Raw genomic sequence first — 45,838 nt, forward strand, 5'->3', positions numbered from 1 at the left:
GAAGCCGGGCCAGGCCTCGACCTGGCCGGCGTCCAGCGTTGCGCAGTAGTCGGCGTGGAATTCCTCGATCTCCTGGCGCAACGCAATGGCGCGCGCCAGATCGATCTGGCGGGGGGAGAATTCAAATCGGGTTCTCATTGGTCTCGGTTCCTGCCTTAGAAGCCCATCACGCTGCGGTAGTAGCTGTACATCGAGCGGATCGCAGCCTCGGAGATCAGCGTATTGGAGGTGCCCTGCTTGCCGGATTCCAGCTTCAGCACATTGACATCCGTGCTGGCGCGTCGCACGCCTTCCTGCACGAACTTCATGGCTTCGTTGTCTTCCAGGCCGAGAAATCCGGCCGGCCCCATCAGGTTGCCCTGGCGCAGGCGGTGACGTTCCATCTCGGGCGTGTCGTCCTCGTAGCCGAACATGGTCCATTGCATGATCATGCTGTCGGGCCCGTTGGGCACGATCTGGCGCACGCCCAGCGTGTTCATTTCGCGCTGCACGATCAAGTTGGGCCACACCGTCTGCATCGTCACGGACCAAGGCGAATCGAACTCTTTGACGAATTCCAGGAAGCGGTCGTCTTGCAGGTGCAGACCGTCATGGAAGGAACGCATTTCCTTTTTGTTCTCTTCGCTGACGGTGGCGTACTTGTCCTCGCTTTTGGCCGAGGCCATGGTGCCGTGGCGGCCATGCACCGAGTCAACAAGCATCGCCGACTTATTGCCGGCCACCAGCAACCCGAACACCACCAGGAACGAATGCAGCAAGGTTGCGTGGTAGGGGTCCTTCAGGTTCTCGTGATACATCTTCCAGTTGCATGGAAGCTCATTGCGGTAGTAGCCATGGATCTTGAGTTTCTTGCCCGGGAAGACCGTATCGAAGTCGGCCAGGATTTCCGGCGTCAGGTACTCATCGATGGGTTCGACCTCGGCGCTGTAGGACGCGAAGATCACGCCATGGCGCGTGGTCACGTGCAGCTTGCGCAGGCCGTGGTCTTCGTTCTTGAAGTCCTTGGGCATGCCGCCTTCGCGGTTCACCCCGCGCTTGAAGGGAATACCTTGCAGATTGCCTTTCAGATCGTATGACCACTGGTGGTAGGGGCAGACGAACTCGCGGGCATTGCCCTGGCTGTTGCGGCAGAATTCGGCGCCGCGGTGCGCGCAGCGGTTCTCGAACACATTGACTGAGCCGTCTTCGGCGCGTGAGACCACCACCGGGGTCGGTCCCACATAAGACCGCTTGTAGTCGCCCGGATTGGGCAGCTCGGCTTCCAGCGCCACGTAGTTCCAGGTCTTGCCGTGGAAGATTTTCTCTATTTCCTGATCGTAGACGGCGCCGCTGGTATAGACCCAGTCGGGTATGTAGTGCAGCGCATCTTCCGGCCAGACACAGTCGGCCAGCGCAGCGTCCTTAGAGGCTACCGTGCGGCCAATGACGGTTTGGGATTGATACATGTACAGCTCCTGTCGAGGCGGGGCAATAATGGATTCAGGACGTGGCGGCGGCATTCTGCTGGCAAGCCTTCACCAGCGGTTTGAGGGCCACCGTTTCGTCGGCGTAGCGCTGCGGATCGATGCGCAGGCCTTGTTCAAACAGCACGCGCAATTGGCGCAGGTCGCCGCCGGCATTGATGGCGATGGCGTGCACGGGCACGCCGTCACGGTGGCCCAGCCAGATGAATTTGGGCGCGTCGGCCTGGCTTTGGGGCACGCCGCGGCAGGCATAGGAAAGATCAGGTTGCGGCAGGCCCAGCATTTGCACGTTGCACCCGAATTGATCCGTCCAGAACCAGGGATAGGCTTCGCCGGGTACGGGCAGGCCAAGCATGCCGGCGGCGGCGGCGCGTGCTTGTTGATTGGCGTTCTGCCACGACTCCAGCCGCAACGCGGTATTCAAGTGGCGCCGGTGCTGGCTGGCGCAGTCGCCCGCGGCATATAGATCGGGATCGCTGCTGCGGCAGTGGGTATCCACCACGATGCCGCCGTTGGCGGCGTCCAGCGCCAGGCCGGCCTGTTCGGCCAGGGCCACCTCGGGCGTCAATCCGATGGCCACCACCACGACATCGGCGTCCAGCACGGCGCCATCCTGCAATTCGATCGCGAAGCACGCCTGATGCTGAACGCTTGCGTCCGGATGCGGCTGCCGGGTGCTGCGCGCGATGCGTGCATCCAGGCGTAGCGTCACGCCGGCATGCCGGGCACGTTCGGCCAGCCAGTCGGACAAGGCGGGCGGCAGCACGCGCTCGAGCAGGCGCCGGGCGCTTTCCAGCACGGTCACTGCCGCGCCCAGCGCGCGTGCGGTGGACGCCACTTCCAGCCCGAGAAAGCCGCCGCCAATGATGACAACGCGCGCATTGGGCGTGAGACCGGCGCGCAAGGCGGCCGCGTCATCAAGCGTCCTGATGTAGTGCACGCCCGGCGTGCCGCGAGGCAGGCTGGGCAGTTCGCGTGCGCGCCCGCCCGTGGCAAGCAGGCAGCGGTGGTAGCTCAGTTGACGCCCATCGGCCAGTTGGACAAGATGCGCGGCAGCATCAAGCCGGACCACATCGGCGTCGGTCAACAGCGTGATGCGCCGTTGCTCATAGAAGTCGGTGGGATGCACGGCCGTCTGCGCATGCGCCTCGGCCGCCTGCAACACGGCCTTGGATAGCGGAGGGCGTTCGTAGGGGGCGTGTGCTTCGCGGCCAATCAGCGTGATGGGGCCTTCATGGCCCAGGTCGCGCAGGGTGGCGGCGGCCACCGCGCCGGATTGGCCGGCGCCGATGATCAGGATCGAGTCGGCGTCACCCATGATCAACCCTGCACATTCGCGTAGATGTCCTGGCCTTCGACCTTGACCGGGTAAACGCGGACACCGCTGGTTGCCGGCGCGCACATGGCCTGGCCGGTACGGATATCGAACTTGGCCTGGTGCAGCGGGCATTCGATGCAGCCATCTTCCAGGAAACCGTCGGACAGCAGCGCGTAGGCGTGCGTACAGACGTTGTCCGACGCGAAGAATTCGCCGTCGCTGCGATACAGCGCAAGCTGCTTGTCGCCGGCAGCGACGGGAATGACCTCATCGTCGTCGGTCAGTTGGTCGGTGGAGGCAATGCGGATCCAATTCATATTGTCTCTCTAATCAGTATGCTGAGTAATGTGGTCAGTGTACTGCTCAAAAAAACAAGTCAGGAGCTAGGGATTTCCCCGACGCGATGGCGGTCGGCGGCATGCGGCGCGTGCCTATTATGCACGCCAGCCGCGACGGCCGCGCATCGACGTCCTCTATATGGAAGGAGTGGCAAAAAAACGTCTTGCCCGTGCGGCCCCAACGCTCTTCAAACCGCCCGGAAACACAGGGTTTTAGCGCGCTTGGCAGTCGGGATTAACCTTGTTGACACTCAAAATTACGGTCAGTATGCTGACTAACAATTCAGTGTGCTAACGTTTTTTCAGGTGTGCGAAAGCGGCGTTGGCATGGGTTGGGGCGGGTCCAAGGGGACTCAATCAAATCAGATCGGGAGCACTACATGCAACGACGCCGTTTCCTCGCACAAGCCGCTGGCGCTGCCGGCGCTGGCCTCGCCACGGTCGGCATGCCTGCTGTCGCGCAGTCCGCGCCGGCGGTGCGCTGGCGCATGTCGACCAGTTGGCCCAAGAGCCTGGACACCATCTACGGTTCGGCGGAAGAACTGTGCAAGCGCGTGGCTCAATTGACCGACGGCAAATTCGAGATCCGCGCATTTCCGGGCGGTGAACTGGTGCCGGCGGCGCAGAACATGGATGCGGTCAGCAACGGAACGGTTGAATGCAACCACGTGCTGAGCACGGCCTATATCGGCAAGAACACGGCGCTGACGTTTGATACCGGGCTGTCGTTCGGCTTGAGCGCGCGTCAGCACAATGCATGGATTCATTCCGGCGGCGGGTTGAAGATGCTGCGCGCGCTTTATAAGAAATACAACATCGTGAACCACGTCTGTGGCAACGTGGGCGTGCAGATGGGCGGCTGGTATCGCAAAGAGATCAAATCGCTGGCCGATTTGAAGGGCTTGAACATGCGCATTGGCGGCATCGGCGGCATGGTCCTGTCCAAACTGGGCGCCGTGCCGCAGCAGATTCCGCCTGGCGATATTTATCCGGCGCTGGAGAAGGGCACCATTGACGCCGCGGAATGGATCGGCCCGTACGACGACGAGAAGCTGGGTTTCAACAAGGTGGCGCCTTTCTATTATTCGCCCGGCTGGTTCGAGGGCAGCGCATCCATTACCAGCATGGTGCATGACAAGGCGTGGGAGGCGTTGCCCCCGGCCTACCAGGCGGCATTCGAGGCAGCCGCAGGGGAACAGACCATGCGCATGCTTGCCAACTACGACGCGCGCAACCCGCTCGCGCTGCGCAAACTGATTGCGGGCGGCGCCAAAGTCAACTTCTTCCCCAAGGAAGTCATGGATGCCGCCTACAACGCTTCGCAAGAGCTGTGGGTGGAACTGTCCACCAAGAATCCGGACTTCGCGGCGATCTACCCCGATTGGAAGAAGTTTCAGGTGGATCAGGCGAGTTGGTTCCGGGTGGCCGAGAGCCCGCTTGATAACTACACCTTCGCTGCCGTGGCGAAGGCTCAGTCCCAAACCAAGTAATCCTCAGGAGACAGAGGGAAGTCATGACGACAGAACACGCCAGTACGCACGGTCGGCCGGGCAAGCCGCAAGGAGTGGGCGCGCGGGTGCCGCGCAAGGAGGATGCGCGCCATCTGCTCGGCAAGGGCAATTTCGTGGCCGATATGGCCATGCCCGGGTTGAGCGAAGTGGCGTTCCTGCGCAGTCCGCTGGCGCATGCGCGCATCGCTTCGGTGCGCGTGGCCGACCAGATCGCGGGCAATGTGTTTCTGCGTCAGTCGATGGCCGACGCGCGCGACATCGTGGCCGATTCGACGCTGCCCACCTATCAGGCGTCCGCGCAGCCGCCGCTGGCATCGGGCAAGGTCCGTTTCGTCGGAGAACCCATCGCCATGGTGTTTGCACCGACGCGCGCCGAAGCCGAGGACCATGCCGAATTGATCGAGGTCGATTACGACGACCTGCCGGTGTATGCGGACGTGGACAGTGCCCAGGCTGCCGAGGGCGACCTGCTGCACGAGCAATGGCGCGACAACGTGTTCGTCACGCTCAACGCCGACAAGCAGTTCGACGAATACGCGGCGCAGGCCGAGGTGGTGGTGCGGCGCAAGATTGATCTGGCGCGACAGTGCATGGTGCCGATGGAAGGCAAGGCGGTGCTGGCGTACTGGGACCACCAGGCCGATCAGTTGGTCGTCGTCAGCGCCACGCAGGTGCCGCACATGATCCGCAGCGTGCTGGCCCAGTGCCTGGACCTGGAGCAGGGGCGCGTTCGGGTGGTGTCGCCGGATGTGGGCGGTGCCTTTGGCTACAAGTGCGTGCTACAGCAGGAAGAGTTGTGCGTGGCATGGTTGGCCAAGACCTTCAAGCGGCCGTTCCGCTTCATCGAGGACCGCCGCGAACACCTGACCGCGGGCGCCAATTCGCGCGAACACCATTACGAAATGGTGGCCTACGCGGATCGTCGCGGCAAGCTGCTGGCGCTGGATGCCAAGATCACCATCGACGGCGGCGCCTATTCCGTGTGGCCGTTCACCATCGGGCTGGAACCGGGTCAGGCCATCGGCAACCTGCCGGGACCCTACGCATTCAAAGGCTACCGCTGCGTCACGAAGGCGGTGGCCACCAACAAGCCCGGCTTTGTGCCGTATCGCGGCGTGGCGCGCACCGGCGTGTGTTTCGCCATGGAACTGACGATGGACGCGATCGCGCGCGAAGTCGGCCGCGAGCCTTGGGAAGTCCGTCAGGAAAACCTGGTGCAGGGCGAGCAGATGCCGTTCGTCAACGTCACCGGCAAGCACCTGGATAGCGGCGACTATCCGGCCAGCCTGCAACAGGCCATGGAAATGATCGGCGTGGACGCGGTGCGCGAGCGCCAGCGGCAGGGCGAGGCCGACGGCCGCCTGATCGGCGTGGGCCTTGCGACCTACACCGAACAGGCCGCGCACGGCACGTCCGTATTCGCCGCCTGGGGCACACCCGTGATTCCCGGGTTCGACCAGGCCACCGCGCGCGTCACGCCGGATGGCGGACTGGAGTTGCGGGTGGGTGTGCATTCGCACGGCCAGGGCATGGAAACCACCTTCGCCCAGATCGCCAACGAGATCCTGGGCGTCGACGTGGGCAGCATCAAGCTGCTGCACGGCGATACCGGGCAAACCCCGTTCTCCACCGGCACCTACGCTTCGCGTTCGCTGGTGATGTCGGGCGGGGCGGTGTCGCAGGCCTGTAAGCGCTTGCTGCCCAGGCTGACGCATATCGGCGCGCATCTGTTGCAGGCTGATCCCGCCAGCGTGGCGTGGAATGCGGATCGTCTGGAAGCTGACGGCAAGTCGGTGTCCGTCAAGGATGTGGCGGACGCCTGGTATCTGCGGCCGCAACTGTTGCCGCCTGACGTGGACCCCAGCGGCCTGGAAGTGACCGTGGGCTACAAGCCCAAGGTCGACACCGGCTGCTTCACCTACGCCACCCATGCAGCGGTGGTGGCGGTCGATCCGGGGACCGGCGGCGTCGAGATCCTGGATTATGTCGTGGTCGAGGATTGCGGGACCATGATCAACCCCATGGTGGTCGAAGGGCAAACCATCGGTGGCGTGGCCCAGGGCATCGGCACCGCATTCTATGAAGAGACTCCCTACGACGAGAACGGCCAGCCGCTGGCGTCGACCCTGGCGGATTACATGCTGCCCGGCGCCACCGAAGTCCCCAACATGCGCCTGCATCATTTCGAGACACCGTCCCCGCATACCGAATTCGGCGCCAAGGGCATGGGCGAGGGCGGCGCCATCGCGCCGCCAGCCGTGTTGTTCAACGCAGTCAACGATGCGCTGCGACCGCTAGGCGCGGCCGAATTGTTGCGCACGCCCTTGTCACCGACGCGGGTGCTGGCGGCCATCGCGCAGGGCAAGCAAACGGTTCAACCGGCTGTCGCAGAGGTGACGGCATGAAGGCGGCCGCATTCGAGTACACCCGCCCGGGGACGTTGCAAGAAGCGTTGCAGGCGCTGCGCCAGCACGAAGGCCGCGCCAAGCTGATGGCAGGCGGCCAGTCGCTGGGACCGATGCTGAACCTGCGGCTGGCACGCCCGCCGTTCGTGATCGACATTTCGGGTCTGTCCGAGTTGCGCACCGTCACGCGGCAGGACGGCATGCTGCGCGTGGGCGCGGCCGTGACGCACGCCGAGATCGAGGACGGCGTGCACGAGTTGCTGCGCGGCACGCCGCTGCAACAGGTGGCGCCGGGCATCGCGTATCGCGCCATCCGCAATCGGGGCACGCTGGGCGGCAGCCTGGCGCACGCCGATCCGGCTGCCGACTGGGTGCTGACCGTAGTGGGCCTGGGGGCGACGCTTGAGATCGCCGGGCCGGACGGCGTACGCATGCTGCCCGCTGACGGCTACATGCAAGGCGCCTACACCACCGGGCTGCGCGAAGACGAGCTGATCGCTGCCGTGCACCTGCCGAGCCCCAGCCCGCAGGCGCGCTGGGGCTACTACAAGTTCTGCCGCAAGACCGGCGAATTCGCCGAGGCCAGCTGCGCCGCGTGGTTCGACCCGGCGGCGGGCACGGCGCGCATTGTCGTTGGCGCGTTGGATGGGCCGCCCAGGCTATTGCCTCAGCTGAGCGCGCGTATCGCGCAGCAAGGCCTGGCGGGCCTGGACGAGACGCTGCTGGCCACTGAACTGGCCGGCGTCATGCAGGACAAGGATGAACACCATCGCAAGGTGCATGGGACCGCGGTGACGCGCTGCCTGGCTCAGGCGTTGGGTTGACGGGAACAACCATGGTTCAGGTGACATTGGAAGTAAATGGCAAGCGCGTGTCGCACGAGGCGCCCGCACGCATGCATCTGGGAGATTTCCTGCGGGATCAGGCACGCCTGACGGGAACCCATCTGGGATGCGAGCACGGCGTGTGTGGCGCGTGCACCGTGTTGGTCGACGGCGCACCGGTGCGGTCCTGTATTTCGTTCGCGGTGGCGTGCGAGGGCCGGCAGGTGACGACCATCGAGGGCTACGACGCCGATCCGGTGATGCAGCGGCTACGCGCCGCCTTCACAAAGCATCACGCGCTGCAATGCGGCTATTGCACGCCGGGCATGTTGGCCACGTCTCGCGATATTGTGCTGCGGCTGCCCGATGCCGATGAAAGCCGGGTCCGGGTGGAACTGTCTGGCAACCTGTGCCGCTGCACGGGCTACATGGGCATCGTCGCCGCGGTGATGGCGGTGCTGGCCGACTTGCGCGCGCAGCCCGATGCCGCCGTGCAGGCGTTGCGCGCCGCCCAGGCGCAAGGGCGCGGCGCGGCGCCGGCGGTGGAGAAGCCGGTGGCCTTTGCCGGCTTCACCCCGGCGATGGCGAGTCCGGCGCAGCAGGCTAGCCCGGTTGCCGCCACCACCACGGCGACGACGCCGGCGGGCAAGAAAGAGGGGCGAGGCAGCCAGATTGACGGCGGCTTCCAGGTGCCATTCCCGGCGGCGGAAGTCTGGGCCTTCATGGTGGATCTGCCGGCCTTGGCCAGTTGCCTGCCCGGCGCATCGATCGAATCGCACGAGGGCGATCGCGTCAAGGGCAAGGTCGCCATCAAGTTCGGCCCCATGGCCGCGGCCTTCAATGGCGCGGCCCGGCTGGAGCGGGACGATGCCGCGATGCGCGCGGTGTTCCGGGGAGCCGGGCAAGACTCGCTCAGCCAGTCGCGCGCCAATGGCGATATCACCTATCACCTGGAAGCGCTGTCGCCCACCGAAACAAGGGTCAACGTGAACCTGCTGTATTCGTTGCAGGGGCCGTTGGCGCAGTTCTCGCGTTCGGGCCTGGTGCAGGATTTCGTGCGTCGCATGATTGCGGACTTCGGCAACAACGTGACGGCTCGGCTGCGCCAGCCTGCGGGTCAAGGCGAGCCGTTGGTCCAGGCCAGTTTCAATCCCACGGCCATGTTCTTCAGCGTGTTGTGGGCGCGCATCAAGCGTTGGTTCGGCCGCGGCGACTGAGCGCGGGCGAAGACAGGCCGCGGCAAGACGCGGCTGCACATTGTCGACGAAAAACGGGGAAGATCATGCACGCGGTATTCGCAAAAGGTTGGCGCAACGCGATGTTGGGCCTGGCGGCGGTCGCGCTCAGCGCATCTGCCTGGGCACAGACCCCGGAGCCGCTGCGGGTGCGGCTGGACTGGACGCCGTGGGGTGTGCACGGCGCATTCCACCTGGCGCAGCAGAAGGGCTGGTACAAGCAGGCCGGCCTGGACGTGTCGCTGGAGGATGGCAACGGCTCCGTGACAACCGTGCAGATCGTCGGCGCTGGCGACAGTTTCGACGTGGGGCACGCGGCGTTGGCCTCGGTCATGATCGCTCGCGAGAAGGGAATGCCCGTCAAGGCCGTGGCGGTGTTCGCGCGGCAAAGCGATATCGGCCTGCTGGTTCCGGCGGATTCTGGCATCACCGGGCCTGCCCAGCTCAAGGGCAAGAAGGTGGCCTACACCGCCGGTTCGCTGGAGGCACCCTTCATCGATGCGTTCCTGGCCACGGGAAAGCTCAAAAAGAGCGATCTGGAACTGATCAATGTGGATGCGGCGGGCAAGGCGTCGACTTATGCCGTGGGGCGGGCTGACGCGGCGTTCTCCACGATTCCGTTCTTCTTGCCGGTGGTGTCGCAGAATCGGCCTTCCAGTGCGGTGCGTTTCGCCGATTTTGGTCTGGATATGCCCAGCTTCGGCCTGTTCGCCAACGAAACCAAGCTGACGCAACGGCGTGAGGCCATCGCGCGCTTTGCCAGCGTCACCGCCCGAGCCTGGGAATACATCTACGCCGGGCATCAGGACGAGGCCGTGGCCGCCATTCTCCAGCAACGGCCGCAGGCCCGCTTGGACAAGGCCGTGTTGCGCGGCCAGATCGACGCCTTGCAACCGTACTTTGGCCGGCCGGCGGCGGGCGAACGCCTGGGCACGATCGTGCCGCAGGATTGGGCGCAGGCCGTCAGGACGCTGTCCTCTGTCGGGTTGATCGGCGCTGGCGCCGACGCTTCCTCGTTCTACGTGCCCGACCTGGTGCACCCGGAACGCTACGACAGTCTGGTGCAACCATGACGCCGTGGGCGGTAGCCGCGCACGACGTGCGCAAACGCTATCCGGGCGCCGCGGGCGTGGAGGCGCTGGCCTCGGTGTCGGTCGAGGTGCCGCAAGGCCGTTTCGTCAGCATCCTGGGACCGAGCGGCTGCGGCAAGAGCACGTTCCTGCGATGCGTGGCGGGCCTGGAAACCCTGTCCAGCGGAGAACTCCAGGTGGCGGGCGTGCCGGTGCAGGGCCCCCCGGAAGGGATGGGCATGGTGTTCCAGCGCGATGCGCTGCTGGAATGGCGCAACGTCTGGCGCAACATCCTGCTGCCCATCGAATTTTCGGGCAAGCCCGTTGCGGCCTACGAGAACAAGGTGCGCGAACTGCTCGCCCTGACGGGCCTGGAGGCGTTCGCCGAGAGTTATCCGCGTGAACTGTCCGGTGGCATGCGCCAGCGTGCGGCGATCTGCCGCGCCTTGGTGGATGATCCGCAGCTGCTGCTCATGGATGAGCCTTTTGGCGCATTGGATGCGTTGACCCGCGATCAGATGAACGTGGAGTTGCAGCGGATCTGGATGGAAACGCGCAATACGGTGTTGTTTGTGACGCATGGCATTGCGGAGGCGGTGTTTCTGGGCGATGTGGTGATGGTGTTTTCGCCCCGCCCCGGCCGCATCCTGGAAACAATAGAAATCGACCTGCCGCGGCCCAGGCCCCTGGCGCTGCGTGAAACGCCGGCCTTCGGTGAATACGTGCGGCATATCCGGGGCCTGTTCCAGCAAATGGGCTTGATCGATGAGAGCGTCCGCGCCGTCTCTCACAGGGAGGCCATTCGATGATCCGGCTGTTGCGGGGAGCCGTCCGCCGGATGGCGGGACTGGTGTCGGTCGTGGTGTTCCTGCTGCTATGGGAAATCGCCGCCCGGGTATTCCACGTGCGAGCCATCATGCTGCCGCTGCCGGGGCAGGTGGTGCTGGAACTGGCCTCCGAATGGAGCTGGTACGCCGGCCACGCCCTCTATACCTTGATGACGACGCTGGCCGGTTTTGCGCTGGCGGTGGTGGGCGGCGTGGCGATCGCCATCATGTTGGTGGGATCGCGCTGGTTCGAGCGCTTCATCTATCCCTTGATCGTGGCCTTCAATAGCGTGCCGAAGGTCGCCATCGCGCCGCTCTTCGTGATCTGGATGGGCACGGGCGCGGAACCGAAGATCGCCATCGCGTTCCTGATTGCCGTCTTCGCGGTGATCGTGGACACCGTTCATGGTCTGCGCTCGGTGCCCCAGGACGTGCTGGACCTGGGGCGGGTGCTGAAAGGTTCGCGCCGCGATTTCTTTTTCAAGGTGCGGTTGCCCAGCGCCTTACCCTCGATGCTGGCAGGCATGAAGGTGTCGATTTCGCTGGCGCTGGTGGGCGCCATCGTCGGGGAATTCGTGTCGTCGCAACGCGGCCTGGGTTACGTGATCATGAGCGCCCAAGGCACGTTCGACACCGTGAGGGTGTTCGCCGCGATCTTCGTGCTGGCGCTGATGGGCATGCTGCTGTTTGCGCTGTTGGTGTGGGTGGAACGCCGGTCGACGCCCTGGCTGCGGCATCACCGCGAAGACGGTTGACGCAGGTCCGGCGTCCGGCGCGCAAAGTGCCGGCGTCGGGGTTGGGCAATGTGTGAACAGCAATAATTCTGGGGAAAACAGATGCAAGCTTTACTCGCCTTGTCGCGCGGCATAGACGCGATCAACCTGCGGATGGGACGGATCGTGTCCTGGGTGACGGTGCTGGTCGTCCTGGTCAGCGCCGGCAACGCCATCATGCGCAAGGTCTTTCACTACAGCTCGAACGCCTGGCTGGAAATGCAGTGGTACATGTTCGGCGCCATGTTCCTGTTGACGGCGGGCTACACGCTGCTGAAGAACGACCATGTGCGCGTGGACATCATCGCGTCGCGGCTGTCGCGCCGCGCCCAGGTCTGCATTGAGATCTTCGGCGTGCTGTTCTTCCTGCTGCCGGCCTGCCTGCTGATCATGTACCTGTCCTGGCCGGTGTTCATGGATTCCTACCTGAGCAACGAGCATTCGTCCAACTCTGGCGGCCTGATCCGCTGGCCGGTCAAGCTGTTGATTCCCGTTGGTTTTGCGCTGCTGGTGCTGGCCGGCCTGTCGCACCTGATCAAGTGCATCGGCTTTCTGGCGGGACGCTGCCGCGATCCGCGCGAACGCGATGGCGCCAAGAGCGCGGAAGAGGAACTGGCCGAGGAAATTGCCCGGGAAGCGCAGGCGCGCGAAGCGGCGGCAGTGGGTGAACTGGATAACAAGGGTCGCTGATCATGGAGTTCTTTATTGCCAATCTGGCGCCGATCATGTTCGCGACGCTGATTATTTTCCTGTTGCTGGGCTTTCCGGTGGCGTTTGCGCTGGCGGCCAACGGCATTCTTTTCGGCCTGGTGGGCATGGAACTGGGCCTGCTCAATTCCTCGTTGTTCCAGGCGCTGCCACAACGGGTGTTCGGCATTATTTCCAACGATACGTTGCTGGCGGTGCCATTCTTCACGCTGATGGGCCTGGTGCTGGAGCGTTCCGGCATGGCCGAGGACTTGCTTGAAACGATCGGCCAGCTGTTCGGTTCGGTGCGTGGCGGGCTGGCCATCGCGGTGGTGTTCGTGGGCGCGATGCTGGCCGCGACCACGGGGGTGGTGTCTGCGTCGGTGATTTCGATGGGATTGATCTCGTTGCCGATCATGCTGCGCAATGGCTATGACCGGAAACTTGCCAGTGGCGTGATCGCGGCGTCGGGCACGCTGTCGCAGATCATCCCGCCTTCATTGGTGCTGATCATCCTGGCCGACCAGCTGGGCCGCTCCATCGGCGACATGTACCGGGCGGCGATGGTGCCGGGCTTCATCCTGGCCGGGGTGTACATCGTGTACGTTGTCCTCATGAGCCTGCTGAAGCCGGCGTCGGCCCCCGCGCTGCCCGAAGAGGCACGCCGGTTCCAGGAACCGAACGGCACGCGGGGCGGGCGTTCGTTGCTGGTGCTGATGGTGATTTCCGCCGTATCGGCCTATTTCCTGGGCCTCTGGGTCGAGAACAACACTGCGCCGGTGGACGAGCGCATCGTCGTGGCCTTGCTGTTCTGGGGCGCCACGGCATTCGTCATCGCACTGGTCAACAAGGCCTTGGGTCTGGGCCTGTTGTCGGCCCTGGCCGAGCGCGTGACGTTCGTGATGATTCCGCCGCTGGCGCTGATCTTCCTGGTGCTGGGCACGATCTTCATTGGCGTGGCCACGCCGACCGAAGGCGGCGCCATGGGCGCGGTGGGCGCCATCCTGATGGCCGTGATCCGCCGCCGCCTGTCGTTGGACCTGCTTAAGCAGGCGATGGACACGACCACCAAGCTGTCCTGCTTCGTGGTGTTCATCCTGGTGGGATCCACCGTGTTCGGCCTGACGTTCCGCGCCGTCAACGGCGACCTCTGGGTGGAACATCTGTTGACCGGGCTGCCGGGCGGGCAGTGGGGCTTTCTGATCGTGGTCAGCGTCCTGACCTTCGTGCTGGCTTTCTTTCTGGACTTCTTTGAACTCGCGTTCATCATCGTGCCGCTGCTGGGTCCGGTGGCGGACAAGCTGGGCATCGACCTGATCTGGTTCGGCGTGATCCTGGCGGTCAATATGCAGACGTCGTTCATGCATCCGCCATTCGGATTCGCGCTGTTCTACCTGCGCTCGGTGGCGCCGCGCGACCGCTACAAGGACAGGGTGACGGGGAAGATGATAGAACCCGTCACCACGGGACAGATCTATTGGGGATCCGTGCCGTTCATCGTGATTCAGTTGCTGATGGTCGCGGCAGTGATGGCGTTCCCAGGCATGGTGATGCACTACAAGGACGACGCGCCGACCATCGATCCGGGTTCGGTGTCAATGGAAGTGGAAGGGGCGTCGGGCCTGGGCACCTACGGGGCCGATTCCAATCCGTTCAAGTAACGGCGGGGCCGGGGGCGTGCTTGAGCCTAGCGCCCCGGCCGCGCCTGTTCCGACGCCAGATAGGCGTCGCGTGACGGCAGCAGGTGGTCGCGGCACACGGTCATCAAGGCCTGGCGGTCACCGTCGCGTAGCGCCTGGATCATGGCCCAATGTTCCTGGCGGGCACGTTCGCGGTAGCCGGCGGCCACCAAGGTGCCAAAGCGGATCGAGTGGGTGCGCCGGGCGTATTCCTCGATGGCCTGGCCCAGCACGGCGTTGTCCAGCAAACCGAAGAACTCCCGGTGGAAACGCTGGTTGCTGCGGAACACGCGGCGCGTGTCGCCGTCGGCGACTGCCGCATCGTGCTCGCGCTGCACCGTGATCAGCGCCGCCAGCCGGGCTTCGGGCACGGGCAGCGGAATCTGGCTGGCGGCATGTACCTCCAGGACTTCGCGCAGCGCATACAGCTCCATGACTTCGCGGGCGGAGAACGCCCGCACGACGGCGCCGATGTTGCGCTTTTTCTCCACCACGCCCAAGAGCTCCAGTTCGGACAGCACTTGCCGCACGGCATGGCGCTTCATGGCGAAGCGCGCCATCAGCTCGTCCTCGGTCAGGCGTTCGCGCGGGTGCAGCCGGCCGAAGACGATGTCTTCTTCCAGGGCGGCCACCGCGGTTTGCGTGGCGTCGGGGGCCTCTGCTTGCAGGGCGTCGGGCGTGATGGCGTTCATGGCGGCAGGTTTACTTCTTGGGCACGGTGTCGTGCGTGACGCCAGCGCGCAGGAAGTCGAAATCGACGCCCTGATCGGCCTGCGTCACGGTTTGCAGGAATAGCTTGCGGTAGCCCCGGTCGGCGGTGGGCCGGGTGATGGGCTGGGCCGCCGTGCGGCGTGCCAGTTCGGCATCGTCCACCAACAGCGCGATTTCGCGCTGCGCCACCGACAAGCGGATGCGGTCGCCATTTTGCACGTAAGCCAGCGGGCCGCCAATCGCGGCCTCGGGCGTGACGTGCAGCACGATGGTACCGGCGGCGGTGCCGCTCATGCGCCCGTCCGAGATGCGGACCATGTCCTTGACCCCCGCACGCGCCAGCTTCTTGGGAATTGGCATGTAGCCGGCCTCGGGCATGCCAGGGGCACCGGTCGGGCCGATGCGCTTGAGCACCAGGATGTCGTCGGCGGTCACGTCCAGCGCGTCGTCGTCGATGCGCCGCGCCATGTCCTCGGCGTCCTCGAACACCACCGCGCGGCCTTCGTGTTCCATCAGCTTGGGATTGGCGGCGGATTGCTTGATGATGGCGCCGCCCGGGGCCAGGTTGCCGCGCAGCACGGCCAGGCCGCCTACCGGATAGATGGGGGCGGCGGTGGAGCGAATCACGTCTTGCGCGAAGGGAGCGGGCGCATCGTCCAGTTCCTGGCCCAGCGTGCGGCCGGAAACGGTCAAGACGTCCAGATGCAGGAAGGGGCGCAACTCGCGCAGCAGCGCGGGCATGCCGCCGGCGTGGTGGAAGTCTTCCATATAGTGCTGGCCCGACGGCTTCAGGTCGACCAGCACGGGCGTTTCGCGGCTGATGCGATCAAGGCCCGCCAGGTCAATGTCGATGCCCAGGCGGCCGGCGATGGCGGTCAGGTGGACGATGCCGTTGGTGGAGCCGCCGATGGCCAGCAGCACCCGCAAGGCGTTTTCGATGGACTTGCCGTTAAGGATCTGGTCGGGCGTCAGGCGGGCAGCGGCCATGGCGACGGCGGTGGCGCCGGTGCGTTCGGCCACGCGCACGCGGTCGGCGGTGACGGCGGGGGCGGATGCGCCACCCGCCACCATCATGCCCAGCGCTTCGGTGATGCAGGCCATGGTGCTGGCCGTTCCCATCACGGAACAGGTGCCCACGCTGGCGACCAGCTGGTTGTTCACATCGGCGATTTCCGGCGCGTCGATCTCGTCGGCGCGGTAGCGGCCCCAGTAGCGGCGGCAGTCGGTGCAGGCGCCCACGCGCTCGCCACGGTGCGACCCGGTCAGCATCGACCCGGTGACCAGCTGGATCGCGGGCACGCCGGCCGAGGCCGCGCCCATCAATTGGGCCGGAACGGTCTTGTCGCAGCCGCCGATCAGCACCACCGCGTCCATGGGTTGCGCGCGGATCATTTCCTCGGTGTCCATGGACATCAGGTTGCGCAGGTACATGCTGGTCGGCTGCGAGAAGCTTTCATGCACCGAGATGGTCGGGAAGTCCATCGGCAGCCCGCCTGCCAGCATGACGCCGCGCTTGACGGCCTCGATCAGCTGGGGCGCGTTGCCGTGGCACGGGTTGTAGCTGCTGCCTGTATTGACGATACCGATGATCGGACGAGCCAGCGCGTCATCGGACAGCCCCGCGCCCTTGATGAAGGCCTTGCGCAGGAACAGCGAGAAGCCCTTGTCGCCGTAGTTCGTCAGCCCGCGGGCCACGCCCTGCGCGGTGGTGCTGTCGCTATCAAAAGGGCCGGCTGCGGGGGTGCTGCCTTTGGTCTCGTCCGTCATTTTCAGTCCCGATAATATTATTGATAATCTAGGGGCATGATCATATCCAGCCTTTGCACGGCACCGCAAGCGCTTTGTACAAGTAGATATATTGATCTGTTTTTAAGATCAGTCGATAGAAAAATTCTGATTCTTCTATCAAGTTACCCCTCCTAAACTGGCGCCGTTGACGAGCCGGGCGTCCGTCCATTCCTATACTCATCCCGGCTGGAGAGACCCCTATGTCAGACTTGCGTCTGCGGCCGCGCCGTGCCGTCCTGTTGTCCCTGCTGGCCCTGTGCGCCGGCGTTTCTGCCCCGGCGCTGTCAGCCGACGCCTATCCCGACAAACCCATCCGCCTGATCGTGCCGTATCCGCCCGGAGGCGCGACCGACGTGATCGGCCGCGTGCTGGCGCAGGAACTGACGGGTGCGTTGGGGCAATCGGTGATCGTGGAAAACCGTGCCGGCGCCGCCGGCAATATCGGCGCGGATCAGGTTGCCAAGGCGCAACCCGACGGCTACACCTTGTTGATGGGCGCGCTGACCAGCCACTCCATCAACGCAGCCCTGTACCGCGGCCGCGTGACCTATGACGTGGAAAAGAGCTTTGCGCCGGTGTCCATCGTGGGCACGGTGCCGCTGGTGTTCGTGGTAAATCCGTCGGTGCAGGCCAATACGCTGTCCGAATTCATCGCGCTGGCCAAGTCGAAGCCGGGCTACATGACCATGGCATCGGCCGGCAACGGCTCGCCTCAGCATCTGGCAGGCGAAATGTTCAAGCGCTCGGCGGGTGTCGATATCCTGCACGTGCCCTACAAGGGCAGCGGCCCGGCCATGACCGACCTGATGGGCGGGCAGGTGCTGAGCATGATCGAAACCGTGCCGGCCGCGCAAGGCAATATCAAGGCCGGCAAATTGCGCGCGCTGGCCGTGACGTCGCCGCAGCGCGTGGACGCACTGCCCGACGTCCCGACCGCCGCCGAAGCAGGTTTGAAGGACTTTGAAGTCAGCTCGATGTTCGGCATCGTGGCGCCCGCCAACACGCCCGCGCCCGTGATCGACCGCTTGAATGGCGAACTGAAAAAGATTCTGGCCAAACCGGAAGTGAAGGCGTCGCTGTTGAATCAAGGAGCCATCGCCACCTGGACCACGCCGGCTGACGCCCGCGCTCGCGTTTCCGCCGAAGTGGCGCGCTGGACCAAGGTCATTGATGAAGCAGGGGTGAAGGGCGACTAATCCGCGCGGTTGATCCGCCGGGTTGCGCCTTTTACGCCACACGCCGAAGATTTCCCCACGGAAATCTTCGGCGATTTTGTTTGAACATCATGGCGGAACCCCACGCAACAAGACAGTCGCGATAGGGGGCGCCCGCGAATCAAAGCGGTTGGCAGGGCAAAGGTTTACAACACGGCTGTGATTGTTGATGAAACAATCCGCAATACAGCGTTTAAAGCACTGTATATGGGTATTGACCCCATCCTGGCTTGGCCGTAATGTACTTTTCGGTCCAGCCTAGGACAGTGGGGGGATACCACGATGACAGAGAATCAGGACGAAAAGTCGATCCTGTACACGCATTTCGGTACGCACAGCCCATATTGGCGGCTGGCGGCCGACAGCGACGCTTTTGAACTCGCCGCCATCAAAGGCGCGGCGAATATCGCAATGGCGCTGCGGGCGGATCAGGCAGATACCATCCGGTCCCTGACGGGCATCACATCCAGCGTGCGTATCGACATCTCCTTGTATGGGGATCTGTTGCGCCTGCACTTGGTGGGCCGCAAGATCAATCCCAACGAATGGGCCGGCACCGCATCGGCGCACTCCGACACCGAATCCGTTGCCAAAGACCTGGTTGAAGGCCTGTCGTTCGCCGAAACCGTGGTGTCCGAGGCCAACTCGGTGATCGTCATCGTGGATCAGAATGGCCGGGTGCAGCGCTTCAACAAGCTCAGCGAGGAATACACGGGCAAGCGTGAGCAGGACATTGTTGGTCGCAGTGTGTTTGAAATGTTCATGACGCGCGAAGAGGCCATGGCGTCGCGGCGCAATATCGCCGAGTTCTACAAGCGCGGGCAATCCTACGAAGTCGAACGGCTGATCAACACGGTCAAAGGCCCGCGGCTGTTCCTGTTCCGCAACAAGTTCGTCACCAGCGGCAGCGGTGAAAAGCGCGTCTACCTGATCTGCTCGGGCACGGACATCACCGAAGAACGCCAAGCGCAGGAACGCCTGCGCGTGCTGGCCAACACCGACATGCTGACCAATCTGCCCAACCGCCATGCCATCACGGCGCGGCTGAAGGCAGCACTGGCAACGGGCCAGGAAGGGCGGGGCGGCGTCCTGTTCCTGGACCTGGACAATTTCAAGCGCATCAACGACCACTATGGCCACGGTTTTGGCGACCGGCTGCTCAAGGCAGTGTCGGTGGCGATTTCCACCTGCCTGTCCGAAGGGCAGACGCTGGCGCGGCTGGGCGGCGACGAATTCATCGTTCTACAGGAACAGGCGCAAGCCTGGGAACTGGAAGCCACCGCCGAACGCATCATCGACCGCCTGCGCGAACCCTTCCGCCAGGGGCTGATCGAGGTCTACACCAGTTGCTCGATTGGCATCGCCATGTACCCGGACCATGGCGCCGACCTGGACAGCGTGGTGCGCAGCGCCGACATCGCCATGTACGTGGCCAAGGAAGCGGGGCGCCACACCTACCGCGTGTTCCAGCCCGAAATGGACCGCCGCAACGCGGACTACGTGTGGCTGGACACGAACTTGCGCAAGGCCTTGGCCGAGAACCACCTGATGCTGTATTACCAGCCCAAGCTGGCTGGCCGCACCGGCGAGGTCGATGGCGTGGAAGCCTTGCTTCGCTGGCGGTCGCCCGAACGCGGCATGGTCTGCCCCAGCGCCTTCATCCCCTATGCCGAGGAATCGGGCCTGATCTCCCCGCTGGGCGTGTGGGTCATGCGCGAGGCCGCGCGGCAGGCGGCCGCGTGGAAGCGCGACGGGCTGAACATCCGGATCGCCATCAATATGTCGGCGCGGCAATTGGACGACAAGGGGGTGGTCAGTGATTTCATGCGCGCCATCGGGGATGCCGACCTGGATCCCTGCATGCTGGATATCGAACTGACGGAAAGCTGCCTGATTGAAGACGAAGTCGCAGCCATCGACCTGATCAAGCAGTTCCGCCAATTGGGCGCGCGCGTCCATCTGGACGATTTTGGGACGGGCTATTCGTCGCTGTCACAGCTGGCGCGCATTCCGTTGGATGCGATCAAACTGGACGCCAGTTTCGTGCGCGGCGTGAACGAGAATCCGGTGTCGCAAGCGTTGGCGCGGGCTATCGTGGCCGTGGCGCGCACGCTGGAATTGAAGGTGATTGCCGAAGGGGTGGAAACCTCGGAGGAAGCCACGTTCCTCGACACACTGGGCGTGGATGCCAAGCAAGGATATCTCTATGCCAAGCCCATGCCCGCCACCGAACTCGTTACCTGGCTGGCTCAGCGCCGCCGGCTGCATCTGATCGCCTGATACAGCCGGCGCCGTCCATCGACGGGGGTCAATGCATGGTGGCTTCCTGCACGGCGTCAGGGTTGCTGGGGGTGCGCCGGTTCTGCGCCATGACCAGGCGTTCCATATAGGCGCGGTCTTTCGGATCGATCGAGAACGCGGCCTCCACCCAGTCCTCGGTGATGTCCATCAGCTCGGAGCGCGACAGGTTCAGCACGCGCTGGCGGGCCCGCAGCATGGCTCGCATGCCGTTGAGCTTGGGACGCAGCACGTCGATGAAGGTGCGGGTGGCGCGGTAGGCATCGCCCGGCTCGAACAGCGCGTCCACCAGCCCCTTGCCGTGGAACCATTCGGCGGTGTGCGATTCCCCGCTGCTGATCAGGTCTTCGGCCAGCTTCATGCCTGAGCGGCGTGCCACCAGCGAATAACCCCCCATGCCGGGGAACAGGTTGAACGCCATTTCCGGGAAGCCCATGCGGGCATTGTTCTGGGCCAGCACGAAGTGATGGGCCAGGGCGGCCTCGAAGCCGCCGCCCAGCGCCGTGCCTTCGATCATGGCCAACGAGATCGCGCCGGTGTCGAACCCGCGCGATGCGGCATGCACGCAATCCACGCATGCCCGCGCATAAGCCCTCAAGGCCTCGCGCTTGCCGGTTCGGATGGCTTCAGCAAAGAAGTTGAGATCGCCGCCCACGTTGTAGATCTGCGGCACCAGCGAGCCCGTGACCCAGAAGTCGATGGTCAGGCCGGAGTCCTTGGCGGCGCGCGCCAAGGTCATGATTTCGTCGATGAGTTCGTGGTTAAAGCAGGGCCGGGGCTGCGCCCGGAGCATCATCCACATGACTCGACGTCCTTCCTCATAAAACGCAGAAATCTGCTTCATGTTGCCGGCTGCGGTAAAGGGGTGGCAGTCTGGATGAATGAGTTGATTCATATGCTTTCGTCCAATCGATCAAGGTGAGTCGGAGTACTGCCGGGTCAGCCTAATACAGAGCTTCCGGATGCCGTCTCATGCAAACCTCGTTCGATTGGCCAGACTTGTCAGTAAGTCAAAGGCCCGAGTGAATAATGCAAAAGTCTTGCGAATTAAGGCGACGGATCGGCCTGTCGGCCGAGGGGCGCATCGGAGTGATGGATGAGGACCCTCGCAAATTCGCGAGGAACCGGGCGGTCGGCCGGACGTCGTTGACATGAGCTGGGCTCATGCATTCGGATGAAGAGGTGGCGGCCACGGCGCCATACCGCTTCCAATGCGACACGGGCGCGGGAGCTAAAAGCTCCCGCGCCCGTGTATCGTCCTCCGCCGTCTGGCGGCGGTGCTGGTTATTGCGGTTCGATCTTGGCGTCGATGGCGCGCTGGGTCCAGATCTGGCGTTGCGATTCGGCAAACGTCTTGTGGTCAGCCACGGAATTCGGCGCGACTTGCATCCCTAGCGCGTCGAACTTCGCCACCGTGTCGGGTTCGCTCAGGATGCGGGCGATTTCGGTGTTCAACCGTTCGACGACCGGCGCTGGCGTGCCCGCCGGCGCCGCCACGCCTACCCATACCACCAGGTCGAAATTCTTGTAGCCGGCCTCGGCCAGCGTCGGCACGTTGGGGAAGTCCTTCGCACGCGCCTGGCCAGTGAAGGCGATGCCGGTCAGCTTGCCGCTGTGCATGAAGGCCGTCACCACGGATTGGTCCGCGAACAGATAGTCCACGTGTCCCCCCAGCAGGTCGGTGACGGCGGGCGGCTGGCTCTTGTAAGGCACCCCATTGGCCGCGGCGCCCGCCACCGTGTTGAAGGTGGCGCCGGCGATCTGGCTGGTGGGCGAGCCATAGGCGTAGTTCAACGGCCGGCCCTGGGTCGCTTGCACCAGCTTGGCGACGGAGGTGTAGGGGGAATCCGCGCGCACCACCAGCATCATCGGGATCGTCGCGATCCGGATCACATGGATGAAGTCGCCGGTCGGATCGTAGGGCAGCTTGCGGAACAGGGCAGGCGTGGCCGAATGCGTCGAGCTGCTGGTCAGCACCAGCGTGTAGCCGTCCGCAGGCGCGCGCGCCGCCGTGACCGAGCCGATGGTGCCGGAGGCGCCAGGCTTGTTCTCGATGACGATGGGTACGCCAAGGCGGGGGCCCAGCTTTTCCGACAGGATGCGGGCGCTGGTGTCGGTGGCGCTGCCCGGAGAAAACGGCACCACGATGGTGATGGGCTTGTTGGGATAGGCGTCGGCGGCAAAGGCGGGCGCAGCGCCCGCGCCCAGCGCCAGGGCGGCGCAGGCCGCCAGCATGCGTCGGCGTGCGGGGTGGGGAAGTTGGGTCATGCAAGTCTCCTGTCTTGTTCTTTTCCCTGCCGCGACGGCGAGTCGCGCACGTCGGGAGGGCCATGGCGCATGATGCGTCTGGCCGGCTTATCTCAACAAGGGACTAATTTTCATAGACCTATTCCGGATCTGGATTAATCCACCTCCGGCGACGGATAGCAGGCCGGGTCCGGCGAGCCCTCGCGGGCGCGCAGATAGGTTTCCAGGTCGTCCAGAAAGGTCTTGGCGGCCAATGACAGCCGCGTGCTGCGCCGCTGGATCAGCCATAGTTCATGACCGCGCTGAGGGCCGCCGTGGATCGGCGCCGCGTGCAGGCCCAGCAGGCGGGCGAAGGCGCACACGTAGCCGGGCACGATGGTGATGCCCAGGCCCGCCCGCACCAGGTTCAGCACGGACGTCAGCATGCCGGCTTCGATGCCCGACTGAAAATCCAGATCCAGTTCGTGGCTGATGCGGTCGACGGCCCGGCGCACGCTGTAGACGCTGCGCAGCGCGATATGGTTGTGCGCCGCCAGGTCGGTCCAGCGGACACGCTCCAACTGGGCTAGCGGGTGTGACGGCGCGCACACCGCGTACATCGAGTCCCGGTAGATGACGCGGGCGTCCAGCCCATCACCGTGCGCCTGCGTGGACACAATGCCGAAATCGGCGCGGCCATGGCGCACGTGCTCTACCGTGTCATCCGTATTCAGTTCATAGAGTTCCAGCTTCACGCCCGAGTGCTGGCGGTGATAACGCGCGATGACGTCGCCCAGCAGGCCCACCATCATCATTGGCGAACTGGCCACGCCCACCGTGCCGCGCGCCAGCGTGCGCAGGCCGGACATGCTGCGTTCGGCTGCGCGCACGGTACCCAGGATTTCCTGGGCGTAGGCATAGAAATCGGCCGCGCCCTCGCAGGGCGTCACGCTGCGCGTCGAGCGCTCGAATAGGGGCTGGCCGATTTCCGCTTCCAGTTCGGCGCATAGCTTGCTGACCGCCGATTGGGTGACGAACGCGGCGCGGGCGGCCGCGGTGAAGCTGCGCAGTTCGTAGAGCGCGCAGAAGACGCGCAGCTGCTTGAGGGTGATGTTCATGATCCGGGCGGGCAGGGCGCTGTCGCCCGGAATGGGCTTAGCGGCCGGGGTCCAGCATATCGCGATCTGCATTCTGGCGCGGCGCCAAGCGCCGGATGGATCCAGGCGTGCGCGAGAACCTTACGGGGATGGCGGTGGCCGTCAAGGTGCCTTCGGTCGGATGCGATACCTGCTGGAAGAACCCCGTCGCCAGAAGATGGGGGTCGTCGAACAGCGCTTCCGGCGTGTTCACCCGCGAATGCGGAATGTCGGCATCGGCCAGCAGCGCCAGCCAGTCGTCGGTGCCGCGCAGCGCCACGATGTCGGCCAGGTGCTGATAAAGGGTGTCGAAATTGCCGGCGCGCGTCTGCGGCGTCAGGTAGCGCGGGTCAGCGGCCAGATCCGCGCGCCCGGCCAGGCTGAAGAACCGCTGCCACTGCGAATCGGTGTACGGCAGCAGCGCGATATAGCCGTCCAACGTGCGGTAGGGCTTGCGTTCGGGCGACAACACGCGCCGGTAGCCCATGTCGCCGCGCGGCGGCTCGAAGCTGCGGCCGCCCAGGTGTTCGATCAGCGTGAAGGACACCAGCGTTTCAAACATGGGCACTTCGATGGCCTGGCCTTGGCCGGACTTCTCGCGTTCGTACAGCGCCATGGGGATGGCATAGGCCAGCGTCAGGCCCGATACCTTGTCGGCCATGATGGTGTTGATGTAGGCCGGAGCGCCGGTATTGCGGCCTTGCAGGTCGGCCAGCCCGCTCATGGCCTGGATGATGTCGTCGAATGCGGGCTTGGCGGCATACGGGCCATCCTGACCGAACCCCACTGCGGAACAGTAGATCAGGCGCGGGTTGCGCGCGCACAGCGTGGCTGCGTCCAGGCCGGCCCGGGTCAGTGCGCGGGGGCGTACGTTCGAGATGAACACGTCGGCGCTGTCCACCAGCTCAAGCAGGCGTTTGTGGTCGTCCGGATCCTTGGCGTTGAGCGTGACGCTGTACTTGTTGCGGTTCAGGTTCAGGTACACCGCGCCCATGCCCGGCGATGCGGCGGGCGCGGACGCCCGGAACACGTCGCCTTCGGGGGCTTCCACCTTGATGATCTCGGCGCCCATGTCGCCCAGGATCTGTGTGGCATACGGCCCCATGCCCACGGACGTCATGTCGACCACACGCACGCCCGCGAGCGGCCCGCTTGTCGTCGACGGATTCATCGTCCTTCCTGCTTGTGCTTGCGGTTCAGGAAAGGCGCCATGTATTGGCGCGGCTCTTCGGTGGTGAAGGCCTCGCCGAAGGCGTCCACGCTGCGATCCAGGCCTGCTTCCACGGTCGAGGTTTCCCAGTAGCGCAACAGCGCCTTCTGCGATACGACGGCTCGCGGACCACTATCGGCGATGGGGCCGACCGTGCGTTCGACCAGGGCGTCCAGGTCACCCGTTTCGCAGATGAATTGCAGATAGCCCCAACGCAGCGCTTGCTCGGCGTCCACGGTTTCGCCAGTCAGCAGCAACCAGTTGGTGGCGCCCGGGCCGATCAGCGCCGGCAGCAGCACGGCATGGATGACCGAGGGGATGCCAACACGGACTTCCGGCATGCCAAAGACGCCATCGCGCGAACCCAGGCGGATGTCGCAGGCTGCGGCCAGTTCCATGCCCGCGCCCAGGCAAAAGCCGGGAATGCGGGCAATCGTGGGGAAGGGGACATTGCGGACGGCTTCGCACAGATTGCGCAGGTTCGTGATGAATGCGCGGCCACCGGCCGGATCGAGCTCGGCCATTTCATAGATGTTGGCGCCGCCAATGAAGGCGCGCTCGCCCGTGCCGCGAATGACCAGCGCGCGTGCGTCGGATTGCGTGGCAATCCATTGCACGGCGCGGATCAGGCCCAGCGTCACGGGGGTAGCCAGAATGTTCAGGCTCTTGGCGTCGTGAATGGTCAGTGTGTAGACGCCGCGATCGTCGCGCTGGATCAGGCTGTGCGGAAATTCAGGAAAAGGGGCGTTCATGGGTCGCAGTCTCCAGATCGTTATGGTCTGCGCCCATCCTAGAGATCGCCGCTGATCACGGCAAACAAGAAATTTTCATGGAATAAGTCGGATTTGGAATAAATGGGACCGCATGATTACCGGAACGCCGGGCGCAGCAGGTCTGCAATCCCGATGCGCTCGGCGAAGGCGATGCGCACTTCCTCGGCCAGCGCCAACACTTGCTCGGCGCCGTCTCCCACGAAATCGATCACCGACCTGGCGGGCCGGCTTCCTGCGGGCAGGCCCACAATGCGCGCGACCTCGTCGGCGACGGCTTGGGGCGTGGCCGTGTCCGGCGTCAACGCACTGAGCCGTTCGCCGACGCGGTCCATCACGCCGTCATACCGCGAATAGGCGGCCACGCGCGCCGCATCGCTGGGCCTGCCGGCGCTGGGGAAGTGTTCCGTGCCGTGCGTGAATGCGCCGGGCACCACGATGGACGTCTCGATCCCGAAGCGCGTCAGCTCATAAGACAGACTGACCGCCAGCGAATCCATCGCCGCCTTGGCCGCGCCATACGGTCCCATGAAAGGCGGAAATCCGCCCTTGGTGGTGGTGCTGCTGATCCACAGCATCAGGCCGGACTGCTGGTGGCGCATTTGCGGCAGGGCCGCGCGATTCACCCGCTGCGCGCCGTAGAAGTTGGTGTCGAACGCCTTCTGCATGTCTTCGGCGGTAAAGGCTTCGGTGGGGCCGATCACCAGGTGTCCGGCGTTCTGCATCACGACGTCCAGCCGGCCTTGCTCCTGGATGACGGACGCCACGGCCGCGTCGGCGGAATCCTGCGAGAGCACGTCCAATTCAAGCGGCCGGAGGTCTGCGCGGCGCTCGCCCGCCCAGACGCGCATGGCCTGGGCGCGCGCGGCGTTGCGGCCATTCACGTCGCGCATCGTTGCGTAGACGGTATGGCCCTCCAGGGCCAGGGTTTCAGCGGATAGTTTGCCGATGCCGCTGCCGGCGCCGGTGATCAGAATGACGGAAGACATGATGAAAGGCTCCGGGACATCAAGGTAAAGGGGGATTAGGCGACGCCGCCGTTGGCGCGCAGGATCTGGCCGTTGATCCAGCCGCTGTCGGAACCGGCCAGGAACGAGACCACGCCCGCGATGTCGTCGGGCTGGCCCAAGCGCTCCAGCGGCGGCATCTTGGCGAAATGCTCGATCAGTTCGGGGCTCTTGCCCTTCAGGAACAGTTCGGTGGCGACCGGGCCCGGAGCCACGGCGTTGACCGTGATCTGGCGGCCGCGCAGTTCCTTCGAGAACACGTGCGTCAGGCTTTCCACCGCCGCCTTGCTGGCGATGTAGACCGCATAGCCCGGCAGGTTCAACGCAACCGTGGTGCTCGATACGTTGATGATGCTGCCGCCGTCGGCCAATCGCGCAGCGGATTCGCGCAGCGTATTGAACGTGCCCCGCGTGTTGATATCGAACGTCTGGTCGTACACGTCGTCGCTGGTGTCGGCCAGCGGTTGCACCTTCAGGACGCCAGCGCTGTTGACCAGCACGTCAATGCGGCCCAGCGCGGATTCCACTTGGTCGAACAGGGCGCGCACGTCCGCAGCCTTGGACACATCGGCGCGCACGGCCGTGGCGCGGCCGCCTGCCTGGCGGATTTCGTCAGCCAGCGCATCGGCTTCCGCAGCGCTGCTGGCGTAGTTGATGCCGACGGCGAATCCGTCACGCGCCAGGCGGCGCACGATGGCGGCGCCGATGCCGCGCGATCCGCCGGTGACCAGGGCAACACGTTGCTGAGATGGGGTGTTCATGAGGTTTCTCCAGGTGGGGGTTGGTGAAACGAATCATGAACTATTCCAAACCTAAGATAATTACCCTATATTCACTAACATAATTCCATTTACATTAATAATTGGCTGATCCTCATGGACCGCTTTCAGGAAATGCAGGTGTTTGTGCGTATCGCCGAGCGGCGCAGCTTTTCGCAGGCGTCGGAAGATCTACAGATACCGCGCGCGACGGTCACCAACCTGATCAAGCGCATGGAAAAGCGGCTGGGCGCGCGCTTGCTGGAGCGCACCACGCGGCAGGTGCGGCTGACGCACGATGGCGAAGCCTATTACCAGCGTTGCGTGCGCTTGCTGGCGGATCTGGAAGAGGCCGACGGCGCTTTCCTGAACACGGCGCCCAAAGGGCTGTTGCGGGTCAACGCCCAGGGCACGCTGGCCAAGTACTTCGTGATGCCCGGCCTGCCGGGATTTCTGGAGCGCTATCCCGACATCAACCTGCATCTGGGCGAAGACGACCGTCTGGTGGATATGGTGCGCGAAGGCGTGGACTGCGTCCTGCGCGCGGGCGCGCTGCAAGACTCATCGCTGGTCGGCCGGCAGATTGCGCTGATGCCGCAGGTGACGGTAGCCAGCCCCGCCTATCTGGCGCGCTTTGGCGAACCTGCCAGCCTGGAAGATCTGGCGGGCCATCGGGCGGTGGACTACATCTCCAGCGCCACGGGGCGCGGCGTGCCGTTGGATTTCATGATGGATGGGCGCAACGTGCTGGTCCGCCCGGGGGCGGCGGTAAGCGTCACGGGGGCCGAGCTATACACCAGCGCGGCGTTGGCGGGCCTGGGGCTGGTGCAGGTGCCGCGCTACCGGGTGGAACGCGAACTGGCGGCCGGCCATCTCAGGATCGTGTTGCCCAGGATGCCGCCCGCGCCCATGCCGGTGTCGGTGCTGTATCCGCAGAACCGGCAGGTATCGGCGCGGGTACGTGTGTTCACGCTATGGCTGGCCGACGTCTTCGCCAACGCCTTCGATCAGACGATGCCCGTCAGGTAGTACACGGTGATCACGACGAACACGGACAGCGTAGATATCAGCGTGATGGCGAAGATGTCGCCGTAGGACTGGCGGTGCGTCAGCCCGGTGACGGCCAATAGCGTAATGACCGCGCCGTTGTGCGGCAGCGTGTCCATGCCGCCGCTGGCCATGGCGGCGATGCGGTGCAGCACGTCCATGGGGATGCCTGCCGCGTGCGCGCCGTCGATGAAGGTCTGCGCCATCGCGGCCAGCGCGATGCTCATGCCGCCCGATGCGGATCCGGTGATGCCGGCCAGCGAGGTCACGGCGATGGCTTCGCCCACCAGCGGGTCGGGAATTGCCTTGAGCGCTTCGGCCACCAGCAGAAAGCCCGGCAACGCGGCGATGACGCCGCCGAAGCCGTATTCCGCCGCCGTATTCATCGACGCCAGCAGCGCGCCCGACACGGCGCTCTTGCTGCCTTCGGCGAAATGCGCCTTGATGCCACGGAACGAAAACAGCAGGATGGTGAAGATGCCCGCGATCAAGGCGCCCATCACCGCCCACAACGCCACCTGATCGGCGGCATTGACGGGCATGGGTTTGGACAGCCCGGGCAAATCCACTTCAGCGCCAGCTGGATACCAGCCGGGGATCCAGCGCGTCAGCAGGAAGTTGACCACGCCCACCACTACCAGCGGCAGCAGCGCGATCAGCGGATGGTGCTCGCGGTCGCTGGGGGGCGTCGTGGGTTCGTTGCGCAGTTCGGTGCCATAGGTCTCGCCAGCGGCGGCCGCGCGCTTGCGCCGCCATTCCAGATAAGCGATGCCTGCCGTGAGCGTGAACCCCGCGCCGATCAGGCCCAGCCAGGGCGCCGCCCACGTAGTGGTCTCGAAGAAGGTGGTGGGGATGATGTTCTGGATCTGCGGCGTGCCGGGCAGCGCCGTCATGGTGAACGTGAACGCGCCCAGCGCGATGGCGCCTGGCATCAGCCGCTTTGGAATGCCGCCCTGGCGGAACATTTCGGCGGCAAACGGGTACACAGCAAACACCACCACGAAGAGCGACACGCCGCCGTAGGTCAGCACGGCGCACACCAGCACGATGGCCATGATGGCGCGTTCGGCGCCGATCATGCGCAGCACCGCTTGCACGATCGCGCGTGAAAAGCCCGACAGTTCGATCAGCTTGCCGAACACGGCGCCCAGCAGGAACACGGGGAAATAGAGCTTGGCGAAACCGGCCATGCGCTCCATGAAGATGCCAGAAAACACAGGGGCCAGCGCGGAAGGATCCGTCAGCAGCACCGCGCCCATGGCGGCGATGGGTGCACACAGGATCACGCTATAGCCTCGATACGCCGCCAGCATCAGGAACGCCAGCGCCGCCACCACGATGAACAATCCGGTCATTCGATACTCCTGGAATGAAGAGATAAGGGGTGAAGGGGCTACACCTTACCCTATCAATCCGGAGCCTTCGTGACGTCGGGCGGCTTAGGCGTCCAGCAGCCCTTGCGCCTGGCGTGCAATGTTCAGATCGATGGCGGCATCGTCGCCGTCGCCCATGAACCAGGCGGCCGATAGCCCGCACCATGCCACGATCCATTGCAGCAGGCGGCGTCGGTCCAGGCCGGACTCGGCCACGATGAGGTCCAGTCGCCGTTCAAAACAGCCGGGCGCGATGGCCACCGGCGGCACGGGGTCTGCCAGGTCGGGGTTGCAGAAGATGTTGGCGTAGTCGAAGGCGCGCTCGCCATGAAGGCGCTTGGGGTCGATGACCAGCCAGCCGCGCGCGCCGAAATCCAGCACGTTGTCGTGGTGCACGTCGCCGTGCAGCACCGCGAGGTCACGGGGATCGTCCAGCAATGCGCGGGCATGGCGGGCGCTATGCGCCAGGATGCCGCCTTGCGCCCGGGCCATGGGCCACAGTTCCACAAACCATTCTTCCAGGCTGCGTAGCGCAGGCAGCGGCTTGCCGCGCGGCGCGTGCAGGGCTTTCAGCACGTCGCAAAGGATGCGGGTGGCGTCGTCATCGCGCCCCGTGCGCGCGTAGGCGGCCAGCGAGCGCGTGCCGGTGGCGCGTTCCAGCAGGATGGCGGTGTCGTCGTGGGCCAGCACCCGGGCCGCGCCTTGGCCGTCCCACCAGGTCATCAGCACGCCGCCTTGCCGTTCATCTTCTTCGACCGACACCTTCAGCATGGCCGGCACGCCGTCCTGCGTGACGGGCAGCAATTGCGCGGCGGCGGTCACGATGGTCGCGCCGTCGGGCACGAGGTTCCAACGGGCAAGGTAGGCGTCGAACATGGGCGGGGGTGCAAGGGGTTGGCAGGGCTGTATATAGTAGGGCCTGCATGGGTTGGCTGGATCGAAGGAGCAGGGATGAGTGAGCAGAAACCGGACCAGGCGCATTGGACCGCCGTCGCCGATCAGTGGATCGCCTGGGCAGGCACGCCGGGGCACGACGCCTTCTGGGCATACCGGGCGGGTCTTGTGGCCTATCTGGGCGCAGGGCGCGGCCGCGCGCTTGAGATCGGTTGCGGAGAAGGCCGCGTCAGCCGGGAAGCCCGCGCCTTGGGCTATCACGTTACGGCCACCGATGCCGTGGCGGCCATGGTGCAGGCGGCTCGCGCCGCGGATTCCGCCGACCGGTACGACGTGGCGCCCGCGCATTCGCTGCCCTACGCGGATGGCGAGTTCGATCTGGTGATTGCCTACAACGTGTTGATGGACGTGGATGACGTGCCGGCTGCGCTGCGCGAAGCGCGCCGGGTGCTCAAGCCGGGTGGCACGCTGTTCATCTCCATCGTGCATCCCTTCCGGGACCGTGGCCGCTTCGCGGGGCCCGAGGTCGACGCGCCGTTCGTGGTGGACGGCACGTATTTCGGGCGCGAGCATTTCGACGGCCAGGAAACCCGCGATGGCCTGAGCATGCATTTCGCGGGCTGGTCGCTGCCCTTGCAGGACTATATGGCGGCGCTGGAAGCGGCGGGGCTGGCGATTGTGTCATTGCGCGAACCGCAGCCGGATACGGCATCGACGGCGCAACTGCGGCAATGGTCGAGGATGCCGATGTTCCTGTGGATCAAGGCCAGGGCGATTCCACCCGCCGTTTGAGCGAACGGGGCGCGCATCCATTCATCAGGCGGCCGCCATCAGCGCCGCCGCCTTGCGCGCCAGCCTGGCCACACCGAAGCTCGTGGCAAGCTCATGTCCTTCCAGATCCGCCAACGGTATCCACCGGGCGTCGCGCGCGTCGTCGCCTGCGACCGGTTCTCCGGACTGCCAGCGGCAGAGCACGGCGATCAGGATGAAATGCCGGCGCAAGGCGCCGGCCTCGTCGCGGTCGAAGACGTCAACCGCGTCGAACACATACAGCGGTTCGGCGACGACGCCGGTTTCTTCCCGCAGTTCACGCACCGTGGCGGCTTCAATCGATTCGCCCGCGTCGATCTTGCCGCCGGGAAAGGCCCAGCAATTCTCGTCGGGCGGGTTGGCGCGGCGCACAAGCAGCACGTGGCCGTCGCGGACCACGGCGGCGATCGTGGCGGGTATGGGGCGGGCGATGGGGGCGGTCATGCGGAATTCCGGCGTGGGGATAGCCTGCAAGGGTACGCTTCCTGGCACTACGCGCAAATCCCCGTGGTGCTGCCCGGCATCCTTGGGCACACTGTAGCCGCGCCGAAACGAGCGCGTCAGATCAGAAATCAAGGGGCAGCACCATGGACACGCCAGACCGGCAGCTACGTTATTTCGTGCGGATCGCGGAACTGAAGTCGCTGTCGCGCGCTGCCGAAGACCTGGACCAGACGCAATCCGGCCTGAGCCGGCAACTGGCCGCGTTGGAAGCCCACGTTGGCAAGCCCTTGTTCACCCGCACGGGCCGGGGCGTGGAATTGACCGAGGCGGGCAGCCGCCTGCTCGACGGCATCCAGCCCGCGTACCAGAGCATCGACCGCGTCGTCGATACCGTGCGCCAGCGCGAGGGCGTGACCCACGGCACGGTGCGCCTGGCCACCGTGCATACGCTCAGCTACTACTTCATGGCCGAGGTCGTGGCCAGTTTCGTCAGCAGCCATGAACATGTGAACTTGTCCGTGATGGGGCGCAGTTCGCCCGATGTGGTGGCGCTGGTGGAAAGCGGCAAGGCCGATGTGGGTTTCGTCTATGACGCGGCGGTGGCCACGGACAATGTGGCATCCACCCCGTTGTTCGATGACGAGATGTGCCTGATCGTGCGCCACGACGTGCCGCTGGCCGACGCGGTGGATCTGGGCGGCATGCCGCTGCGGCTGGTCGGCTTTCCGCCCCATTACGCCTTGCGCAAGATGATCCACAGCGCGGGCCTGCAACCTGAATTCATGGCCGAGGCCGAAACCATCGACGCCATGCTCAAGCTGGTGTCCTCGGGCGTGGGCGCCTGTATCTTGCCGTCGCGCATTCCCGAAAAGCTGTTGACCGACTACGGCTTGCGCAAAGTCGGCATCCGCAGCCCGGTGCTGCGCCGGCGGGTGGTGGCGATCACGCCGGGGCAGCGCCAGCCCTTGCCGCTGGTGGCCGAGCTTCTGGCCTGCGCGCACCGCATCGCCTCGGCTTAGGGGCGGTTTTAGGGGCGGCCGCAGCCCGCCGAATAGCAGCTATGAGCCTGGCTGCATGGCTAGATTGCGCGGCGGTTTCCATACTGTCCAGACCGTGCGCGGTGTCCGTTGACGCCGCAAGCACAGGACATCAAGGGGAAACCATGAAGACCGCATTGCGAGAGAAGTCCTATTTCGACACCCGCGCCACGCAGGAAATGGCACGCCATTTGCAGGCCGTGCCCCGCAGCATCCAGGAAACCATGGCCTATGCCTGCCGCATTCTGGCCATGACGGAGCAGGAAGCCGGCTTGGCAGGGCAGATCAGCGTGCGCTCGGAACGCCCGGGTGCGTACTGGACCCTGCGCTTCGGCCTGGGCTTTGACGAGGCGACGCCCGCGGACTTCATCGAAGTCGACCGCGATCTGCACACGCTGACCGGCGACGGCATGCCCAACCCCGCCACGCGCTTCCACCTGTGGGTATATGAGGCGCGGCCGGACGTGCAATCCATCATCCACACGCATTCGCCGTGGGCGTCGGCGCTGGCCGCAGCACGTCAGCCGCTGGTGATCTCGCAGATGGACATGACTCCGCTGCATGACGACTGTGCTTTCCTGGGGGAATGGCCCGGCGTGCCGATCGCGGATCAGGAAGGCGTGATCATCTCCGAGGCGCTGGGGCGCAAGCGCGCCATCATCCTGGCGCACCACGGCTATCTGACGGCGGGCGGCTCCTGCGAGGAAGCGACGTACCTGTCCGTCTATCTGGAGCGTGCCGCGCGCATGCAGATACGCGCCCAGGCGTTCGGGCCGTTGACGCCGGTGGATGATGCGCTGGCGCGCGAGGCGCACGACTACCTGCTCAAGCCTTCGATCGTGGGCGCGACGTTCAACTACTGGGCCCGCCAGACGCACGGCATCGCGCCGTTGCCGCGGCCCCAAGCCTGAACCCGCCCGAATCCGATCACGACCTTTCATAAGGGGAGTCATGATGATGACGACCAAGCCTGCGGCTGCGCGCTCGCGCCGCGATTATGTGACCGCTGGCCTAGCCAGCATGATGGGCACCACCATCGAGTGGTACGACTTCTTTCTGTACGGCACCGCCGCTGCGTTGATCTTCAACAAGATCTTCTTTCCCGCCTTTGACCCGTTGACCGGCACGCTGGCGGCCTTTGCCACGTATTCGGTCGGGTTCTTCGCACGGCCGCTGGGCGGTGTGATCTTCGGCCACTACGGTGACAAGATCGGCCGCAAGTCCATGCTGCTGATCACCTTGCTGCTGATGGGCGTGCCCACCATCCTGATCGGGCTGATTCCCTCGTATGAGCAGATTGGCTATTGGGGCGCCGTGCTGCTGGTGCTGATGCGTTTCCTGCAAGGCATCGCGGTGGGCGGCGAATGGGGCGGCGCGGTGTTGATGGCGGTGGAACATGCGCCCGAAGGCAAGAAGGGCTTTTTCGGCAGCCTGCCGCAAGCCGGCGTGGCGCCCGGGTTGATCCTGTCGTCGCTGGCGATGGGCGCGGTGGCCGCGATGCCCGAGCAGGACATGCTGGCCTGGGGCTGGCGTCTTCCGTTCCTGGCCAGCGTCGTGCTGCTGCTGGTGGGATGGTTCATCCGGGTCAAGGTGGCCGAGTCGCCAGATTTCGAGCAGATGCGGGAGAAGGGCGCCAAGGTCGAGGTGCCGGTGGCCGAAGTGCTGAAGCACCATCGCCGTGCGCTGCTGGTGGTGGTGGGCGCGCGCCTGGCTGAAGTGACGTGGTTCTACACGGTCGTGACGTTTTCGCTGGCTTACGCCACGGGCACGCTGGGCATCCCGCGATCCGTCATGCTGGACGCCACGATCTGGGGGGCGGCGCTGGCCTTGTTCACGATGCCGCTGTTCGGCGTGCTGGGTGACAAGATCGGCCATAAATGGGTGTTCATGGCGGGTACCGTGGGCATCCTGATCTGCGCGCCGATCTTTTTCAACTTGCTGGGTTCGGGCGACAAAACCTGGATCATCGTGGCGGTTTGCCTGGCGGTGGGGCTCGTATACGCTTGCCTGTATGGGCCCGAGGGCACTTTGTTTTCCAGCCAGTTCCCGGCGCATGTGCGGTACACCGGCATTTCCCTGGCGGTGCAGGTGTCTGGCGCCATCGGCGGCGGGCTGGCGCCCATCGTGGCGACGTGGCTGCTGGCCAAGGGCGGCGGTGATCCCAAGTACGTGGTCTGGTATCTGAGCGCGTTGGGCGTCGTGGCGTTGTTCAGCGCCTGGCGCATGCAGGGCGAGGCCGCCGCGCATCCCGCGCTGCGCGTGCCCGCGGCGGCAAGAACCTGAGGGCGGCATGAAGACGATCGACTATTACTTCTGGTTGAATTCCGACTGGGCTTATCTGGGCGCCGATAGACTTGAAGCACTGGCCGCCCGGCAGCAAGCGACGATCCGCTACCTGCCTGTGGACCTGCCCAATGTCTACTCGCGCACCGGCGGCGTGCTGCTTGGGCAGCGTTCACCCGAACGCCAGGCTTACCGCGTGGCGGAGCTTGCGCGCTGGTGCCGCAAGCTGGGCATCCACGTGAACCCCCGGCCCGCGTTCATGTGCCCGGATGCGGGACTCGCGTCGCGCATCGTCATCGCGGCGGATCGCGCCGGCATGCCGGTATTGGCGCTGTACAAGGCGATCCTGAAGGCGGAGTGGTGCGACGACCTGGACGTCTCCGATCCGGCCGTCTTGCGCGGCATTCTGGATCAGCTGGGGCTGGACGCCACGGGCCTGCTGGCCGCGGCGGACGCGCCGGACATTGAAGCCGCGTATCGCCGCAATACGGACGATGCGGTCAAGGCCGGCGTGTTCGGGTCGCCGTCCTATGTCTACCGGGGTGAAGTGTTCTGGGGCCAGGACCGGCTGGACATGCTGGAGGAAGCCATCGCGGCGTCCCCGGACGGGTAGGCGGCAGGGGCCAGGAACGCCGTGGCGCGGACAATGTCCACATCGTTGCGGCGGTCCTCGGCCATGAAGGGGACCTGCTTGCGGAAGTCGCGCCACAGCGCCGCCGTGCCCGCGCCCAGTGCAAGACCGGGCCGTTGGGCTTGCCGCAGGTCCACGGCTTGGGCGGCGTGCATCAATTCCACCGCCAGCAGGGTCGTCAGACGGTCGATCTGAGCGGCCATCCGGCGGGCTGTCGCCGGCGCATTGGTGCCGACGTCTTCGATGTTGCCGGCTTGGGGCTGCACATCCGTCACGACGGGCAGCGACAACGTGCGTACATCCATCGCCAACGACGACACGGTTTTCTGGATCGGGCCGTAGCCGATCGCGCCGTTGCCGGGACTCAGGAAGCGCGGCAGTCCGGTGAACGCCGGGTCGGTCAGGCGCAGCGTGCGCTGGGCCGACAATTGCGCCATCTGGGACAAGGCGACGCTCATGCTTTGCAGCGGCAGCACCCAGGCGCTGGGATCGAAGCCGGCTGATGGCAGGACCGCGCCGCGCACCGGGCCGCCGGTCACGTAGAACTGGACCTCGTAGGGCTGGGCGTCCGGCGCAGGCTGCGCATCCAGCGCGACGGTGGGGTTGTCGTCGGAACTGTTGATCTGAACCTGTAGCTGGCGTTGCAACAGGCCCAGCATGTCGCGTGCCGCGCCGTGCGCCTGGCTGACGGTGCGAAAACTCAGCGGGTCTTGCAGCGCGCGTTTGGGATCTGATTGCCACAAGCCACTGCCGCGCAGCATCGTCAGCAGGTGTTCGGCGGTGTGGCGTTGACCGTCAAAGGGCCGCTGCGCCTGGGTAGCCGCCAGCAAGGGCGCCAGATTGCCGTCCAGTCCTTCCAGCGACAAGGCGGCTACCGTGTCAGCCTGATCCAGCAGCCGGGCTGCGTCCAGCGCCGCCAGCGACGCGATGGCAGCGCCATAGGCGTTGGAACTGACGATGGCCAGCGCATCCTTGCCGAATGGGCGCACCGGTTTCAGGCCCGCCTGTTCAAGGGCTTCCGCGGCAGGCATGCGGCGGCCACCGTAATAGACCTCGCCTTCGCCCATGATTGCCAGTCCCACCTGCGCCAGTACGGTGATGTCGGCCTGGCCCACGGATCCTTCACCGAACATCACCGGCGTGATGCCGCGATTCAGGAACTCGGCATACTGGCGCAACACTGCCACCTGCAAGCCCGATCCGCCGAACAGCGCGGAATTCAACCGGATCACCATGGCGGCCCGCGTCACGTCCTGGGGGGCTTCGGAGCCATAGGCGGCGCTGTGCGAACGCAGCAGGTTCTGGTTGAACTGTTCTGACACCTTGCGTACGTCGGGCGAGATATCGCCGCCCTTGAACAAGGTCTGGTCCTTGTTCAGTCCCACGCCACGGTTCAGCCCGTACACCGGCCGGTCCAGCTTGGCGTAGGCCAGCAGCAGATCGTAGGCGCGCTGGGCGCGTGTCGTGGCGTCATCGGCCAGCACCACGCCGCAGCCTTGCCGCGCCACCGCGCCGACCTGTTCCAGGGTGAGCGAGCGGCCGTCCAGCGTGATTGGCTGGCAGGCCGCCGACGCGCCGGCGGGATGCCAGAGCGCCAGCAGCAGGGGAGCCAGAACGGCCGCCCGGCGCCAGGCCGGGGCAAAGGCGGACACGCGAGTAGGGCGCGGACGGGCAAGCATGCGCGGCGCATGAAGCATGGGCATTGCGGCTCCTGACGAAACAAGATGGGACGGGACGACGGCGGAACGAACGAGATACGACTGCGACGACACCGCGCGGGCTAGCGTGGCGCCGGCGCTCCCAGCGGCAGGCGCATCAGGTCCTGCCCCAGCACGACGGGGCCATGGAAGGTCTGGCGTGCCTGTAGCCAGTGTTCGGCGGGGGCGTCGCCCGGCACCAGGTGCGACAGCACCAGGGTCTTGACGCCCGCGCGGGTGGCCACTTCGCCCACTTCATGCGGCGTGGTGTGGGCTTCCAGCAATTGTTTGGCCAGCGCCTGCTGCCGGGCATCCCAAGGCTTGGGGCCGACGATATGGTCTACCCAGGCCGGGTCGATGGCCTCGTGCACCAGGATGTCCGCGCCGCGCGCCAGCTTGATCAGGTTGTCACTGACCGCCGTGTCGCCTGAAAACACGACTGACCCGGCCGCCGTGTCGAAGCGGTAGGCGAAGTTGGGATACACCAGGCCGTGCGGCACCAGGATGGCGCTGACCTTGACGCGGGCGTCTTGCCACACGGTGAACGGCTCCATGGGCGGCGCGGGCTGGGTGTTGGGATCCTTGACGATGCTGGCGGGCACCGCGATATCGTGCGCCTGGAAGAATTGCCGGATGTCCGGCACGCCTTCGCTGCGCACGCGGATATTCAAGTCCGCCGCCATGCCTGCGATGATCGATTCCACCAGATCGTGCGTGCCCGGCGACGGGTTCTCCGCATGGATCACCACGTCGTCCTTCATGCCCGGGGCCAACGGGGGCAGGGGGCCACGCGGGCCGGGGCCGAATATCTGCATGGACGCCTTCGCGCGGCGCCGGGCGCTGGGGTCGTAGGCCAGCAGATTGGCCAGATCGATGATGTGGTCGGTATGCAGGTGCGTCAGGAACACCGCCTGCTCGGTGCCGGGCTTGATGCCCGCGCGGCGAAGCTGCCGGTAGGCGCCGGAACCCAGGTCGACGATGTAGGCCTGCCCGTCGATCACCAGCGCCGACGAGATCCCGTGGGGGGAATCCTCGCCGTACCAGGTCGGGCCGCCCGCGACGCCCAACAGCACGAGTTCCGCAGGGGGCGGCGCCTCGGCCGCCGTGGCCGCTGCCACGCCGCCCAGACTGGCCGCGACCAGCGCGGCGGTGGCCATCCGATGCAGGCAGCCTGCCCATGCCTTGCGCGCCTTAACCATGACGACCCTGCGGCAGCACGGTCAGCGCCACCAACGCCACCACGCAGGCGCCCATGACATACAGCGCGGGTGCAAACGCCACGCCCGTGCTGTAGGTGATCCAGGTCAGGATGGCCGGCGCGAAACCGCCCAGCACCGTCACCGCCGTGTTGTACGACAGGGACATGCCCGATGAGCGCACGGAAGTGGGAAAGACCTCGGACAGCGCGGCCGGGGCAACGCCGACATACATGGCCACCATCAGGCAGAACAGCGACTGCACGACGATCAGCGTGCTCTGCGTGTGCGAGGCCTTCAGCCACATCATCAGCGGGTACACGGCGATCAGCAGGATCAGCGCGGCGGCGCGCAGCACGTTGCGGCGGCCATAGCGGTCGGACAGGGTGCCGGAAAAGACGCAGCCACCGATCAGGAACAGATTGCCCACCAAGGCTGCCACGAAGGCCTGCGAGCTGCTGAATCCCAGGCTCTTCTGCACATAGATCGGCATGAAGATGATCAGCGCGTACGGCCCCACCGCCCATAGCACCGACATGCACAGACCGGTCAGCAGTTCCTTCGGATAGTCGCGCACCACGGCCAGCAGCGGCGTCTTGACGTGGTCGTTCTGTCGCGCCTGCCGTGCTTGTTCCTCGCGGAAGTGCGGCGTTTCGTCCAGTGCCCGGCGCATCCACAAGCCAACGGGGGCGATGGCCAGGCCGATGATGAACGGAATGCGCCAGCCCCATTCGCCCACCTGCTGTTCGGTCAGGAAGGTGGTGACCAGGGTTGCCACCAGCGCGCCCAGCAGGTTCGAGATGCCCATGCTGGCCTGAAGCCACGAAGCGTATTGGCCGCGCTTGCCTTCGGGGGCATGTTCGACCAGGAAGGCGGTTGCGCCACCGACTTCACCGCCGGCCGAGAAACCTTGCAGCACACGGCCGCAGACGATCAGCAGCGGTGCGCCCACGCCGATGGCGGCATAAGGCGGCGCGGCCGCGATCAGCAGCGTGCCCACGGCCATCAGCATGATGGTCAGCGTCAGCGCCGCCTTGCGGCCGGCGCGATCGCCATAGGAGCCCAGCACCAGCGCGCCCAACGGCCGCACCACGAATCCCAGGCCGAAGGCCAGGAAGGAGGCCATCAACTGCACGGTCGGATCTTCGTTGTGAAAGAAGTTCTGCCCGATGTACACGGCAAAAAGGGCATAGACCGTGAAGTCATACCATTCCAGCGCGTTGCCTGCCGATGCCGCGATGACGGCCTTGCGGCCAGTGCGCTCTTGCGCGGTGGCCGGGGAAGCGGGGTGGCCTGGCAAGGCCCCGATTCCTGGATTGATGGTGACGTCTTTCATTGTTTTCCCCATTTGAGCGTTTGCGCTTGGTCCGCGCTATCTAGTACTGCTGTCCAACTTTCCATGGCATCGATCGCATTGCCCGTGGCGTCATTGGCCGCTTGCGGCGGTATCGATGCGGGCGATGCCCTTTTTCCGTACTTCGTCCAAGGCGTCCTCGTAGCCCGCGTCCGCGTAGCGCAGCACGCCGCTGGCGGTGTCGTTGGTCATGGACAGGCGCAGGCGCTGTTCGGCGGCCTCGGTGCCGTCCGCCACCACGGTCACGCCCGCGCTGGTCATGTAGCCGCTGTAGCCGCCGCCGCCCGAATGGATGGCCACCAGGTCAGCGCTGGACGAACAGTTGATCATCGCGTTCAGCAGGGGCCAGTCGGCGATGGCGTCGGAGCCGTCGCGCATGTTCTCGGTCATGATGTTTGGGTGGGCCATGGCGCCTGCATCCAGGTGGTCCCGCGTGAAGGCGACCGGCGCGCTCAGCACGCCCGCGCCCACCATGCGGTTGACCTCAAGCGCCAGCTCGGTGCGTTCGCCATGCCCCAGCCACGCGATGCGCGCGGGCAGGCCTTCAAATGGCACTTCCTTGCGTGCCAGCCGGATCCAGTTGGAGACGATGGCGTTGTCGGGAAAGCGTTGCAGCAGGAAGTCGTCGATCTTGCGGATATCGTCGGGATCGTTGGACAGCGCGATCCAGCGGAAGGGGCCAATGGCGCGCGCGAACAGCGGCCGCAGGAAGGCTTCGGTGAATACGGGGATTTCAAACGCGCGCTCCACGCCGCCTTGCTTGGCGTGCGTGCGGATCAGGTTGCCATTGTCGAAGACGACCGCGCCCTGGTCCTTGAATCCCAGCATGGCGGTGACGTGGCGCACGATCGACGCGCGGCTGGCGTTCATCAACCCGGGGATGTCGGTGCGGCGCAGTTCCGCCACCTCTTCAAGCGTGTGGCCGGCGGGGATGTAGCCGTAGACCAGATCGTGGGCGGAGGTCTGGTCGGTCACGATGTCGGGCACGATGCCGCGGGCCAGGATTTCGGGATAGATGTCGGCCGCGTTGCCCAGCAGCCCCACCGAAATCGGCTCGCGGCGCGCTTGCGCTTGCCGGATCAAGGCCAGGGCCTCGTCCAGCGACTCCGCGCGGCATTCCAGGAAGCCCGCCTTGATGCGCTTTTCGATGCGCTCGGGGTTGATTTCCACGGTCAGGATGGCGGCATTGGCCATGCGGCCCGCCAAGGGCTGCGCGCCGCCCATGCCGCCCATGCCCGCCGTCAGGATGAAGCGGCCCCGCAGGTCATTGTCGAAATGGCGTTCGGCAATGCGCGAGAAGATCTCGTAGGTGCCCTGGATCACGCCTTGCGAACCAATGTATTGCCAGTCGCCGGCCGTCAGGCCGCCCCAACAGATCAGGTTGTCGCGTTCCAGTTGGTAGAAATTCTCGGCATGCGCCCATTGGCCGATCATGTTGCAGTTGGCCATGATGACGATGGGCGCCATCGGATGCGTGCGCAGCACGCCGATCGGCTTGCCCGACTGCACGATCAAGGTCTGGTCTTCTTCCAGGTTCAGCAGCGCCTTGACGATCGCGTCGTGCGACGGCCAATCACGCGCGGCGCGGCCCAGGGCGGCGTAGACCACCAGGTTGGCCGGGTCCTCGCCTACCGCCAGCACGTTTTCCAACAGGCGCAGCAGCGCTTCCTGACGCCAGCCTTTGCAGCGCAGCACGTTGCCGCCGGGGATATTGAATTCTCGTTTCACGCCAGTGTCCTCAGGGTGCCAATGCGTAGTCGGTGAAGTTCATGCCCAATGCCTTTTCCACGATGGGGTAGACAGACGGGTCCGTCACGCTGGAGGACAGGGGGATGAGCTGCTTGCGCACGTGCAGGATGCTGACTTGCAGGCCGTCGCGCAGCTGGCCGGCGCTGACGGGGTTGCCTTCGGCGTCCAGGGTGGTGATCACATCCGGATAGCAGGCGATGCGTTCGCCTTGGCCATCGGTCACGGCCATGTGTTCGTTCATGACGTGGATCACGCGCTTGCCCGCGCCTTCGCCGATCTCGATGGTGCCGATATCAAAGGCTTCTTCGGTGTACTTGAGCGTGTTGCGAACGACCTTGCCAGCGCCAATGATCTCGCCTTGGGTGGCCTTGCAGATGGCGTCGATCACCGCGCTGCCGCCACGCGGTTGCGCGGCCAGAATGGCTTCGCCCAGCGCCAACGCGCGGCTGATGCCGCCCAGCGCCGCGTGGCGGCGCACATACGAGGCGCGGATCGGGTTGCGGCAGCTGGCGATGAAGCCGCCCGCCATGTCCGCAGCCTTGCGCAGCACGGGCGACACCCGTCCGGTCGCGCCATGAACGGTCAATTCCATATAGGCGTTGTTGGCGCGGTTGCCGCCAACGGCGCACTGAATCATCGGCTCGGGGCTGCCGGCCAGGCCCAGCGAGCCCATGTCGCCGGTAGGATGGGCGCGGATGTCGCCCACGGCGTCGACGACCTTGGTGCCCAATACCGCGGAAGGCAGCCAACCGTTCAGCGTGCTGGACATGCCGTTTTGCCCGATGATCAGGCCGTAGACCCGTTCGCCCAGGGCTTCTTGCAAACGCTGCGCGGCACGGACGTAGTCGATGCCAAGCATTTGCCAGTCGGTCAGGCCGCCCGGAGCGCCAATAGCGGCTGCGGTGGCAATCCAGGCGTCATCGGGCACTTCGTCCATCGATACCAATTCCGGCCGCCCGATCGTGACGGCCAGGGAGCCCAGTTCGCGTCCGTGCTCAGCCCAGCCGCCACCGCCGCAAGCAAATACCGAGCCCCCGCGCACTGCCGCTTCGACATCGCGCATTGTCAAAATTCTACCCATGATGTCCTTCTCCCCGAATGCCGTTCAATGGTTTCCCGCACGTTTTTGCGGGATAGACGGGGGCATCATAGGAACCAATTTTGATAATGTCGTATTACCTTTTATGCCTGCTGCATAACATGATGTTAATGGTGGGGCGCGGCTCATAGTGGAGCTCATCCACGCTGGGATGGGGGGCTAAGGGATATCCCCAGGGCATGCCTGCGATCACGGCCGGGGGTTAGGGGTGCTGGTCCAGAGTGTGGAGCACGTCGATGAACGCCTGCGCCAGCCGCGACAGGGGCTGAAGTTGCAGGTGGAACACATTGACCGGCGCGTTGACCGTTCCGACGATGGGCACGGTCACGACATCCGACCAGATCGGGCCGGCCACGGTGATCTCGTCCACCAGGGCCACGCCCGCGCCGGCCTGAACCAGGGCGCAGGCTACGTGGGCCTGCTGAACCTCGATGCGCGGTTCGGGCTGCGCGTCGCCGCCGCCGAACAGCTTGTTGATCAGCATGCCAAACGGGATGTCGGCGCTATAGCCGATCAGGGGTTCGTCGATCAGGTCTTTCACCGTCACCTGCTTGCGGCCGGCCAGCGGGTGGCCTTTGGGCAGCACGGCCACGATGCGGTTGGCGTACAGGGGTTGCCACGCCAGGCTGGGATGGTCCACCGGCATGTAGGCCACGCCCAGTTCCACCTGCTGCGTCAACAGCGATTGCAGCATCACCGATGGGATCAGGGTTTGCAGCACGATGCGCACTTCGGGGAACTGCCGCCGGAATTGCGCGATGGCGCGCGGCAGCAGGGACTGGCCCAGGCTGGGGCTACAGGACAGACGCAACTGACCTTCGCGGTTCTCCGCCAGGTTGTCGGCCACTTCATTCACGCGCTGCACGTTCTGGTAGAGCGCCGTGACCTCGACGAACAGCCGGCGGGCCTCGGGCGTGGGGTACAGCCGGCCCTTGATGCGCTGGAACAGCATCAGCCCCAGGCGCTGTTCGGTATAGGCGATCAGCCGGCTGACGGCGGGTTGGGACACGAACAGCAGCTTGGACGCACCGCTGATGGAACCGCTAAGCATGATGGCCCGAAAGACCTCGATCTGCCGCAGATTGAGTTTCATATGCATAACCTGATGTTAATTCTCACGCACATATAAGCATAAGACGTTTTGCCTTGCCCGTTACTACACTTCCTGCATTCAACATGGATGGAAGCGGTCATGAGCGAATTCGATTTGGTGGTGCGCGGCAATATCGTGGACCCGGACGGGGTGGCGATGGACGGTTGGCTGGCGGTGCGTGACGGCCGCATCGCCCAACGCGGCACAGGCGCCGCGCCCACCGCCCGCGACAGCGTGGATGCACGCGGCATGTGGATCGTGCCGGGCGTGGTTGACGGCCAGGTGCATTCGGGCAGTCAGTTGAATCAGGAAGGTCTGGGCTGGGCGTCGCGTGCGGCGGCGGCCGGCGGCGTCACCGTGATGGTCGACATGCCTTATGACGATCCCGAACCCGTGGCCTCGCGCCCGCAACTGGACGCCAAGATCGCGGAGGTCGAGCGCGACTGCCATGTGGACGTGGCGCTGTTTGGCACGCTGAACACCCAGCACGGGCTGGAGGCCGCGGCCGGACTGATCGAAGGCGGTGTTTGCGCCTTCAAGTTCTCGACGTTTGAAGCCACGCCAGGCCGGTTTCCGCGGATCGAGGAAGACGACCTGTATGAAGCGTTTCGCCTGATTGCGCCGTCCGGGCTGGTCTGCGGCGTGCACAACCAGATGCAGGAGATGACGCGCAAGAACATCGCGCGTCTGATCGAGGCCGACGACACCGGCTGGGACGCCTTCATGCGGGCCCATACGCCGCTGATCGAAAACCTGGCCACCGCATTGATCTATGAGATTGGCGCGGAGACGGGCGCACGGGCGCACGCCGTGCATGTGTCCACATCGCGCGGCTTCGACATTTGCAATATGTACCGGCGCAACGGGCATCGCGCCAGCATCGAGACCTGCGTGCAGTACCTGATGCTGAACCACGAAGAACACACCCGCCGCTTCGGCGCCAAGACCAAGCACTATCCGCCGATCCGTCCCAAGGCCGAAGTGGACCTGCTGTGGACGCACATCGCCAATGATGAATGCACGTTCGTGTCGTCGGACCACGTCAGCTGGGGCCTGGAGCGCAAGCAGAACCCCAATGTCTTCAAGAATTCATCCGGCGGCCCTGGCCTGGAAACGCTGCTGCCGGCGTTCTGGACGGGTTGCGAGGAACACGGGATATCGCCGTCGATGGTGGTGCGGCAACTCAGCCGCAACCCGGCCCAGCACTTCCTGCTGGACGACCGCAAAGGCACGCTCGATGTGGGCAAGGACGCCGATATCGTGATTCTCAAGCCGGAGCGTTACGCCTTCGATCCTGCCGGCAGCCTGTCGGCTGTGCATTGGAGTTCGTTTGAAGGGCGCGAGTTCACCGTGCGCGTGGCCGGCACGTGGTGCCGTGGCCGCCAGGTCTATGACGGCCAGCGCATCGTCAACCAGAAGGGCGACGGCCGCTTCCTGCGTCCGCGCCAGGCATGAGGGCGATGATGACTACCGTGCATGCTGCGCCGCAGTTTCCTCCCCTTGACGCCGAACGCCTCTGGGCCCGCGTCGAAACCCTGTCGCGCTTCACCTTGCCCGACTTGCCCTGGACGCGCCGCGCCTTCTCGCCGCTGTTCAACGACGCGCGCGCCTGGCTGCGCAGCGAGTTTGAAGCCGCCGGCCTGGCCACGCGGCTGGACGCCGGTGGCAACCTGATCGGTACCCGCGCCGGGCGCAACCCCGCCCGCAAGCCCATCGCCACCGGCTCGCATTGCGACACCGTCATGGCTGGCGGCCGCTTCGACGGCATCATCGGCGTGCTGGCTGGCATCGAAGTCGCTCGCACCATGCAGGAACACGGCATCGAACTGGAGCACCCGTTTGAAGTCATCGACTTCCTGTCCGAAGAACCCAGCGACTACGGT

The 45,838-nt window shown here is 65.1% G+C and carries 40 protein-coding genes and 1 pseudogene (1 of these 41 running past the window's edge); 19 read left to right on the forward strand and 22 right to left on the reverse strand.

The window, feature by feature from the left end:
• The 4 genes in view from HV753_RS29760 to HV753_RS29775 are tightly spaced (at most 34 nt apart) and all read right to left on the reverse strand, a layout consistent with a single transcriptional unit that may run on beyond the window.
• Window positions 1-138, reverse strand: the 5' end (the start) of a protein-coding gene (locus HV753_RS29760; RefSeq protein ID WP_175178165.1) for an aromatic-ring-hydroxylating dioxygenase subunit beta. 381 nt of this gene lie to the left of the window's left edge; the window shows 138 of its 519 coding nt (coding positions 1-138); its start codon is at window positions 136-138; its stop codon lies beyond the left edge, outside the window.
• 17 nt (window positions 139-155) lie between these two features.
• Window positions 156-1,445, reverse strand: a complete 1,290-nt coding sequence (locus tag HV753_RS29765) for an aromatic ring-hydroxylating dioxygenase subunit alpha (protein ID WP_175178166.1) — start codon at window positions 1,443-1,445, stop codon at window positions 156-158.
• 34 nt (window positions 1,446-1,479) lie between these two features.
• Window positions 1,480-2,781 (reverse strand): NAD(P)/FAD-dependent oxidoreductase, encoded by a 1,302-nt coding sequence (locus HV753_RS29770; RefSeq protein WP_175178167.1) that lies wholly within the window; start codon window positions 2,779-2,781, stop codon window positions 1,480-1,482.
• A 2-nt stretch (window positions 2,782-2,783) separates the two neighbouring features.
• Window positions 2,784-3,098: a non-heme iron oxygenase ferredoxin subunit gene (locus HV753_RS29775; RefSeq protein WP_175178168.1), complete on the reverse strand. Its 315-nt coding sequence runs from the start codon at window positions 3,096-3,098 to the stop codon at window positions 2,784-2,786.
• A gap of 401 nt (window positions 3,099-3,499) precedes the next feature.
• Here HV753_RS29775 and HV753_RS29780 point away from each other — a divergent pair, with 401 nt between their 5' ends.
• The 9 genes from HV753_RS29780 to HV753_RS29820 all read left to right on the forward strand — a co-directional run bounded on the left by HV753_RS29780 (window position 3,500) and on the right by HV753_RS29820 (window position 14,112).
• Window positions 3,500-4,609, forward strand: coding sequence for a TRAP transporter substrate-binding protein (locus tag HV753_RS29780; RefSeq protein WP_175178169.1), 1,110 nt, complete (start codon window positions 3,500-3,502; stop codon window positions 4,607-4,609).
• Window positions 4,610-4,632: 23 nt separating this feature from the next.
• Window positions 4,633-7,035, forward strand: a complete 2,403-nt coding sequence (locus HV753_RS29785) for a xanthine dehydrogenase family protein molybdopterin-binding subunit (protein WP_175178170.1) — start codon at window positions 4,633-4,635, stop codon at window positions 7,033-7,035.
• Window positions 7,032-7,859, forward strand: coding sequence for an FAD binding domain-containing protein (locus HV753_RS29790; RefSeq protein WP_175178171.1), 828 nt, complete (start codon window positions 7,032-7,034; stop codon window positions 7,857-7,859). The genes HV753_RS29785 and HV753_RS29790 overlap by 4 nt, the downstream gene beginning before the upstream one ends.
• An 11-nt stretch (window positions 7,860-7,870) precedes the next feature.
• Complete coding sequence (locus tag HV753_RS29795; RefSeq protein ID WP_175178172.1) at window positions 7,871-9,076, forward strand: xanthine dehydrogenase family Fe-S subunit; 1,206 nt, start codon at window positions 7,871-7,873, stop codon at window positions 9,074-9,076.
• Between the two features lie 65 nt (window positions 9,077-9,141).
• A complete protein-coding gene (locus HV753_RS29800) occupies window positions 9,142-10,167 on the forward strand; it encodes an ABC transporter substrate-binding protein (RefSeq protein ID WP_175178173.1) in 1,026 nt (341 codons plus the stop codon).
• Window positions 10,164-10,973 (forward strand): ABC transporter ATP-binding protein, encoded by an 810-nt coding sequence (locus HV753_RS29805; protein ID WP_175178174.1) that lies wholly within the window; start codon window positions 10,164-10,166, stop codon window positions 10,971-10,973. The genes HV753_RS29800 and HV753_RS29805 overlap by 4 nt, the downstream gene beginning before the upstream one ends.
• Window positions 10,970-11,746 carry an ABC transporter permease gene (locus tag HV753_RS29810; RefSeq protein WP_175178175.1) on the forward strand — a complete coding sequence of 259 codons (777 nt, stop codon included), beginning with the start codon at window positions 10,970-10,972 and terminating at the stop codon, window positions 11,744-11,746. Before HV753_RS29805 ends, HV753_RS29810 begins: the two co-directional genes overlap by 4 nt.
• 81 nt (window positions 11,747-11,827) lie before the next feature.
• The gene (locus HV753_RS29815; RefSeq protein WP_175178176.1) at window positions 11,828-12,454 is read left to right on the forward strand and encodes a TRAP transporter small permease subunit; all 627 of its coding nucleotides are present in this window, start codon (window positions 11,828-11,830) and stop codon (window positions 12,452-12,454) included.
• A 2-nt stretch (window positions 12,455-12,456) separates the two neighbouring features.
• Window positions 12,457-14,112 (forward strand): TRAP transporter large permease, encoded by a 1,656-nt coding sequence (locus HV753_RS29820; RefSeq protein WP_175178177.1) that lies wholly within the window; start codon window positions 12,457-12,459, stop codon window positions 14,110-14,112.
• A 26-nt stretch (window positions 14,113-14,138) separates the two neighbouring features.
• Here the strand turns inward: HV753_RS29820 and HV753_RS29825 are convergent, their stop codons facing one another.
• Both HV753_RS29825 and HV753_RS29830 read right to left on the reverse strand, forming a co-directional pair.
• Entirely contained in the window at window positions 14,139-14,822 is a 684-nt protein-coding gene (locus tag HV753_RS29825; RefSeq protein ID WP_175178178.1) for a GntR family transcriptional regulator, read from the reverse strand.
• A gap of 10 nt (window positions 14,823-14,832) precedes the next feature.
• Complete coding sequence (locus HV753_RS29830; RefSeq protein ID WP_175178179.1) at window positions 14,833-16,608, reverse strand: IlvD/Edd family dehydratase; 1,776 nt, start codon at window positions 16,606-16,608, stop codon at window positions 14,833-14,835.
• Window positions 16,609-16,829: 221 nt separating this feature from the next.
• Here HV753_RS29830 and HV753_RS29835 point away from each other — a divergent pair, with 221 nt between their 5' ends.
• Both HV753_RS29835 and pdeR read left to right on the forward strand, forming a co-directional pair.
• Window positions 16,830-17,825 carry a Bug family tripartite tricarboxylate transporter substrate binding protein gene (locus tag HV753_RS29835; RefSeq protein WP_175178180.1) on the forward strand — a complete coding sequence of 332 codons (996 nt, stop codon included), beginning with the start codon at window positions 16,830-16,832 and terminating at the stop codon, window positions 17,823-17,825.
• A gap of 300 nt (window positions 17,826-18,125) precedes the next feature.
• A complete protein-coding gene (gene pdeR, locus HV753_RS29840; RefSeq protein ID WP_175178181.1) occupies window positions 18,126-20,123 on the forward strand; it encodes a cyclic di-GMP phosphodiesterase in 1,998 nt (665 codons plus the stop codon).
• A 28-nt stretch (window positions 20,124-20,151) separates the two neighbouring features.
• On the opposite strand, the gene HV753_RS29845 is transcribed toward pdeR, so the two are convergent.
• The 7 genes from HV753_RS29845 to HV753_RS29875 all read right to left on the reverse strand — a co-directional run bounded on the left by HV753_RS29845 (window position 20,152) and on the right by HV753_RS29875 (window position 27,251).
• A complete protein-coding gene (locus HV753_RS29845; protein ID WP_175178182.1) occupies window positions 20,152-21,036 on the reverse strand; it encodes a crotonase/enoyl-CoA hydratase family protein in 885 nt (294 codons plus the stop codon).
• Window positions 21,037-21,425: 389 nt separating this feature from the next.
• On the reverse strand, window positions 21,426-22,409 hold the full coding sequence (locus HV753_RS29850) for a Bug family tripartite tricarboxylate transporter substrate binding protein (RefSeq protein WP_175178183.1): 984 nt from the start codon (window positions 22,407-22,409) through the stop codon (window positions 21,426-21,428).
• 134 nt (window positions 22,410-22,543) lie between these two features.
• Window positions 22,544-23,485 (reverse strand): LysR family transcriptional regulator, encoded by a 942-nt coding sequence (locus HV753_RS29855; RefSeq protein ID WP_175178205.1) that lies wholly within the window; start codon window positions 23,483-23,485, stop codon window positions 22,544-22,546.
• Window positions 23,486-23,522: 37 nt separating this feature from the next.
• A complete protein-coding gene (locus tag HV753_RS29860) occupies window positions 23,523-24,674 on the reverse strand; it encodes a CaiB/BaiF CoA transferase family protein (RefSeq protein WP_175178184.1) in 1,152 nt (383 codons plus the stop codon).
• Window positions 24,671-25,465 carry an enoyl-CoA hydratase gene (locus HV753_RS29865; protein ID WP_175178185.1) on the reverse strand — a complete coding sequence of 265 codons (795 nt, stop codon included), beginning with the start codon at window positions 25,463-25,465 and terminating at the stop codon, window positions 24,671-24,673. The genes HV753_RS29860 and HV753_RS29865 overlap by 4 nt, the downstream gene beginning before the upstream one ends.
• Before the next feature lie 116 nt (window positions 25,466-25,581).
• Window positions 25,582-26,472: an SDR family oxidoreductase gene (locus HV753_RS29870; RefSeq protein ID WP_175178186.1), complete on the reverse strand. Its 891-nt coding sequence runs from the start codon at window positions 26,470-26,472 to the stop codon at window positions 25,582-25,584.
• 35 nt (window positions 26,473-26,507) lie between these two features.
• The gene (locus HV753_RS29875) at window positions 26,508-27,251 is read right to left on the reverse strand and encodes an SDR family oxidoreductase (RefSeq protein ID WP_175178187.1); all 744 of its coding nucleotides are present in this window, start codon (window positions 27,249-27,251) and stop codon (window positions 26,508-26,510) included.
• A gap of 114 nt (window positions 27,252-27,365) precedes the next feature.
• Here HV753_RS29875 and HV753_RS29880 point away from each other — a divergent pair, with 114 nt between their 5' ends.
• Window positions 27,366-28,277, forward strand: coding sequence for a LysR family transcriptional regulator (locus tag HV753_RS29880; RefSeq protein ID WP_175178188.1), 912 nt, complete (start codon window positions 27,366-27,368; stop codon window positions 28,275-28,277).
• Here HV753_RS29880 and HV753_RS29885 read toward each other — a convergent pair.
• Both HV753_RS29885 and HV753_RS29890 read right to left on the reverse strand, forming a co-directional pair.
• Window positions 28,256-29,650, reverse strand: a complete 1,395-nt coding sequence (locus tag HV753_RS29885) for a GntP family permease (protein WP_175178189.1) — start codon at window positions 29,648-29,650, stop codon at window positions 28,256-28,258. The two genes, HV753_RS29880 and HV753_RS29885, sit on opposite strands and share 22 nt — an antisense overlap.
• Window positions 29,651-29,734: 84 nt before the next feature.
• A complete protein-coding gene (locus HV753_RS29890) occupies window positions 29,735-30,544 on the reverse strand; it encodes an aminoglycoside phosphotransferase family protein (protein WP_175178190.1) in 810 nt (269 codons plus the stop codon).
• Window positions 30,545-30,619: 75 nt separating this feature from the next.
• Between HV753_RS29890 and HV753_RS29895 the strand changes: the two genes are divergently transcribed.
• Complete coding sequence (locus tag HV753_RS29895) at window positions 30,620-31,354, forward strand: class I SAM-dependent methyltransferase (protein WP_175178191.1); 735 nt, start codon at window positions 30,620-30,622, stop codon at window positions 31,352-31,354.
• Window positions 31,355-31,378: 24 nt separating this feature from the next.
• Here the strand turns inward: HV753_RS29895 and HV753_RS29900 are convergent, their stop codons facing one another.
• Window positions 31,379-31,816 (reverse strand): NUDIX hydrolase, encoded by a 438-nt coding sequence (locus HV753_RS29900; RefSeq protein ID WP_175178192.1) that lies wholly within the window; start codon window positions 31,814-31,816, stop codon window positions 31,379-31,381.
• A gap of 143 nt (window positions 31,817-31,959) precedes the next feature.
• On the opposite strand from HV753_RS29900, the gene HV753_RS29905 reads away from it, so the two are divergent.
• From HV753_RS29905 to HV753_RS29920, 4 genes are all read left to right on the forward strand, one after another.
• Complete coding sequence (locus HV753_RS29905; protein WP_175178193.1) at window positions 31,960-32,835, forward strand: LysR family transcriptional regulator; 876 nt, start codon at window positions 31,960-31,962, stop codon at window positions 32,833-32,835.
• Between the two features lie 143 nt (window positions 32,836-32,978).
• Window positions 32,979-33,764 (forward strand): aldolase, encoded by a 786-nt coding sequence (locus HV753_RS29910; RefSeq protein WP_175178194.1) that lies wholly within the window; start codon window positions 32,979-32,981, stop codon window positions 33,762-33,764.
• A gap of 43 nt (window positions 33,765-33,807) precedes the next feature.
• Window positions 33,808-35,136 carry an MFS transporter gene (locus HV753_RS29915; protein WP_175178206.1) on the forward strand — a complete coding sequence of 443 codons (1,329 nt, stop codon included), beginning with the start codon at window positions 33,808-33,810 and terminating at the stop codon, window positions 35,134-35,136.
• A 7-nt stretch (window positions 35,137-35,143) separates the two neighbouring features.
• The gene (locus HV753_RS29920; RefSeq protein WP_175178195.1) at window positions 35,144-35,749 is read left to right on the forward strand and encodes a 2-hydroxychromene-2-carboxylate isomerase; all 606 of its coding nucleotides are present in this window, start codon (window positions 35,144-35,146) and stop codon (window positions 35,747-35,749) included.
• Here the strand turns inward: HV753_RS29920 and HV753_RS29925 are convergent.
• The 6 genes from HV753_RS29925 to HV753_RS29950 all read right to left on the reverse strand — a co-directional run bounded on the left by HV753_RS29925 (window position 35,671) and on the right by HV753_RS29950 (window position 43,955).
• Window positions 35,671-37,470, reverse strand: a complete 1,800-nt coding sequence (locus tag HV753_RS29925) for an HAL/PAL/TAL family ammonia-lyase (RefSeq protein ID WP_175178196.1) — start codon at window positions 37,468-37,470, stop codon at window positions 35,671-35,673. The genes HV753_RS29920 and HV753_RS29925 overlap by 79 nt on opposite strands.
• Before the next feature lie 77 nt (window positions 37,471-37,547).
• The gene (locus HV753_RS29930; RefSeq protein ID WP_175178197.1) at window positions 37,548-38,663 is read right to left on the reverse strand and encodes an MBL fold metallo-hydrolase; all 1,116 of its coding nucleotides are present in this window, start codon (window positions 38,661-38,663) and stop codon (window positions 37,548-37,550) included.
• The gene (locus HV753_RS29935) at window positions 38,656-39,996 is read right to left on the reverse strand and encodes an MFS transporter (RefSeq protein WP_175178198.1); all 1,341 of its coding nucleotides are present in this window, start codon (window positions 39,994-39,996) and stop codon (window positions 38,656-38,658) included. The genes HV753_RS29930 and HV753_RS29935 overlap by 8 nt, the downstream gene beginning before the upstream one ends.
• Window positions 39,997-40,086: 90 nt before the next feature.
• Window positions 40,087-41,742 (reverse strand): thiourocanate hydratase, encoded by a 1,656-nt coding sequence (locus HV753_RS29940; protein ID WP_175178199.1) that lies wholly within the window; start codon window positions 41,740-41,742, stop codon window positions 40,087-40,089.
• A gap of 10 nt (window positions 41,743-41,752) precedes the next feature.
• Window positions 41,753-42,844 (reverse strand): thiohydantoin desulfurase, encoded by a 1,092-nt coding sequence (locus HV753_RS29945; protein WP_175178200.1) that lies wholly within the window; start codon window positions 42,842-42,844, stop codon window positions 41,753-41,755.
• A 220-nt stretch (window positions 42,845-43,064) separates the two neighbouring features.
• Entirely contained in the window at window positions 43,065-43,955 is an 891-nt protein-coding gene (locus HV753_RS29950) for a LysR family transcriptional regulator (RefSeq protein ID WP_175178201.1), read from the reverse strand.
• 99 nt (window positions 43,956-44,054) lie between these two features.
• On the opposite strand from HV753_RS29950, the gene HV753_RS29955 reads away from it, so the two are divergent.
• The gene (locus tag HV753_RS29955) at window positions 44,055-45,410 is read left to right on the forward strand and encodes a dihydroorotase (protein ID WP_175178202.1); all 1,356 of its coding nucleotides are present in this window, start codon (window positions 44,055-44,057) and stop codon (window positions 45,408-45,410) included.
• A gap of 5 nt (window positions 45,411-45,415) precedes the next feature.
• A pseudogene (locus tag HV753_RS29960) lies at window positions 45,416-45,838 on the forward strand (Zn-dependent hydrolase); the annotation flags it as partial.

The organism is Achromobacter pestifer (assembly GCF_902859625.1).
Classification (GTDB): domain Bacteria; phylum Pseudomonadota; class Gammaproteobacteria; order Burkholderiales; family Burkholderiaceae_B; genus Achromobacter; species Achromobacter pestifer.

Bases quoted from the DNA above. Each gene is read 5' to 3' on its own strand.
- HV753_RS29870 (WP_175178186.1), bottom strand. From the start codon at position 26,472: ATGTCTTCCGTCATTCTGATCACCGGCGCCGGCAGCGGCATCGGCAAA.
- HV753_RS29830 (WP_175178179.1), bottom strand. From the start codon at position 16,608: ATGACGGACGAGACCAAAGGCAGCACCCCCGCAGCCGGCCCTTTTGAT.
- HV753_RS29930 (WP_175178197.1), bottom strand. From the start codon at position 38,663: ATGGTTAAGGCGCGCAAGGCATGGGCAGGCTGCCTGCATCGGATGGCC.
- HV753_RS29770 (WP_175178167.1), bottom strand. From the start codon at position 2,781: ATGGGTGACGCCGACTCGATCCTGATCATCGGCGCCGGCCAATCCGGC.
- HV753_RS29775 (WP_175178168.1), bottom strand. From the start codon at position 3,098: ATGAATTGGATCCGCATTGCCTCCACCGACCAACTGACCGACGACGAT.
- HV753_RS29910 (WP_175178194.1), top strand. From the start codon at position 32,979: ATGAAGACCGCATTGCGAGAGAAGTCCTATTTCGACACCCGCGCCACG.
- HV753_RS29920 (WP_175178195.1), top strand. From the start codon at position 35,144: ATGAAGACGATCGACTATTACTTCTGGTTGAATTCCGACTGGGCTTAT.
- pdeR (WP_175178181.1), top strand. From the start codon at position 18,126: ATGACAGAGAATCAGGACGAAAAGTCGATCCTGTACACGCATTTCGGT.
- HV753_RS29845 (WP_175178182.1), bottom strand. From the start codon at position 21,036: ATGAATCAACTCATTCATCCAGACTGCCACCCCTTTACCGCAGCCGGC.
- HV753_RS29810 (WP_175178175.1), top strand. From the start codon at position 10,970: ATGATCCGGCTGTTGCGGGGAGCCGTCCGCCGGATGGCGGGACTGGTG.
- HV753_RS29780 (WP_175178169.1), top strand. From the start codon at position 3,500: ATGCAACGACGCCGTTTCCTCGCACAAGCCGCTGGCGCTGCCGGCGCT.
- HV753_RS29935 (WP_175178198.1), bottom strand. From the start codon at position 39,996: ATGAAAGACGTCACCATCAATCCAGGAATCGGGGCCTTGCCAGGCCAC.
- HV753_RS29860 (WP_175178184.1), bottom strand. From the start codon at position 24,674: ATGAATCCGTCGACGACAAGCGGGCCGCTCGCGGGCGTGCGTGTGGTC.
- HV753_RS29835 (WP_175178180.1), top strand. From the start codon at position 16,830: ATGTCAGACTTGCGTCTGCGGCCGCGCCGTGCCGTCCTGTTGTCCCTG.
- HV753_RS29865 (WP_175178185.1), bottom strand. From the start codon at position 25,465: ATGAACGCCCCTTTTCCTGAATTTCCGCACAGCCTGATCCAGCGCGAC.
- HV753_RS29925 (WP_175178196.1), bottom strand. From the start codon at position 37,470: ATGCCCATGCTTCATGCGCCGCGCATGCTTGCCCGTCCGCGCCCTACT.
- HV753_RS29905 (WP_175178193.1), top strand. From the start codon at position 31,960: ATGGACACGCCAGACCGGCAGCTACGTTATTTCGTGCGGATCGCGGAA.
- HV753_RS29795 (WP_175178172.1), top strand. From the start codon at position 7,871: ATGGTTCAGGTGACATTGGAAGTAAATGGCAAGCGCGTGTCGCACGAG.
- HV753_RS29885 (WP_175178189.1), bottom strand. From the start codon at position 29,650: ATGACCGGATTGTTCATCGTGGTGGCGGCGCTGGCGTTCCTGATGCTG.
- HV753_RS29805 (WP_175178174.1), top strand. From the start codon at position 10,164: ATGACGCCGTGGGCGGTAGCCGCGCACGACGTGCGCAAACGCTATCCG.
- HV753_RS29815 (WP_175178176.1), top strand. From the start codon at position 11,828: ATGCAAGCTTTACTCGCCTTGTCGCGCGGCATAGACGCGATCAACCTG.
- HV753_RS29850 (WP_175178183.1), bottom strand. From the start codon at position 22,409: ATGACCCAACTTCCCCACCCCGCACGCCGACGCATGCTGGCGGCCTGC.
- HV753_RS29950 (WP_175178201.1), bottom strand. From the start codon at position 43,955: ATGAAACTCAATCTGCGGCAGATCGAGGTCTTTCGGGCCATCATGCTT.
- HV753_RS29880 (WP_175178188.1), top strand. From the start codon at position 27,366: ATGGACCGCTTTCAGGAAATGCAGGTGTTTGTGCGTATCGCCGAGCGG.
- HV753_RS29820 (WP_175178177.1), top strand. From the start codon at position 12,457: ATGGAGTTCTTTATTGCCAATCTGGCGCCGATCATGTTCGCGACGCTG.
- HV753_RS29945 (WP_175178200.1), bottom strand. From the start codon at position 42,844: ATGGGTAGAATTTTGACAATGCGCGATGTCGAAGCGGCAGTGCGCGGG.
- HV753_RS29900 (WP_175178192.1), bottom strand. From the start codon at position 31,816: ATGACCGCCCCCATCGCCCGCCCCATACCCGCCACGATCGCCGCCGTG.
- HV753_RS29955 (WP_175178202.1), top strand. From the start codon at position 44,055: ATGAGCGAATTCGATTTGGTGGTGCGCGGCAATATCGTGGACCCGGAC.
- HV753_RS29765 (WP_175178166.1), bottom strand. From the start codon at position 1,445: ATGTATCAATCCCAAACCGTCATTGGCCGCACGGTAGCCTCTAAGGAC.
- HV753_RS29895 (WP_175178191.1), top strand. From the start codon at position 30,620: ATGAGTGAGCAGAAACCGGACCAGGCGCATTGGACCGCCGTCGCCGAT.
- HV753_RS29800 (WP_175178173.1), top strand. From the start codon at position 9,142: ATGCACGCGGTATTCGCAAAAGGTTGGCGCAACGCGATGTTGGGCCTG.
- HV753_RS29825 (WP_175178178.1), bottom strand. From the start codon at position 14,822: ATGAACGCCATCACGCCCGACGCCCTGCAAGCAGAGGCCCCCGACGCC.
- HV753_RS29785 (WP_175178170.1), top strand. From the start codon at position 4,633: ATGACGACAGAACACGCCAGTACGCACGGTCGGCCGGGCAAGCCGCAA.
- HV753_RS29875 (WP_175178187.1), bottom strand. From the start codon at position 27,251: ATGAACACCCCATCTCAGCAACGTGTTGCCCTGGTCACCGGCGGATCG.
- HV753_RS29890 (WP_175178190.1), bottom strand. From the start codon at position 30,544: ATGTTCGACGCCTACCTTGCCCGTTGGAACCTCGTGCCCGACGGCGCG.
- HV753_RS29790 (WP_175178171.1), top strand. From the start codon at position 7,032: ATGAAGGCGGCCGCATTCGAGTACACCCGCCCGGGGACGTTGCAAGAA.
- HV753_RS29915 (WP_175178206.1), top strand. From the start codon at position 33,808: ATGATGACGACCAAGCCTGCGGCTGCGCGCTCGCGCCGCGATTATGTG.
- HV753_RS29855 (WP_175178205.1), bottom strand. From the start codon at position 23,485: ATGAACATCACCCTCAAGCAGCTGCGCGTCTTCTGCGCGCTCTACGAA.